A 57671-nucleotide genomic window follows, 5' to 3' on the forward strand; every position below is an offset into this window, starting at 1 on the left:
TACCACCTAAACTTTTATAAAATAATTATAAAACAAAAAGACAGAAGAAAGTTGTAATTTAAACATTCTTCTGCTTAATTAAGTACGAATTGTACATTCAATTTTCAGCTTTTGAATGGAGCAAATGGCGTAGACTCCAGCGGGGGAAGAAGCGACATTGTTGAGACCCCGCAACGAAGTGAGGAGGCTCAAGGTCGCCCCGCGGAAAGCGAAGCCATTTGCGGAAATCAAAAGCGGTGTCTTAAAAATATCTAAAATCAAAGACTTTTTCAGTGGCCTCGGCAAAGCCGAGGAGGCTCAAGCACCGTCCCGCGGAAAGCGAAGCCATTTGCGTAAAGGAACAGCGGGGGTTTACCAATACCTAAAGTCTTAATGTTTTCTTTCTTACTTTGTAAACTCTAAAAATAATTGATTCACTTTTTTAGCTGTCTCATGCCCGGTAATTTTTTGCAACTTCCTTCATCAATTGAATTCTCTCCGAAGTGTTGAATACATTCACTTTTTTTGACTGCAAAAGTGATGACACCTTCTTTGCCTGATCCGGTGTCAAGGAGATGTTATACTCCCCGCTATACTTCATCAATTCATCTGCCGTAATGTTATGAAGCTTCTTATTTACGATTTGTTGATATATGTTCATCATATTATCCCTCCCCATTTTAGCCTATGTTGGAAAAACAAAAAAGGCTACCTTTACGAAATAATATGACAACTGTTGGGAAATTATTGTATAATTAAAATATTCCATAAACAAAAGTTATTCAAAGGGTAACGAGGGGGAGTAACCTTGTCGTTTATTATAGATAAAAAAGATCAGGATATATTTCAGCAGCTAAGCTCAGACCTCAGACTAATCTTGAATGCGAATGGCTTTATCGAAGAGTGGAATGAGAGAGCCAGCACGTTTCTTTCCATATTGGAGGAGAACCGCTCTTTTTTTCTCAGTTTTCCATCGAGCTATCGCCAAGAGGTCTATACATACTTAAAGGATATTTCTGAATTGCCTGGGAAAGAGATAAAAAGGATTTTGTTTCATCGAATTAATGGCAGCTTCTATGAAGTCGTTTATACAGGCATCCTTTCTCAAGAGCGGATTTATTTATCAGGACACTTAATTGAAAATAAGGACAGTTCCGTCGTTCTTCCACTTCATTATGGCACGATTGAACAATCATTGAAGGTCAATGAATTTATGACTAACTCATTGGATATAGCTATATTGGTTCTCTCAAAGGGAGGGAAGATTGAATATATCAATAACCGGTGTTTAACATTATTAGAGCTCGATGTGGGTGAGGACTATATCAATATTGAATTCGATGATCTGTTAACTCCAGTCTTTCTGAAGGATAAGTTATATGAAATTTACGAAGAAGTTATCCTCAATAAGAAGTTCAAAGAGCGAATCTGCTATGACGATGAAGTATTATACCAGATTCAAGGAATTTTATTTGAAAGAACAGAGAAGGTATTCTTCATCATCCATGACCGCTCTTATCAACAGAAATTTGAAAACCTTCTTGTTTACAAACAACAGATGGAATCTGTCTCTCAAATCTCAGCAGGAATGGCACACGAGTTAAGGAATCCTTTATCTGTCATTAAGGGATTTATACAACTTTCCCAAATTACAAATAATTGGAGTAAATACTACGACACCATCATGGCTGAAATAAATCGAATGAATTCCATCATTGAGGACTTTTTATCTGTTTCCAGAAAAAAGGTGAAAAAACAGCTTATCGAGCCGCAATATATCTTTCAATCATTGGTGTATATTTTTCAATCAGAGTGCTTATTACATAATATAGATTTTGACTTTGAAATTGAAGAAGTGGATGAGCAGGTATTGGTCAATGAGGCCATGATTAAGCAAGTTATGCTGAATTTTTTAAGAAATGCCATTGAAGCTTTCTCACCGGAACAGAAAAACAAGCTGTTTCTATTGCGAGCTAAGAAGTCAGATACCTTCTATGAAATTACCGTCGTAGACAACGGGAAAGGGATGGCTGAAGATGTATTAGATCGCATTGGCAAACCGTTTTTCACAACAAAAGAAAAGGGAAATGGATTAGGCATTCCGCTATGTAAAAAGATAATAGAAGACCATGATGGGGAGTTATTCATCGACAGCAAATTAGGGGAAGGTTCCACCTTTTGCTACCGATTGCCACTCTTAAAGGAAAAGCCTGAATAGGGCTTTTTTTGTTGCGGCTAAGCCTCTTTATTTACTTTTACTCTCAGCTGTTGTATACTAACTTATTGTTATAAAATCGTAATGATTCTTATCTTTTAAGGTGTGATAATGTTGGAAAATGTACTCGAAATCAAGGAACTATCCTATAAATATGAAAAACAAAACGTCATTGAAAATATAAATTTAAGCATACCAAAAGGAGCTTTCCTTGGATTAGTTGGTCCGAATGGTTCTGGTAAATCAACACTTTTAAAGTGTATCCTTGGACTCTTGCGTCCTCAAAAGGGAACCATCGAATTGTTTGGAAAGGATATCCGCAAGTTTAAAGATTGGAGCAAAATCGGTTTTGTTTCCCAGAAGGCGAACAGTTTCAATTCCGGTTTTCCGGCAACCGTCTTTGAAGTAGTTTCAACAGGTCTGGTTTCAAAGGTTGGCTTATTGCGCTTCTTTAATAAACAACACAAAAAGCAAGTCTTAGAAGCTATAAGGGCAGTAGGGATGGAGGACTTTACAGATAGAAATATAGGTGACTTATCCGGAGGGCAGCAACAACGTGTCTTTATAGCAAGGGCACTGGTGAGTGAACCGGAGCTATTAATTTTGGATGAGCCTACAGTCGGAGTGGATATAAAGAATGTACAAAACTTCTACTCCATGCTTTCCCACTTGAACAAAAAACTAGGCATCACGCTGATCTTGGTCACACATGATGTAGGAACTATTACAGAAAAAGTGACACATGTGGCCTGCTTGAACAAAAATCTACATTTTCACGGTGTGACAGATGAATTTGAAAAGTTGCGCACTAAAGACCTTTCACAGTTTTACGGGCATGATGTACATGTTCTTAGTCATGATCACCATCACCACGATGGAGGGCATATGTAATGATATCAGCTTTTATGCAATTTGAATTTTTAAGAAATGCATTTTATACAGGAATCTTGATTGGCTTTTTGGCACCTCTATTAGGTGTTTTTGTCGTGGTAAGGAGACTTTCATTGATCGCGGACGCCTTAAGCCATGTAACCTTGGCTGGAATCGCAGCAAGCTTGCTGGTGGAAAAGCGTTTCGGGTTAATGGTCGGTGTGAGTCCTATTTATTTCGGGATGGCGTTTTCAGTAACAGGTGCATTGTTTATAGAAAAACTGCGTGGAGTATATAAACACTACCAAGAGCTAGCTATTCCGATCATTTTGTCTTCTGGGATTGGTCTTGGTGTAATCTTTATTTCGCTTGCGGATGGATTTAATACAGATCTTTTCAACTTTTTATTTGGGAGTGTAAGTGCTGTTACATCAACTGATTTTTGGACTGTTTTTATCGTAACTATAGGGGTACTCCTCACCATCATTTTATTTTACAAAGAATTTTTTATCCTTTCGTTTGATGAAGAACATGCCAAGGTGTCGGGTGTGAATGCACGAGTATTTCATCTAATATTCATCATTATGGTGGCACTTGTTATTGCAGCTTCTATGCGAATTGTCGGTATCCTTTTAGTTTCTTCCCTTATGACCTTACCTGTAGCTGCAAGCATGAGGTTAAGCAGAGGTTTCAAACAAACCATAGTGTTGGCTATAGTTTTTGGAGAAATTGCCGTAATTGGCGGTTTAATCTCATCTTTTTATTTTGATCTTGCTCCAGGAGGAACTATTGTAATCTTATCGGTTCTCATTTTGATTGTCACCATTCTCTGGAATAAAATAAGGGGTGTAAAATAATGAATGTAACACAGGCACTTACTCTTATGAAAGATAAAGGATATAAATATACAGGAAAAAGACAGGAAATGCTTGAATTGTTTGCAACAGAAGATAAGTATTTGACTGCAAAAGATGTTCTCGATTCCATGAAGGACAATTATCCTGGTTTAAGCTTTGACACCATCTATCGTAATCTTGGAGTATTTGTGGAGTTGGGGATATTAGAAAGCACAGAGCTTTCCGGTGAAAAACACTTCCGTTTTACATGCTCTACCAAACATCATCATCATCACTTCATCTGCATGTTGTGTGGTAAAACAAAGGAAATAGAAACCTGTCCGATGCAGGACCTTGAGGAGAACTTAAAAGGCTATGATATCACAGGTCATAAATTTGAGATCTATGGAAAGTGCCCGGAATGTGTCTAAAGTAACAAATTTGGGATTATCTCATATATAGTAATTACCACCCATTTTACATGTGTGCCCTCTGAAAATGGGCGGTTATACACGAAACATGTTTTAAAAGATGCATAAGGGTGTATGAGATGACAGCGAAGAATAGACAGCTTTCCTCTTTAAAAAGAGAGGATCTTGTTGACATTATGATTTTGATTCGAGAAATGGGATCAGAAAGAACAGATATTAGCACAGAAGACTTTGTGAAGGCGATTGAAAGCCAACTTCTGCTTGCGATGTCTCGATCTAAATAAAAAGGAGAGTGGGATATCCACTCTCCTTTATTATGATGTTTATCGGGAAACGCTGATTGTATGAAGCAATGATTGCACTTTTAGATCTGCTTCTTTCCAATTTGAAACTCTGTGAACAGTTGCAGGTACTGGTTCCCTATTGTATGGGGTATCAAATAAAATGACTGGTATGTTACATTCTTCGCTTATGTCACATGCGTTATCATGTTTATCTTCAAAAAATAGCTCTATCTTATGTTTTTTAACGGCAGCAATTTTATTGTGTGTACCGATTAATTCTAGGTGATCGTAGTCTATCTCCTGTTTGGAAAACCAGTTCTCTGTCACTTCAAAAAGGTGGTTTCTGCGGGCGCTGATAAAATAAAGATCAAAATCATTTTTCCACCGTTGCACAATAGACTTTGCTCCTGTAGCGAGAGGGGCATCTTTATAAATAATCGGCTCCATTTCGTCCATCCATTTCCAAAAGCCAGCTTCATCTAAGCCCATAAGAGGGGTCAAATCATATTGTTTCATATCTTCAAGGGTTATATTTTTTTTCAATGTTTTATTGATGAAGGGTACAAAAGTAGAAGGGCAAGTTAACGTCCCGTCAATATCAATTCCGAATCTTTTTCTCATAATTGCCTCCAGTCCTATTGCTACATTTATTTTATCATATTTTGTCCTTTTATCTGTTATTTTGTTGATTGATTTAAAAATGGAGAGATGACAAAACTTAACAAAGATTGACATCCATGATTTAGCCTTTTTTGCTCATACTAAATAATGCTCCTAACTTCTTAAGAAAGCGAGGGATACGAATGGCAAGTGAATTTGAGAAAAACGAAGAGAAACTTGACCGTTTTGATTCAGACTTGGCTTATGAAGAACCTCATGTTTCTAGAGCGAAGGGACATCGGGACTTTTTAGAAGAGCATGCAGCTGAGGTTGCAGTGCCTCCTGTTGTACAATCAGATAGAAGCAGGGAACGAGAAGCAATTTTTGAAGAAGAGCGCAGTGACGTAATGGGAATGAGTGGACGAGGACTTGGGATTCTAGGGTTAGCCTTATCTACCCTTTCGTTGTTCTTTCTGCCAATCATTATGGGAGCTGCCGGTATTATCGTCGGCTTTATTGCCCGCAAACGTGGGGCAACAGGGTTAGGAGCATGGGCAATCGGAATCGGTGTCGTTTCCATTGTTGTTGGGATTTTTGTATTACCATTGTTTTAACACCACCTAAATGGTTCATCCATTTAACGGCAGCAAAAAAGCTTGGCACCTATTGGTGTCAAGCTTTTGCCTTTTCTTCCTCTTGCTTTGCAAAATATTCTTCTGCAATTTTATCGATTTCTTTTTTCAGTTCTTCCACCATGGTAGCTTCAGGTACTTTACGGACAATTTCTCCTTTGCGGAAAAGTAACCCTTCGTTACGTGCACCTGCAATCCCGATATCTGCCTCACGTGCTTCACCAGGTCCGTTTACCGCACAACCGAGTACGGCTACTTTAATTGGCGCCTTTATGGTAGAAATGTATTCCTCTACTTCATTTGCGATACTAATCAGGTCAATTTCAATACGTCCACATGTAGGACATGAAATAAGTGTAGCTGCGTTAGAAGATAAGCCAAATGACTTCAATAATTCACGAGCAACCTTTACTTCCTCCACAGGATCTGCACTTAAGGAAATACGTAATGTGTTACCGATTCCCTTGCTTAAAATCGCTCCCAACCCGGCAGCACTTTTCACTGTTCCTGCAAAAAGTGTACCAGACTCTGTGATACCCAAATGAAGCGGGTAGTCAAAAGCTTTTGCTGCTTTTTCGTATGCTTCAATGGCAAGGTTCACATCTGAAGCCTTCATGGAAACAATGATATCGTGGAAATCAAGGTCTTCTAATATTTTGATGTGGTGAAGTGCACTTTCCACCATTCCGTCTGCTGTAGGGTAACCGTATTTTTCGATGATACGCTTTTCCAAGGAACCTGCATTAACACCGATACGAATGGGAATCCCTTTTTCTTTACATGCTTTTACAACCGCTTCCACCTTTTCTCGGCGACCAATGTTACCGGGGTTGATACGGATTTTGTCTGCTCCGCCTTCAATGGCTTTAAGTGCCAGTTTGTAATCAAAATGGATGTCCACAACTAGCGGAATGTTGATTTGTTTTTTTATGTCTGCGATGGCGTTTGCTGCACGCTCATCCGGGCATGCAACACGGACTACTTGACAGCCTGCTTCTTCCAATCGCTTTATTTCTGCAACCGTTGCCTCTACGTCATGAGTTTTGGTGGTTGTCATACTTTGGATAAATAGTTCGTTACTGCCGCCGATTGTTATGTCTCCGACTTTAACTGGGCGGGTTTTTGTACGATGTATTATTTCATTCACGAGTGAATCGCTCCTTTAGGAATGATCTACAGATCAAAACATCTTTCTTTCATAAGATTAGCTTGTAATGAGAGAAAAAGCTAGTATTATCCACTAACTCCCAACATATTTTAACAATCGCAACCACATCTGACAAGTGAAAAAGTTTCCTGACTCTCAGTAGAGTGGGACTAACTGTTGATTTCCGTTCCAGGCGCTTCGCTTTCCTAGGGGGCGGTGCTTGAGCCTTCTCGCATTCGCTGCGGGGTCTCAAGCTACCGCTATCTGCGCCTTTTGCTCCAATCAACAGCTAAAAATCATTAAGTACACGTGATTTCAGTTTTTCAGTGGCTTCTTTGATTCAGCGTCTCACTTGACCCTTCCTCCCGCGGGGGTCTGCGCGCCTTCCACTACAATCAACTGGGGTGTCTATTGCTCAATATATTTAAAGTAAAAGTTTCCTGGCTGCTAGTAGACAGGAAACTTGTAGGTTTTGCCGATTTGAATTTTTTCTGGGGTGATGCCTTCGTTTAGGTTTTGGAAGTCTTCTATAAGTTGTGTGATGGAAACTGGAATGGGTTTGTTTGCGATTTTCTCTGCGACGGTCAATACTGTATCGCCGGCCTTTATTTCTACTTCTATGTAAAGGTTGTTAGTAGGTGAGGACATGGCGGAACTTTCTGTTTCCGTATCAGGGTTTGTTGTTGAAACAGGTGCAATAACAGGAGTAGCGGGCTCAGGAATGGTACCGGATGATAAATCGTAGTAGATGCTGTATATGGTGACGAGAATGAGAGCTGCAATGAATAATCGGATCATTTTTATTTTCCTCCTCAGTCAAGCTTACTTAACTATATGCTTGTCCGCGAAAAAAATAACCAAAAAACACCGACAAATTATGTGCAATCTGTCGGTGCCATTTACTAATTAATTGGAGGAGTCGGTTTCTTAACTTTAACTTCTTTAATAATGAGATATAGAACAAAAAGAGACACTGCAAAGCTTATTAATGATGAAAAAGGAAGAACCAAACCACTTGCCTGCATGAGGGTGAAAATAAACGTTGGAAGCGTGACTGCATAAGCAGCCAAAACCCATGTATGGCGATAGTGCAATTTATTTCTATTCAACACATTTTTAAGGAGTAATCCAAACAAACCTAAAATAGAGATCTGAACGAATTTAGTAGCAGCAAAAAACAGATAACCTACTAACAATAAAACAGTAATGATAATAGGGAATGCACTTCCTACAGAATCCATGAACTGAAGCAAGTTTTCTTTAGTTACTTCTGTTCCTTGGAAATCACTCAGAGGGACAAAGTCTGTCTGTCCAGCCCCTTTAAAAATAATCTCCTTAGATTGGATGGCGACAACTTCACCGTAGGAGCTTATCTCATCTATGGATAATTCACTTTCAGGATCCAATATAATGGTAAAGCCTTGTTCGTCAGCTATAAATGGTTCCTCTACATCAGCAATAAATTCTCCGTCCTGTATATAAAAGTCTGGTGTTTCGTTTTGCAAAAATTCTTCTGTACTATTTACTAATTTCACTGCACTAGTTCCAAAAGTGATAAACATGGGAATAGAAGTGATAAGGACGAGAAAAAATACGTACAGGATGGTTTTGCCTATTCCTTGAAAGCGAAAGGAGGCCATTGCTTTCGGGGAATACAAGCTCTTTACAAATTGAGAGAAGATATTCAATTCCTATCAGTCCTTTTTAATGTAATATGCCAATTTTATGTTACCTTAAATTGGGTATGTGAACAATAATTAATTCCTTAACAATTACTAATGTAAATTTCAAGTTACGGTTTGTAAAGATAATGTAAATTTATCATAAATTCTATTTACATTAGAATCATATTAGGTTAATAATTGTATTTGGTTTTGTAGATTTTTGTCGATATTAAATTGTTTTTGATTAAGGGGTTGAATGTATTGGACTTGGATGTTCAGAGGTTAATATTTGAATTTGTTGGTGGTCTGGGTATTTTCCTTTTCGGAATTAAATACATGGGTGACGGACTGCAAAAATCAGCTGGCGATAAGCTGAGAGATATCTTGGATCGTTTTACAACCAATCCGTTTATGGGTGTATTGGCGGGTATTCTTGTAACGATCTTACTTCAAACGAGTTCAGGAACCACTGCCCTAACGGTAGGTCTTGTTAGTGCTGGTTTCATGACGTTGCGCCAAGCGATTGGTGTAATTATGGGTGCAAACATTGGTACAACAGTAACAGCGTTTATTATCGGTATTAAGATAGACGAGTATGCATTACCTATTATTGCTGCTGGTGCTGTATTGCTTTTCTTCTTCAAAAAACAAAAAATTCAATACTTTGGTCAAATTGTATTCGGATTCGGAGCTTTGTTCTACGGACTTAAAACGATGGGTGATGGGTTAAAACCATTACGTGAACTTCAAACATTTACTGATTTAACTGTAACTATGAGTGATAATCCAATTCTTGGTGTTGTTGTTGGTACAGTGTTCACAGTAATTGTACAAAGTTCCAGCGCAACTATTGGAATACTACAGGAATTATATGGTCAAGGAGCAATAAGCTTAGATGCTGCCTTGCCGGTTCTTTTCGGGGACAATATCGGAACAACTATCACAGCTGTATTGGCTGCAATTGGGGCATCTGTTGCCGCAAGACGTGCTGCATTATCCCATGTGGTATTTAACCTACTAGGAACAGCGATTGTTATACTGTTGTTAATACCTTTTGAGAAATTCATTTTGTTCTTACAAAGTACGTTAGATTTAAATCCTGAAATGACAATTGCATTCGCGCATGGTTCCTTTAACATAGCCAATGTAATCATTCAATTTCCGTTTATCGGCTTACTTGCATTAATCGTTACAAAAATAATTCCTGGCGATGATGCGATTGTCGAATATAAAGCGAAGCACCTGGATCCTATTTTCATTGAACAATCCCCATCACTTGCTTTAGGTCAAGCTAAAGAAGAAGTGTTAAGAATGGGTGAGTTTTCTATAGTGGGTCTAGACTCTACACACAATTATTTAAAAACGGGTACATCTAAATATTCAGAACAAGCGTACTCCATCGAGGATGCGATCAATAACCTTGATAGAAAAATCACTGATTACCTTGTTAAACTTTCTTCTGCTTCACTATCTGATAATGAGTCAGAAGAACATTCTGTTCTTATGGATACAGTCCGTGATATTGAGAGAATCGGTGACCACTTCGAAAACATTGTGGAATTAGTGGATTATCAAATCGCCAATAAAGTGGAGTTAACTGAGGCAGCTGATAAAGACCTTGAAGAAATGTTCACGCTGACTCAATCAACTGTCAAAGAAGCTATTGAAGCTTTAAGAACGAATAATAAAGATTTAGCGAATGAAGTAAGATTAAAAGAAGACAAAATCGATAAAATGGAACGTTCTCTTCGTAAGAAACATATCTTGCGTATGAATGAGGGATTATGTTCCGGTCAAGCTGGAATTGTGTTTGTTGATATTATCAGTAACCTAGAGCGTATCGGGGACCATGCTGTAAATATTGCGGAAGCAGTTCTAGGAGAAGATCACGAAACTTTATAATAGGTTATAACGTATAATTAAAACCAGACTCTTACGGGTCTGGTTTTTTTAAAATGTTTGAAGGAGGTTTAAGGATGGAAATCCTGTATTGGACTATAATCATTGCATTATTTGTCATTGCTTTTGTTGGGCTGGTCTATCCAATCATTCCAAGTGTACTCTTTTTAGTTGGAGGTTTTCTCCTTTATGGAGTATTTTTCTCTTTTGAAGAGTTGACTTTTCTATTCTGGACCATCACTGTTTTATTTGTCATTTTACTATTTGTCGCGGACTACTTTGCGAACCTGTTAGGTGTGAAAAAGTTTGGAGGAAGTAACGCATCTATTTGGGGGAGTACGATCGGATTATTGATTGGTCCGTTTGTTATACCAGTAGCAGGTATTATTTTAGGGCCATTCTTGGGAGCGGTTATCGGGGAACTTTTATTTAATAGAAATGGGTTAAAAGCTTCCATGAAAGCAGGGTTTGGATCTGTGGTCGGCCTATTCAGCAGTGCATTGGTTAAAGGAATTATCCAGGGGATTATGATTATTGTATTCTTTATTTTCATCTAAACAAGGTTATACTAGAAGTGTTTAAAAGAAGTACATTTGTGTTATAGCAATTATATGTGCGAAGAAGGAGTGGGTGATTTGAAAACGATTGGAGTCTTAACAAGTGGCGGTGACTCGCCTGGAATGAATGCGGCTGTCAGGGCTGTAGTAAGAAAAGCGATTTACCACAACTTAAATGTATATGGCATCTATCAGGGGTATGCAGGACTTATGGCGGGAAATATTAAAAAGTTAGAGCTTGGATCTGTAGGTGATATCATCCACCGAGGTGGAACTGTTTTATATACGGCTAGAAGTGAAGAGTTCAAAACACTAGAAGGCCAGCAAAAAGGAATTGAGCAGTTGAAGAAACATGGAATAGAAGGGCTTGTAGTTATTGGGGGAGATGGTTCATACCGTGGAGCTCAAAAGCTTACAGAACATGGCTTTCCATGTATCGGCTTGCCAGGAACCATTGACAACGATATTGCGGGGACAGATTATACCATCGGTTTTAATACGGCCCTTCACACTGTCATTGATGCAATAGATAAAATTAGAGATACCGCCACCTCCCACGAACGTACTTTCATTATTGAAGTTATGGGTCGCCATGCAGGAGACATCGCATTATGGGCAGGTCTTGCAGGTGGAGCAGAAACTATTATCATTCCAGAGATAGGGTTTAAGCTAGAGGACGTAGTAGGTCGAATTAAGAGCGGGCAAAAACGAGGGAAAAAGCATACCATCATTGTCCTTGCAGAAGGCGTGAGCAGTGGAGTGGATTTTGCTAAACTGATTGAAAGAGAAACACAATTAGAAACTCGTGTTTCTGTTCTTGGTCATATCCAAAGAGGCGGAACACCAACTGCATTTGACCGAGTTCTTTCAAGTCGTCTTGGCGGACGTGCTGTTGAACTATTGATGGATGGAAAAGCAGGCAGGGCAGTGGGAATGGAAAAAAATCAGATTGTTGATTATTCTTTTGATGAAGTATTCTCCATGCCGCACAAGATTGATGAAAGTATGTATCGCTTGTCGCAAGAGTTATCTATCTAGTCCAAAATAAATAATTTAATGTAGGCGAGCAGATTAATTGAAAGATTGTGCAAGTTTTGGTAATCTGAAACTAACGGATCAAAAGGGTCATGCTTTTTTGATTCAATAATATTCATACATAACAATTAGGAGGAGATAATTATGGCATACGAACTACCACAATTACCTTATGCATACGACGCATTGGAGCCTCACATCGACAAAGAAACAATGAACATTCACCACACGAAGCATCACAATACTTACGTAACAGGTATTAACGCTGCACTTGAAGGACAAGCAGAACTTCAAGGTAAAAGTGTAGAGGAGTTAATCTCCAACATGGACGCAGTTCCTGAAAACATTAAAACAGCTGTACGCAACCACGGTGGTGGACACGCGAACCACAGCCTTTTCTGGAACATCTTGACTCCAGGTGGCGCTACGTCTCCAAACGGAGAATTGGCAGACGCTTTAACTAGCAAATTCGGTAGCTTTGAAAACTTCAAAGACGAATTCGCTAAAGCTGCAGCTACTCGTTTCGGATCTGGTTGGGCATGGTTAGTAGTAAACAACGGTGAACTTGAAATCACAAGCACACCAAACCAAGACTCTCCATTAATGGAAGGCAAGACTCCAGTTCTAGGACTTGACGTTTGGGAGCACGCTTACTACCTAAACTACCAAAACCGCCGTCCTGACTACATCAACGCATTCTTCAACGTAATCAACTGGGATGTAGTAGGAAAACTTTACAACGAAGCAAAATAATTACCAAACCAAAAACTCTCATCCCTAAGTGGATGGGGGTTTTTATTTTTTATTTGTTCTATAGCTGTTGATTGGAGCAAAAGGCGAAGACTCCTGAGGGAGATAGCGCTAGGTGGAGACCCCACAGGCGTAGCCGAGGAGGCTCCAGCAGCGCCCCTAGGAAAGCGAAGCCATTTGCGGAAATCAACAGCGGCGTATACCAGAACCTACTCAGATGTCCAAAAAAATCAAAGTACATAACTCCCACTCCTTTAAGCCACAATAAACGTAGATAAAGGAGCGGGGTAATAATGGCAGCAACTAAAAAAACTAATCGGCGATGTCGAAATAAACAAAGACCTGATGCTACTCTTAATCATCGGTGGACTTTACTCTCTCAGTATCGCCCTATCCAATACATTCGTAAATGTATACCTATGGAAGCAATCAGGAGAATTCAGCGACCTCGGCTTCTACAATTTAGCAATAGTCGTCTTTCAGCCACTAACATTCATACTGGCAGGAAGATGGGCAAAAAAAATTGACAGAGTCATTGTGCTACGTTTAGGAGTCGTATTCTTAGCACTTTTTTATTTGTTTGTTTTGTTTATTGGTGATAAGGCTTCTACCTACTTATTGCTACTTGGAGCGCTACTTGGAATTGGTTATGGCTTTTACTGGCTTGCTTTCAATGTATTGACCTTTGAAATTACAGAGCCGGAAACGAGAGACTTCTTCAACGGATTTTTAGGGATTTTGACTTCAGTAGGTGGGATGATAGGACCAATAGCCGCAGGATACATTATTTCTACATTAGAAAAGTTCACAGGATATACCGTAATTTTCACTATTTCCCTAATTTTGTTTTTTGCTGCGGTGATTTTAAGTTTATTTTTACAAAGGCGAGGGGCGGAAGGTAACTTTGAGCTCCGACGCATTTTGCAGGAACGAAAAAACAATGCAAACTGGGGATACATAACGAATGCACACTTCTTCCAAGGGTTACGTGAAGGTACGTTCCTTTTTGCCATTTCCGTATTGGTATTTATCACAACCAACAGTGAATTGGCCCTTGGAACATTTGGCTTGCTAAATTCAGCAGTGGCATTTGTTTGTTACTATCTAGCGACAAGGCTTATAAAAAAAGAGTTCAGGAAGAAAGCGATCCTACTTGGAGGACTTATATTGTATGGGGCGATATTCTTTCTCATCTTTGAACTCACTTATGTGAAGCTGCTTATGTATGCAGTCACCATTGCAATCGCCTATCCATTGTTACTTGTTCCGTATGTATCTTTAACATATGATGTAATCGGAAGAGGCTGGAAAGCAGCAGAAATGCGTATCGAATATATCGTTGTAAGGGAAATATTCTTGAATTTAGGTCGTATCTCTTCTATTATCCTGTTTCTGATTGCCGTTATCTTTTTTGATACGCAAAAGAGCATCCCGATTCTTATGTGCGTAATTGGTGCAGGACACGCCTTGATTTATCCATTCGTCAGAAAGGTAGAATTGGAAGCCGTACCTACTCCAAAGGAAGAACCGCATCCAATTGTGACAACTTTACGAGATGGCGAAGGAGAATCAACTCCTTAAAAGGGATTTAATAATAGAAATTTATTGAGTTTTCCTATACAATAGATAAAGACACAGACACCTATACAGACTAACGTAGGTGTCTCTTACTTTTTATAAAACATGTTGCTTATATGAGCCTCTCGAAATAATTAATGAAAAGGTGTAAAGTATGACCAATCAAAAGCAAAAAAAGAAAAAGAAGAATTATGTCCCCTCGCGCTTAAACCTTTTATTTTTTGCGGTTTTTTTACTGTTCTCAGCTCTTATTTTAAGACTAGGATTTGTCCAAATCGTGTTTGGGGAAGATTTCCGCAAAGAGGTAGATCGAACGGAAAATGTAACGGTGAATACTTTAGTCCCAAGAGGGAAGATTTATGATCGCAATCAAAAAGTGGTGGTTGACAACACTCCTTTAAACGCGATTACATATACGCGTATGCAATCCACTACTCCGAAAGAGCAGTTAGAGGTTGCAAAAAAACTAGCCGAAATTATTACGATGGATACCAATAAAATTCAGGAGCGTGATGAGAAAGACTATTGGATTTTGACTCGTCCTGAAGAAGCTGCCGAATTGATTACAGATAAAGATCGTAAAAAGGTAGCTGATGGTGAAATAGAAGAAAGTGAATTGTACGATTTGCAGTTGAAGAGAATTACGAAAGAACAATTAGCGGAAATCACTGAAGAGGAAAAAGAAGTATTGGCTATCTTTCGTGAGTTTAACAAAGGCTATGCTCTTACTCCTCAGATTGTAAAGAATCAAGATGTAACTGCTAAGGAATTTGCAATGGTTAGTGAAATGCTTGCAGATTTGCCAGGTGTTGATATTACAACAGATTTTATCCGATCTTATGCGTATGGATCTACCCTTGATTCTGTTTTTGGAAAAGTTTCAACCTCAGAGTCTGGTATACCGAGTGAGAAAGTAGATGAATTTCTAGCGCGTGGTTATAGTCGAAATGATCGAATTGGGACGTCGCAACTTGAATCACAATATGAAAATGTTTTGCAAGGACAAAAAGCAAGAGTTCGTAATGTCACGGACACTGGTGGTAACTTGCTGCATCAGGAAAAAGTTTATGACGGGCAACGTGGAAAGGATTTAATCTTGTCGATTGATATGGAATTTCAGCAAAAAGTGGAAGAAGTATTAATTGAAGAAATGCTTCAAACAAGAGCGACTCCAAGTGCTAAGGCAAGATTTCTAGACAGAGCTTTTGTGGTTGTTATGAACCCAAAAACAGGAGAAGTCCTGTCGCTTGCTGGAAAACAATTAATTCGTGATGAAGAAGATGGTCAATTGAAGGTTTACGATAATGCGTTAGGTGCCATCCAAGAAGCATATGAGCCGGGTTCAACTGTGAAAGGAGCCTCGGTGCTTGCTGGTTTCCAGCATGGCGTTATCCAACCAGGTTCTTATCTATATGACGCGCCAGTATATATCGGGCGTGGAAATGAAGCACTTAAAAAAGCTTCATACACAAATATGGGGAGCATTAATGATTTAACAGCTCTTGAAAGGTCCTCTAACGTGTATATGTTTAGGATTGCAATGGCTATTGCTGGTGCTAATTACCAGCCAAGGCAGCCATTATTTATCCCTCCAGCAGCCTATGATACATTCAGATCATATTTAGCCCAATTTGGATTAGGGGTGGAAACTGGCATAGACCTTCCTAGGGAATCTTCAGGAGTTGAAGGCACAGATACCAGTATCCCAGGTTTACTTCTGGATTTATCAATTGGACAGTATGATACTTATACTACTTTGCAATTGGCCCAATATGTTTCTACTATTGCCAACGGTGGCTATAGAATGAAGCCACAATTGGTCAGAGAAATAAGAGAACCTAATAATGATGGAGAAGGTTTGGGACGATTAGTGGAGCCCTTCCAACCCCAAGTGTTGAACAGAGTAGATATGTCAGATAATCATATTAAACGAGTTCAAGACGGCTTTATTAGGGTTTATCATGGAGCAAGAGGAACTGCGAGTAGTTCAAAAATGAAGCAATATAAACCTGCAGGAAAATCAGGGACAGCAGAGTCAAGGTATATTGAGTACCTTCCTAATGGAGAAAGGCGCTCCTATGAAACGCTTAACTTTAATTTAGTAGGTTATGCTCCTTATGATGATCCAGAAATTGCATTTGCTATCATGGTGCCTTATGCATCTACAGACTTTAATGTAACGGGAGGAATAAGCACCCGTATTGGAGATGCGGTTATGGATGCTTACTTCACCTTAAAGAAAGAACGAGCTAAAGAAAAACCAGAAGAAGAACAAACAGATGAAGCTGAAGAAGAGAGTAACAACGAAGATACAGAACAATAGTAGAAAAGCACTCCAATGCGGAGTGCTTTTTTGTGTCTTTATGCCACTTTTTATATTTTGCAATAGCAATCTTATACTAAATTCCCCCATTATTCCCGATAAAACTACAGAAAAAACGACATTTACAAAACCTTTACACTTGATTCATACCCAGTTAACACACAAGTTATATTCTATTACTCGTAGGGCAAGATAAACAGAAACATCAACAAAACAAAAACCTTAGGGGGAATTAAGAAATGAAAAGCTTCAAACGTTTTTTATTACTAGCTATCGTTGCATCACTTGCAGTATTCGCTGCAGCATGTGGGAATGCAAACAACAACGGTGGTAACGAAGGAACTTCAGAAGGAGCATCTGCTGAAGGCGGAGAAGAACTTGAAGGTAGCGTAGTAATTGATGGATCTGGTACAGTATTTCCTTTCATGTCTGTAATGGCTGAAAAATACATGACAGAAGCTCAAGAGGGTGTATCTGTTGAAGTGAGTCGTGCTGGTACATCTGCAGGATTTAAGAAATTCCTAGTAGAAGATGGAACGGATTTCAACGACGCTTCTCGCGCTATCAAAGATGAAGAAAAAGCACAAGCTGAAGAGCTTGGAATTGATGTAAAAGAACTTAAAGTAGCACTTGACGGATTAACAATCGTAATTAATAAAGAAAATGACTGGGCTACAGAACTTACAGAACAAGAAATCATTGACATCTTCTTAGCAGAAGGCGGAAAGAAAAACTGGTCTGATGTACGTCCTGAATTCCCGGATGAGCCAATTAAAACTTACGGCCCTAACGAAAACCACGGAACATATGAATTCTTCTGGGAAGTTATCCTTGAAGAAAAAGATTTAGCTGAAGGTACTAACTTACAACAAGAATACTCTACTCTTGTAGATCTTGTTTCTAAAGATAAAAACGCAATCGGATTCTTCGGTTATGGTTACTATGAAAGCAACCAAGATAAATTAACAGCTGTAAATGTTGACTTTGGTAATGGACCAGTTGCACCATCCCTTGACACTATTGCTGAAGACGGAGATTATGCAGGCTTTACACGTCCAGTATTCACTTACCTGAATACAAATATGGCTAAAGAAAAACCTCAAGTATTGGATTACGCAATTTACACAATGAAAAATGCACAAGCTGTTGCAGCGGATACTGGATTTGCTCCGCTAACTGATGAACAAATCAACACTTATGTGGAAGAACTTGAAGGTTTAAAGTAAGTTTCCAGGGAGATGGGGAGCTATAGAGGCTGCTCATCTTCCTCTATGTTTTTTAAAACAAGCTTTGGATGAACCTTGTTTTAAGATGAAAGGGGTATTTCAAATTGGCTAAGCATAAAGACGGTGTCAATGTAAGAGAGTTAATCAATGAGAAAAAGACAACTCTAAATACTAACCGGTTAATAGAAGCATTTATACCAAAGTTTTTAATGGTTATTGCTACGATTTCTATTTTTACAACATTAGGTATTATTCTTACATTACTTTTTGAAACAGTTGAATTTTTTAAAGCAGTTCCATTTCTTGATTTCTTTACAGGGACTAAACTTAAGCCTTTGGGAGAAAATGCTCAATTTGGTGTTCTCCCGCTATTGACAGGTACAATTATTTCTTCTGTCATTGCCATGGCTGTAGCTATCCCTATTGGTTTAATGAGTGCAGTCTACCTAAGCGAATATGCCTCTGATAGAGTAAGAAGAATCTTAAAACCTATTCTTGAGGTGCTAGCAGGTATTCCAACAATCGTTTACGGTTTCTTTGCATTCACATTTGTAACCCCTATTTTACGAGCAATCATTCCTGGTTTAGAACCAACTAATATCCTCAGTCCAGGAATAGTAATGGGAATTATGATCATTCCGATGGTTGCCTCCTTATCAGAAGATGCAATGAGCTCTGTTCCTAATGCAATGAGAGAGGGAGCGTTAGCACTTGGATCAACGAAACTTGAGGTAGCTTGGAAAGTGGTGGTTCCTGCTGCTATGTCTGGAATTGTCGCATCATTTGTTCTGGCTATTTCCCGTGCAATCGGTGAAACGATGATTGTAACGATTGCGAGCGGAAGTACCAAGAATTTTACGTTTGACATTACACAATCTATGCAAACGATGACTGCATACATTGTGGAAGTAACCGGTGGAGATGCACCAGCTGGTTCAACTTTATATTATAGCTTGTATGCTGTTGCGATGACCTTGTTCGTGTTTACACTAATAATGAACTTAATCGCCCAGTATATCTCTCGCAAGTATAGGGAGGAATATTAAGATGAAGTATGTTGATGCAGCACAAGTACAAAAGAAGATGAATTCAAGATTAACGGTGAACAATATTGCTAAATCTTTATTTTTAGCGGCAACACTGATTGGTCTTGTTGTACTCGTAATTTTGTTTTACCGTGTTATTTCACAAAGTATGGGTTGGATTGATCTTCAATTTATAACGAATAAACTGTCTACTATGGCAGATCGAGCTGGAATCATGGGTGCCATCATGGGTACTTTATGGCTGATGCTAGTTGTTGCACCAATTACTTTGTTTCTTGGTGTTGGTACAGCTATTTATTTAGAAGAGTATGCAAAAAAAGGACGCCTACAACGCTTTTTACAGACAAATATATCAAACTTAGCAGGTGTACCTTCGATTGTATTTGGTATCTTGGGATTAACTATCTTTGTAAGAGCGGCAGGACTTGGGAACATCGTACTAGCCGGTGGTCTTACAATGGCACTTTTAGTTCTTCCTATCGTTGTAGTGGCAAGTCAAGAAGCGATTCGTTCTGTTCCTGGTTATTTAAGAGAAGCATCCTATGGAATGGGTGCAACAAAATGGCAAACAATCAAGAATATCGTTTTGCCGGCTTCATTACCGGGTATTTTAACAGGAGTTATTCTAGCGTTGTCCCGTGCAATCGGGGAAACTGCTCCACTAGTCGTATTGGGTATTCCTGCACTATTGATTCCGCTACCAGAAGGGATTTTTGATAAGTTCACGGTGCTTCCAATGCAAATTTACTATTGGACAATTGACGCGGCTCTTGTAGCAGAATATGCGAACCTTGCAGCAGCTACTATCGTGGTATTACTTTTCATTTTATTAGTCATGAATTCCATTGCGGTCATTATTCGAAATAAGTTTCAGAGAAGATTTTAATCCTAGGAGGAATCATCTATGCAAATTGCAGTGCCTGAACGTGAAACGAAGAACAATACTTCTTTTACAACCAACACTCCAAAAGACAAAAAAGTTGTCTATGATACAAAAGATTTAAACCTTTGGTACGGTGAAAACTTGGCATTGAAGAACATTAACTTGCCGATTTACGAAAATGAAGTGACAGCAATCATCGGACCATCCGGTTGCGGTAAATCCACTTATATTAAAACATTAAATCGTATGGTGGAATTAGTACCAAGCGTGAAAGTTTCTGGTGATATCCTATATCGTGAAAAAAATATTTTAGGGAAATCGTATAAAGTAGAAGAACTAAGAACCAATGTAGGTATGGTTTTTCAAAAACCTAATCCATTCCCTAAATCTATTTATGACAATATTGCATATGGACCAAGAATTCATGGAATACGAAACAAAAAAATACTTGATGAAATCGTTGAAAAGAGTTTACGAGGAGCGGCTATTTGGGATGAAGTAAAAGACCGTTTGAAAGAAAATGCCTATGGTCTTTCTGGTGGACAACAACAGCGTTTATGTATTGCGCGTTGCTTGGCTATCGAGCCGGACGTTATTCTAATGGATGAACCTACATCTGCTCTTGATCCTATCTCTACACTTAAAGTGGAAGAACTCGTTCAAGAATTAAAGAAAGACTACAGTATCGTCATTGTTACGCACAACATGCAACAGGCTGCACGTATATCCGACAGAACAGCTTTCTTCTTAAATGGGGAAGTGGTAGAATATTCTGAAACAGATAAATTATTCTCCAATCCGTCAGATAAGCGTACAGAAGACTATATTACAGGTCGTTTCGGATAATAAAGGTAGAGAGGAAGAGTCAGGTGGTAATACGTCAATTTCATGTGGATTTAGAAACGTTAAGAGACAAATTATTGGAACTCGGAAGTTTAGCTGAAATCGCAATGGGAAAATCCATTGACGCCTTAACAAATCAAAATGTAGATTTAGCCCTTCAGATTATTGAAGAGGACAACAAGGCAGACCGTTTGGATGAAGAAATTAATGACTTTGCCATTCTGCTAATTGCCAAGCAGCAACCGGTGGCGATTGATTTACGGAGAATATTTGTAGCAATCAAAATTTCCACTGATGTTGAACGTATCGCAGACTTTGCTGTGAATATTGCAAAGTCGACGATAAGAATCGGAAAAAATTCTCAACCATTAATTCAGATTGAAAAGATAGAAAAAATGCATAGCATCGCAACAGAAATGCTATCTCTTGCTTTAAAGGCCTACTATGATGAAGATGTAGTCCTTGCCAAAAAAGTAGCTGACATGGATGATCAAGTGGACGAGCTATATGGTCAAAACATCCGTGAGTTATTACAATTGACAAAAGACCATCCGGATATGATCCCTGAAATTACTCAATTAAGTTTTATCTGCCGTTATATTGAGCGTATGGCAGATCACACAACTAACATTTCCGAAAATATCTTCTATCTTGTAAAAGGTAGTCACTACGAATTGAATGACTAAAGAAACGAGCTTTGTTCTTAATGAACAGAGCTTTCTTTATTGTCTAATTGTCTATTTTTTTACAGGCATACAAAAACAAGAGCTATATAAAGAAAAATCGAGAACGTAAGAGGTAAACTCTTATGTTCCCGTTTTCATCGAGATTTTCAACTTAGAAAATATATGGTATGATTCTTTCTGTTGCAAACGGACCCGACTTTCTTGAGAGTAGAGAGTCACAAAACTAAATAACAAAGAAAGAGGTGTGCTATGAACGTAGCAAACTTAAAACAAGAATGGTTTGGTAACGTGCGTGGTGACGTACTTGCCGGTATGACCGTAGCATTAGCCCTCATTCCAGAAGCTATCGCATTCTCTATCATTGCGGGTGTAGACCCGATGGTAGGATTATATGCGTCCTTCTGTATTGCCGTGGTTATCGCCTTCACAGGTGGACGACCAGGGATGATTTCTGCTGCAACTGGAGCGATGGCTTTACTGATGATTACATTGGTTGCAGATCACGGATTGCAGTATCTATTCGCTGCCACCATCCTTACCGGAATCATTCAAATATTAATGGGTGTCTTTAAGTTGGGCAAATATATTTCCTTTTTACCTCAAGCGGTAATTATCGGATTTGTTAATGCTTTAGCGATTTTGATCTTTATGGCTCAGTTAGAGCAATTTGTAGGAGTAACTTGGGTAATGTATGCATTTGTAGCAGCAACACTAGCTATCATTTATATTTTACCTCGTTTTACAAAGGCAATTCCATCCGCATTATTTGCAATTGTCGTGATTACAGCAGTTGTTGTATTTGGTGGAGGATTCGGTCTTGCAACAGTTGGTGATCAGGGCGAGATAACAAGAGCATTACCGATCTTCAGCATCCCTATAGTGGAATTTTCTTGGGAAACATTCATGATCATCTTGCCTTATGCATTTACATTGGCAATCGTAGGTAACCTAGAGTCCCTACTGACAGCAACAATTGTTGATGAAATGACAGATACAAAGAGTAACAAGAACCGTGAAATGAAGGGTCAAGGTATTGCAAACGTCATAACTGGCTTCTTCGGTGGTATGGCTGGGTGTGCGATGATTGGACAATCAGTTATTAACGTTAAATCAGGTGGACGGGGAAGGCTTTCAGCACTAGTAGCAGGGACATTCCTTTTATTCCTGATCATGGTACTTGGAGATGTTGTTGTTCAAATCCCAATGGCTGCTCTTGTTGGGGTAATGATCATGGTTTCCATAGGTACATTTGATTGGCAGTCCATCCGGGAACTTCATAAAATACCTCGAGCTGATGCAGTAGTTATGGTTGTAACGGTTGCGATTGTTGTCTACACACATGACCTTGCAAAAGGTGTAGCAGCTGGGGTTGTGCTTAGCGCACTAATCTTCGGTTGGAAGATGGCTAAGATCAAAGCAACAATGACCTTAAAAGAAGACGTTATGCATTATCAAATTACTGGACAAATGTTCTTTGGGACGATGAGTCACTTTGTCGATTTATTCGATTACAACAATGATCCAAAAGAAATTGTCATTGATTTTAGTAACACTCATATTTGGGATCAATCTGCGGTTACTGCAATCTCTAAAACCGTAATGAAATACCAAAGACTCGGTAAGAACGTAAAAATTATAGGCCTTAATGATGAGAGTAAAACACTAATAGACCGGGTAGGTTTATCTGCTACTTCAGGTCATTAATAAATATTTTACTAACGGGACATTTCATTTTGTCCCGTTTTTTTTGCGTAAAAAAGCCATATTAAAAAGGAGCATAATAGCTCCTTAAGAAGTGTGGTGAAAAAAAGAAAAAAACGCGGCTATCGAGGCCACCATCGATTTGGATTTCTTAACTTTTTGTTTTAGGTCAATTTTTGCTTCTTCTTGTTCCACATGTAGGTTCTGAAAAGCTCGTCGTCTGTACTGATAGTCCATCATAACACAGCATCACCTTTCCCACTCATATGTTATTGGAAGCGCTTTCTTAATTTAATTATATCAATTAACAGATAATTCTGCAATTAATCTTTACGGTTTCTTTACAAAAGAAAGGTTGAAACAAACATATAAGTGTTTTATTATATAAGCATATTGTTATATAAGTGTTTGATTATATTACTTATCTTTTCCAAAGGCAGGTGTAGCTATGCAACAGGTATTGAAAATGGAGGAAGCGGCAGCCACGTTGAAAATTTTAAGCGATAAAACGAGGCTTTCCATGCTGGCTCTTCTACAAGATCACGATTGCTGTGTGTGTGAGTTTGTTGAGATATTCCAGATGAGCCAGCCTTCTATCAGTCAGCATGTAAAGAAGTTAAAAGAAGTTGGTCTAGTGAAAGAATCTAGAAAAGGTCAATGGATCATGTATTCCATCAATACAGAACATCCACACTACCAATTAATCACATCGATTCTTGTGCATGTTCCTTCACTAGAAGAAAAGATGAAAGAGTTAGAGCAAAAAGGACTTAGAATTACTTGTTGTTAAGGGGGGATTTTGTTGCTGGATATTATTTTGGCATCTGTGATTTTTTTACTAACATTAATATTTGTTATCTGGCAGCCTAAAGGACTGTCCATTGGTTGGTCAGCTTGTGGGGGAGCTCTACTGGCATTACTCTTTGGAGTTGTTACCTTTACAGACGTAATAGATGTAACAGGCATCGTTTTGGAATGCGACGTTAACGTTTGTGGCCCTCATCATCATTTCCCTCATACTAGATGAAGTAGGCTTCTTTGAATGGTCGGCCTTGCACATGGCCCGATTTGCTAAAGGAAGCGGTGTGAGGATGTTCATCTATATCACCTTGCTAGGAGCGGTGGTAGCTGCATTCTTTGCTAATGACGGAGCGGCACTTATTTTAACACCGATTGTTCTGGCAATGGTGAGAAATTTACAGTTTAAAGAAAAAATGATATTGCCGTTTATTATGGCAAGTGGATTTATTGCAGATACTACCTCACTACCATTAGTGGTAAGTAACTTGGTAAATATCGTATCAGCTGATTTCTTTGAAATAGGATTTGTGGAATATGCATCTAGAATGATTGTTCCAAATTTCTTTGCACTTGGTGCTAGTATTGTTGTACTTTACTTATTCTTTAGAAAGAGCATTCCAGAAAATTATGATATGTCCGTATTGAAGGCACCTAGAGAAGCGATTAAAGATGTGAAACTTTTCAACTTATCATGGATTGTACTTGCGGCCCTTCTAATAGGATACTTCGCAAGTGAATTTGCCGGTATTCCTGTTTCGTTCATTGCAGCCACTGTTGCTATCATCTTTCTATTAATAAGCAGAAACAGCCCGGTCATTCATACGAAACAGATATTAAAAGGCGCTCCTTGGGCCATCGTATTCTTCTCAATTGGAATGTATGTAGTCGTATATGGACTAAGAAATGTAGGATTAACAAACCTGCTTACAGATGTCATCCAAATGGCAGCTGATGAAGGACTTTTCGTTGCAACGATGTCTATGGGATTCATTGCAGCCATCCTTTCATCTTTTATGAATAACATGCCGACTGTCATGATTGATGCACTTGCAATCAAAGACACAGCTACCACCGGAACTATCCGAGAAGCGTTAATCTATGCCAATGTTATCGGATCTGACCTTGGTCCAAAAATCACACCAATCGGTTCCTTGGCAACATTACTATGGCTACACGTTTTAAGCCTTAAAGGAGTAAAGATAAGTTGGGGATACTACTTCAAAGTAGGTATCATCCTAACTATCCCAACTCTATTCATCACGCTATTAGGCCTCTATTTCTGGCTTTTAATAATTGGTTAAAATACAATATAAAAGGAGTTTTTCATCATGACTAAAAAAACAATCTACTTCCTATGCACAGGTAACTCTTGCCGCAGCCAAATGGCAGAAGGCTGGGGGAAAAAATATTTAAGTGACGAGTGGGACGTATACTCAGCAGGTATTGAAGCACACGGCGTAAATCCAAACGCAGTAAAAGCTATGAACGAAGTGGACGTGGATATCACCAACCAAACTTCTGACATGATTGATCCTGAAATCTTGAAAAAAGCAGACCTAGTCGTAACACTTTGCGGTCATGCAGCAGATGTGTGCCCAGCAACACCCCCAAACAAAGAGAGAGTACACTGGGGCTTTGATGATCCTGCCAAAGCGGAAGGAACAGAAGAAGAGAAGTGGAAGTTCTTCCAACGAGTACGCGACGAAATCGGCGACCGCATCAAAACATTTGCTGAAACTGGAAAATAATAAAAATGGCCGAGTGAAATCTCGGCTATTTTTTCTATATCAGGAAGGGGAAATAAGAAATGGCTAAAATTGAAATTTTTGACCCGGCAATGTGCTGTACAACTGGCGTATGTGGGCCAAGTGTGGATCCGGAACTAACAAGAGTGGCAAGTGCTATATTTTCTTTGCAACAAAAAGGAATGGACATTTCCCGCTACAATTTAGGCTCAGAGCCAGAACCGTTTGTAACGAATCAAAAGGTGAATGAATTGCTAATGGAAAAAGGACCGGAATGTCTTCCAGTTATTCTAGTAGATGGCGAAGTAGCAAAAATGGCAGATTACCCTACAAATGAGGAATTTGCTGAATGGACCGGTGTAAAAGTAGAGGAACTGGTTCATGAAAAGCCAAAAAAGAAACTCAACATTACACTAAACTCAATCAACTAGGAGGGTGGCTTTATGCTCCCAACATTCCAACCGACAACAAATATACAAACACCATATCTATTTTTTACAGGTAAAGGTGGGGTTGGTAAAACTTCCACAGCATGTGCCACTTCCATTGCTCTTGCCGAAGAAGGCAAGAAGGTATTAATAGTCAGCACAGATCCAGCCTCCAATCTACAAGATGTGTTTGAAACAGAATTGACAAACGATATTTCAGAAGTACCAGGTGTAAAAGGACTTTTCGCCTGTAATCTTGATCCAGAGGAAGCGGCGAGAGATTATAGAGAAAGTGTGATTGGTCCTTATAAAGGAAAACTTCCTGATGCGGTTTTGGCTACCATGGAAGAACAATTATCAGGAGCATGTACGGTTGAGATTGCAGCCTTTGACCAATTCTCCACTTTACTAACACAAAAAGAGATCACTGGGCAATATGATGTGATTGTGTTTGATACAGCTCCAACCGGGCATACATTAAGGCTGCTATCCTTGCCATCAGCTTGGAACAATTTCCTGGAGGAGAGCACACATGGAGCATCCTGTTTAGGACCTCTTTCAGGACTAGGGGCAAAAAAGGAATTGTATGAACAGACAGTGAATGCATTGTCTGATCCTTCCCAAACTCAGTTACTTTTGGTAACACGTCCAGATGAATCGCCAATCATGGAAGCTGCGCGTGCCTCTAAGGAGTTGCGTGAAATTGGCCTTCATAATCAGCAACTTATTGTCAATGGGCTAATGGAGAAGCCGATCATTAACGACGAGGTATCCAGGGCTTTTTACGATAAGCAACAGAAAGCAATGGAAGTTGCCGTTAGAACATTTAACGATATTCCCATGACGTATCTTCCTTATATTTCGTATTCCTTAACGGGTATCAGCCCGTTAAAGGCTTGGTTTAACGGAGAAAGGTTACAAGTTGAGCAAACGAATCATGTAAACCCTGACATAATTACGGAACTTGCTGATTTTAATCAAGTGGTAAGTGATGTTATAAACCATAATCTTCGTGTAATTTTTACAATGGGGAAGGGTGGCGTTGGTAAAACAACACTAGCAGCCAAACTGGCAATGAAGCTGGCAGAAAAAGATGTGAAAGTCCATCTCACGACAACGGATCCTGCTGCGCATTTGGAGTATGCTTTAAAAGATAAAACAAGAAGAGACCATTTAATAATCAGTAAGGTGGACCCTAAGGCGGAAGTAGAATCATATAAAAAGCATGTTTTGGAACAATCGGGAGAGGGGCTGAGCGAGGAGCAGCTTGCATACCTTGAGGAAGATCTAAACTCACCTTGTACCGAAGAGATAGCAGTATTCCAGAAGTTTGCCAAGATAGTTGGTCAGGCCGATGAGGAAGTGGTCATCATCGATACTGCGCCTACAGGCCATACTCTGCTATTGCTTGACGCAGCCCAGTCCTATCAAAAGGAATTATTGCGTTCAACGGGTGAGGTGTCAAAAGAAGTACAAAATCTGCTTCCACGTCTTCGTAATGCCGATGAAACAGCAGTACTTATCGTTACCTTGCCGGAAGCAACCCCTGTACTGGAGGCGGAAAGATTACATGCTGACCTTGAGCGTGCTTCCATAACTCCGCGTTGGTGGATCATCAACCAAAGCTTTGCTAATACAGAAACAACAGACCGAGTTTTATCAGGCAGAGGGAAACATGAACTACCGTGGATACAAAGAGTAAAGTCCACGAAAGAAAAATGCGCCATTCTGCCATGGGAAAAAGAGAATCTGTTGTAAGGAGTGAATGAAAATGACTAACGAAAAAAAATATCAATCACTAATGGAAAATGTCTTTATTGGCGGTGCCGATCAAGTAAAAGATGCACATACAAATGAAGGCTTGGATGTTATTATAGACTTGCGGGCTGAAACGGATAACGTGGAAGACAACCTTCCTAGAATTCATATGCCAATCGTGGATGATGCAGCCAAACAGGATGAATCGGTGAAAGCAGCTATTGAATACGTAGTACAAGCTCAACAAGAAGGAAAGAAAGTGTATTTCCATTGCTCTGGAGGGCGTAACAGAACCGGAACGGTTGCCATGGGTACCCTTCTTCACTTGGGGAAAGCTAGTACGGTGGAAGAAGCAGAAAGACTAGCAACTTCCATCCGTCCTGCAATTAATGTGAAGCCCGAATTAAAAGAAGTGCTGCAAAACATGTACGAAAAAAACTAAGAATGAAACGAGCATTTAAGAAAAACTAATAAGAAGGCAGGTGACTGGCCGTGAAGGTTTCAAATGAAGCAAGAGACGTATTGAGTGATATCCTGCGCGAAAACGGGGCAAGCAACATTCGTGTCTACTTTGCAGGCTGGGGCTGAGGAAGCCCACAATTAGGATTGTCTCTGGATGAGGCAAAAGCAGATGATAAAGTGGAAACATTAAATACTATAAAGGTAGCAATCGATCCGAAAATCGAAAGCATGACAACCGATCTAGTCCTGGATGTTCAAGAAACTCCGCAAGGAAAAGGGCTTGTACTGTTAGGGTTGAAGGACAGCGATTGTTGTTAAACTTAGGAGAAGAGTAAGCGTGAAGACGCTTGCTCTTTTGTACTTTTAAAAGGTTTTAATCTTTTTCAGCATGGGTTTACGCACATTAGATACCAAAAAAGAACTGAATTTAATACAAAAGAAAGTATCCTCCTTTTGAGAATGGAGGATACTTTCTTTTATCTTTTTGACACGTCCATTAAAATTGGAAGAATCATTGGACGGCGCTTTGTTATCTTATAGATATAAGGTTCCACCTGATCAAGAATATCGGACCTGACGTCGCTCCATCTTCTATTACCAGATTCAAGTGATTGTGTCGTTGCTGTATGGGCAATATCTCGTAATTTACCCATTAACTGTTCGGATTCCCTTATAAAAACAAAGCCTCTCGAAATGACTTGAGGACCAGATATGATTTTCTTCTCCCGGAAATCAATTGCCACTACTACCAGTAAAATACCTGATTCAGAAAATATTTTTCTATCCCTTAAAACAATGGTCCCGATGTCTCCAATACCGTCTCCGTCCACATAAATAGCATTAGCGGGAACAGTACCTGTAATACTCGCTTCATTCTCATTTAGTTCTAAGATTGTACCGTTATCCATGATGAAGGATTTCTCAAGCGGTACGCCGCATTCCTCTGCCAAGCTCACATGCTTTTTCAGCATTTTATATTCTCCGTGAATCGGTACAAAGAAGTTAGGTTTCAATAAACTGATCATCAGCTTTAATTCTTCTTGTGCACCGTGACCGGATGTGTGAATCTTTTTTAGTTTGTGATGCAGCACACTTGCCCCAGCCCTACTAAGCTGATCAATGATTCGATTGATACTCAGTGTATTTCCTGGAATAGGCGAAGATGAAAAGATAACGGTATCCTTTTTCCGGACAGATAGTTGTGGGTGTTTATTGTAAGCAATTCTGGAAAGTGCGGCAAAGGGCTCGCCTTGACTTCCAGTACATATTACAAGTATCTGATCATCTGGATAATCGTTAACAGCGGAAGCCTCTATGAGTGACTCCTTTGGAATCTTTAAATAGCCAAGCTCCGTACCAATCCTTACTGCCCTCAGTAGACTTCTTCCAAGAACAACAATTTTTCTGTTATGTAATACAGCCGCTTCAATGGCTTGTTTAAAGCGATACATATTTGATGCAAATGTTGCAAAAATAATTCTTCCGTCAATTTGACTGAATAACTCGTGAATCGTCCTGCTTATCTCTTTTTCTGATAAAGAAAAGCCTGGTATTTCACTGTTCGTACTATCTGATAGAAGGCATAGGACGCCCTCTTTTCCTATATCTGCTATCTTTGACATGTTCGTTAAAGGACCAATAGGAGTCAAGTCGAATTTGAAATCCCCAGTATGAACAATATTGCCGTAAGGTGTTCTTACACAAATCCCATATGAATCTGGAATGCTGTGAGTGGTTCTGAAAAAGTCTACCGCTAAATATTCAAAGGAAACAAGTTTGTCCTCCTCAATTTCAACTAACCTAGCTTTTTTTAACAGTCCATGTTCTTTTAATCGTTCTTTGATGAGTTCTAGAGCAAGTCTTCCTGCATAGATAGGGGCATCTATTTCTTTCAGTAAGTAGGGGATGCCTCCAATATGGTCTTCATGACCGTGGGTAATGAATATTCCTTTAATTTTTTCTTTGTTTTGGATAAGATAGGAGTAATCCGGTATTACATAATCAATTCCAAAAAGTTCATCTGTGGGGAATTTAATACCAGCATCTACAATAATTATTTCATCCTGATATTTAATGACATACGTATTTTTGCCTATTTCCCCTAATCCGCCGAGAGCAAAAATAGAAATGTTGGTTTCATTAATTTTAATCATAATTAATTCTCTCCGTTCCGTGATATAAAATTAGTTTAACATAGGTGTAACAAAAATGATTAGTAAGCTATTCACACTTAACTAAAAATAGCTAACTAAATTTGAGTTTAAAGGTGAAAACTAACAACATACAAAATGAAATTAGGTGATTCTTTTATGAAAGCAGTACAAGTAACAGGATATGGGGATGTTGAAATGTTGGAAACAGTAGACATATCAATACCTGATCCAAAAGAAAATGAAGTACTAGTAAAGGTGAAAGCCTGTGCGATTAATAATACAGAAATCTGGATGAGAGAAGGGGCTTACGGCAAAGATTCTAAGTCCGGCTGGAGACCAGAAGGAGTACAATTTCCACGTATACCTGGTTCTGACATAACAGGAACCATAGTAAAAGTCGGAAATCAGGTCGAAGAATCTATGATGGGAAAAGATGTTGTTTTATTTCCCTTTACGTCCAGTGGAGAAGAAGGTACAGAACATATTTCAGCAGACATGTCCTTTATCGGTTCGGAATACGATGGTGGTTATGCGGAATATGTGGTATGGCCTGCTGACCTTTGTTATGACATGCCGCTTCCGAGTTATTCAGAAAGTGCGGTTTTTTCAGTAAGTGGATTAACTGCATGGCATATGGTAAATCAGATTCAAATTCAGCCTGGCGAAACGGTGATGGTAACAGGAGCTAATGGTGGAGTTGGGTCCTTAAATGTACAAATTGCCTCAAAAGTTTTCGGTGCAAAGGTCATTGCCATCGTAGGGGACCTAAATGGCGAGGAAAGAATAAAGGAATTAGGGGCAACTCATGTTTTATCCTACAAATCCGATAATCTTTCTGAAGAAATATTAAGAGTAAATCAAGGGCCGATAGATTCTGTATTAGATGTAGTAGGAGATGCTTTATTTTCTACATCCCTTCATGTGCTTAAAAACGGAGGGAAGTTCTGTATATCAGGCTCTGCTGGTGGGCAGAAGACAAACCTAGATTTTAGAACATTGTATCTTAAGCATATCACCATGTATGGGTCGGTCTTGGGGACGAGAGAAGAATTTAAAGATATGCTTCAGGCAATAGCGGAAGGCAAAATAAAGCCTGTCATAGATAAAACATTTCCGTTAGACAAAGCGAGAGAAGCCCAGACTTACTTTAAGGAGAAAGGTAAGTTAGGGAAAATACTTTTGTTGCCGGAAGAACAATAAATCCTTATATCAGCGCTAACTCCAGTGATTAGCGCTGATATAAGAAATATTTTTTATGAATAAATAGTTGCAAATTGCAAATAATTGATTATAATAAAGTAAGAGGTGAAAATAATGGAAGATGTTAGGACGATTCTCCAGGTTACGATGCGACGGTTCGGGATGTTGAATAAAAACTGCTGCTCGGTAAAAGATCATGATATTTCTCTGGTGCAAAGTCACATTCTTTACGAACTGGCGAGAACAGAAGGACCATCCATGCAGCAAGTAGCAGAGACAATCGGTATGGATATTACGACTTTCAGCAGGCAGATTCAAACATTGGTGAAAATGGAACTGGTGGAAAAAACGCAATCGACTGAAGACAAAAGAGTTTATCACTTATACCTCACTGCAAACGGAATAAAAGTAGAACAAGAAATCAACCAACAGATGCTTCATTACTTAACTAACGTTTTTTCTAATATAAGTGAAAAAGAAGGAGAAGAGCTTGTAAAGTCCTTAAAGGTATTGAATGCAGCGATGAGTAAAAGTGATATGTGCTGTAAACCGTTATATTGAGCAAGTTTCTATGCTTGCTTTTTTATAGAATAAATAGTTGCAAAATGCAAATAAAAAATAGGAGTGGTCTTTATGTGGAGAGAAATAATTTCAAGCTTTTTGTACATTGCTATCGAGTTAACCGTCTTGTTCGTTCTTATTACCTTTCTGGTTTCTATCATTCAGTCTGTTGTTCCGTTTCATAAAATGGAGAAGTGGCTGAACAAGGGAAATACGCTTCTAAGTGCGTTGTTCGCAGTATTATTCGCTTTTATAACCCCATTCTGTTCTTGCTCGACCATCCCCATGGTAGTCACTTTACTGAGAAAGAAGGTGCCATTTGGGATTGTGATGGTATTCCTTTTTGCATCACCTGTATTGGATCCGACCATCCTAACTATTATGACAGCTATGCTTGGCTGGAAGGTAGCTTTAATATACACCCTAACCACAACAGTTCTTTCTATTTTAATAGGCCTGTCTTTGGAAAAACTGGGGTTTGAAAAGCAATTAAAGAATGTCTTGTTGAAGAACTATCAACCTGAGAATAAAGGACTTAATCTTAAACAATCTGTGGCAGAAACACTGACGTTAATAAAGACTGTTTATCCATTCTTGTTAATCGGTGCAGCCATTGGGGCTATTATACATGGCGCAGTACCAACATCTTTCATTACACAATATTTAGGAGGAGACAACTGGTGGCTCGTACCGGTCGCTGCAATTATTGGGATTCCTTTGTACATCAGACTTTCTACCATGATTCCCATATCTCAAATGATGATTGCTAAAGGAATGGCTTTGGGGCCTGTAATGGCATTGCTCATTAGTTCAGCAGGAGCGAGTCTGCCTGAAGTCGCATTATTAAATAGCATTTTTAAGAAAAAACTTGTGGCGGCGTTTGTCATTTCTGTCATAAGTATGTCAACCATTTCAGGATTTTTGTTTTATCTTATTTAAACTGTGTTGAATGTATTGACTATTTTAGCTAGGGTGGCATATACTAATATTCAAATGAATGTTTGAATATAAAGGGGAGTCTATTATGTCCACCAAATCTAGTTCAGAGGTTTTGACCGAACAACAGTGTCAGGAAGAATGTGCAAATGAAACAAAAGTGAAAAACGTGAAGAAACAAATAGATGAAACGATGACAAATGATGTGGCAAAGATTTACCGAGCGTTGTCTGATCCCACGAGGTTGAAAATAGCCCAGGCGTTAAATTTAGCCAAGGAGCTCTGCGTGCATGACGTTGCAACAATTACTGATTCCACTGTCGCAACGGCTTCTCATCACCTTAGATTGTTAAGGGATCTCGGGTTGGCAAAGTTCAGAAAGGAAGGAAAGCTTGTTTATTACTCATTAGATGATGATCATGTCAGACAATTGATCGATATCGCCTTTACCCATCAAAAAGAGGTGAAGACACGTGAAAAATAAAGAGGAACAAACTTACCGTATCCAAGGATTAACTTGTGCAAACTGCGCACAAAAATTTGAGAATAATGTAAAAAAGATAGAGGGCGTAACGGATGCACGAGTTAACTTTGGTGCATCTAAGATTTCAGTAAGTGGAGCTGTAAGCGTAGGTGATATTGAAAAGGCAGGGGCATTTGACAAATTAAAGGTCTCTTCCGAACAAGAGGAACTACCGGAAGAGCCGTCGATTCCTTTTTACAAAAAACATGCAACCGTACTTCTCTCGTTCGTTTTTCTCGTTGCAGGCTGGATTGCTTTCTTTCAGCAAGGTGAAGAGCATATATCTACTATTATTCTTTTCGCTGCTTCCATTGTAATAGGCGGGTATAGACTGTTCTTCACTGGAATCAATAATCTAATTAGGCTTCAATTTGATATGAAGACCCTCATGACAATTGCCATCATCGGTGCTGCGATTATCGGTGAGTGGGGCGAGGGTGCCACTGTCGTCATTCTTTTTGCAATCAGCGAAGCTCTGGAATCTTATTCGATGGAAAAGGCCCGAGCTTCAATTAGGTCGCTAATGAATGTTTCTCCAAAACAGGCGACTATTTTAATAGAAGGAACTGAAAAACTGATATCTGTCAAAGATGTTAAAATCGGCGACCGGATGCTCGTAAAGCCTGGACAAAAAATTGCAATGGATGGCAACATTGTGAAAGGTGGAGCATCCATCAGTGAAGCTGCGATTACAGGGGAGAGTATTCCTGTATCCAAATGCGTGAATGATGAGGTTTTTGCAGGGACCTTTAATGAAGATGGACTGTTGGAAGTGGAAGTCACCAAACGGGTAGAGGATACAACCATTTCCAAAATCATTCATCTAGTTGAAGAGGCTCAAGCGGAAAGGGCACCTTCCCAAGCGTTTGTGGATAAGTTCGCAAAATATTATACTCCGCTAATTATTATAATAGCTTTTCTAGTAGCCACAGTCCCTCCATTATTTATGGGATTGGACTGGAACACTTGGATCTATCAAGGCCTAGCGGTTCTCGTGGTAGGGTGCCCATGTGCACTTGTTATTTCCACTCCGATAGCCATTGTAACAGCAATAGGAAATGCTGCTCGAAATGGAGTTCTGATCAAGGGTGGGGTTTTCCTTGAGGAGGTGGGTCGAATCAAAGCGATAGCCTTTGATAAGACTGGGACCTTAACTCGAGGAGCGCCAGAAGTAACAGATGTTCATGCCTTTTACTTAACAGAAGAAGAGCTGCTAAAAATCATTGCGACACTTGAAGGTGGTTCCACTCATCCGTTAGCTTCAGCCATTCTTCAGAAAGCGGAAGAGGTTGGGGTAGCTGATACGGGTTATACCATGGAGCATTTTGAATCTATTGCGGGTAAAGGGATAAAGGGGTCCATTAATGGTATTCTTTATCAAGCAGGAAGTCCGAATTGGTTCTTGGGTCAAAAGCATCCGGAAATAGAGGGGCTGGCCGAAAGCATCCATCAATTACAGAATGCAGGAAAAACAGTAATTGTAGTCGGGACTTCTGAAAAGATTTTTGGTGTCCTTGGAATCCGTGATGAGATAAGAGATTCTAGTGCTTCCAGTGTGAAGAATTTGAGGGAGATAGGCATTTCTAACTTATATATGCTGACAGGAGATAACGATAGAACAGCAGAAGCAATTGGACACGAAGTAGAGATAGACCATGTTAAATCCAGTCTGCTGCCGGAAGATAAGCTTCGTTATATTAAAGAACTACGTGAAAAACACGGTAGCATGATGATGGTGGGGGACGGTATTAATGATGCACCTGCCCTTGCAGCTTCCTCGGTAGGAGTTGCGATGGGAGGAGCGGGAACAGATACCGCACTTGAAACAGCTGATGTAGCATTGATGGGAGATGACTTGCGAAAGCTTCCATTCACCATCAGACTGAGCCGAAAAGCACTAACTATCATTAAGCAGAATATTGGATTCTCATTGGGGCTGAAAGTTTTGGCGCTATTGCTCGTGATTCCGGGCTGGCTCACCTTATGGATTGCGATCTTCGCTGATATGGGGGCAACACTGCTTGTGACGTTAAATAGTTTGAGGCTTTTGAAGGTGAAAGACGAGATGAAGAAATAGTAAATAGCAGCAGCTTTCCCCTCCGACTTCGAAACGTCTGGCGGGGAGGGCTGCTGCTTTTTTCTAGAAGAATTTTGCTATTTTAGTTTACATTTAGTGGGAATCGCCCGTTTTTTTAAATTATCGCCCGAAAAGGTTCAGTTTTCGCCCGTATTTTTGTAAAATCGCCCGTATAATTTTATTTTCGCCCGTAAATCTCAAAAATCGCCCGTAAACTCAGATTATCGCCCGATTTGATTTTAGGCGCTATTCCAGGGAGTAGTTTGCTCGGTTCATGAGGCGCTCCTCTAGCTGTTGAAAGCAACACAAAAAGCACCGTCCAAAGTGGACCGGTGCTTTTACAACAAAATTTATTTTATCAATACGTCTGCTGCTTCTTCATAACTCATGCCTTTTTTCATGGTGAACGTTCCAGAACGCACCTTGGTTGCAATGTTTTTGTCTTCTAGGTATGCGTCAAACTTCTTGTCATCCTCGATGATACCTTCGCGTGCTAATAACGCGGTGATCTCGTAGGTTGCCATTCCATCTGGTATTACGATTTCAAAAGGTTCATTCGTTTCTTCTTGTTCTTCTGCAACTTCCGTGTCTTCTTTTGCCTCTTCTTCGTTGTTCTTACTCTCTTCTTTCACTTCTTCTTCTTCTTTTTGTTCTGTTTTCTTTTCTTCTACCGGTTCTACGTCAGGCAATAACTCGTCATACTCTTCCTTTGATAACAGATGAAGGTCATTTTCTGATGCATATGCCTGAACACTTTCTTCATTTAATGAAGTTGCTCCGGCGCTTACAACAGAATAGGCAACTCCCATTACTCCTGTAGCGAAAAGGATGCCAATTGCGAATGCTCTCAGATTAGTTCTCATTGGCTACATTCCCTTTTAGGTTGGCAGATTGAAGGATCTGTTCCACTTTGTCCATAGAAGTGGAAGTGAATTGAGAGATTTGAGAAGGTGTGTATCCTTTTTGATAAAGAGAAATAGCGACATCTTCTTCACTTACATTTTGGTGGCTTGCTTGTTTTTTCAACTTAACCTTATGTATAGGAGTAGTTCCACCCAATAGTTCTTCTTCTAATACTTTCATTTTTCTTTCCAACTTATATTTGTCCTGAACAACATCAAAGGATAATTGTTCCATTTCCTTTTCTAAGTCAGCAAACTTGTCATCCACAAAGAAGGAAACTACAATCACTGCGACTGCAATAATGATCAAACTTATACTTGCGATTAACATTTTTTCACCTCGATAAAAGTTTCTCTCTTTTTTATATCATAGGAGTAGAGATGGAAAAATAGTCTTTCGACAAATTCCTCAGAAACATATGACGGTTTTGTGAACGTTTTTTGTCAACGGACATAAAAATTTACGCTTTATCACAAAAGACGACAAAAACCGGCTGTTGTGGAAAAGAAAATTCACATGATAAGATGAAAGAAAAGATAGATTCGTGGGGGAAGAGGTTTGACCATGAGCATCATAGAGCCAGAAAAGGAATTTATTAGGTTGATGGTTTGCGAAGACGGAAACATGAAAGCGGAATGGTTCGTACATCAATGGAGGAAAGATTTCGTTAAGGTCTATCAGTCAATAGGAGAGGATGGGCTGAACATCAGACTGATAGGATGGAAAGGAACCTCACAGGTCAGTAGAAATGACGCCTTCTTTTTGGATATAATAACAGAAATATATCGTGGCAGCATATCACTTCCAGAAATCAGCCAATACAATTTCATTCAAGCGGAGATTGGTGTAGGGAATGCAGACAGATTTTTCCCTTTTTTTTCAAGCAACACGCTGAAAGTAGAGGGTAGGATAATTGCACCTGCTGAAACGGCATACCAGATATGGACACCCATAAACATGATTGCCAAAGGGAAATGGCAACAGTTGGCTGCAGGCTATACTTTTTATGAAAAACCCTCTTCTGCACTCCAAAATACACGTCAGTTTAGATCTGGAACATTTCAGGAAACTGTTACTTCTGATGTATTCTATTCTGTTGATTCATCACATAATCTTTTGTTACATGAAGAAATAAAAAATAACTATCATATTATCATGTTGTCTTGGGAGTGCCCTCCTGCTGTTTTAGGAGGGCTCGGACAACACGTTTGGCAACTTTCTAAACAATTGGCACAAGCAGGGCATCTCGTGTCGCTTGTGACTCCTCATTGCCTTGGAGCACCTGAAACTGAAACGGTGGAAGGGATAACCATCTACAGGGCAAAAGAAGTGGAATGCACATATGATGACTTTCACCTTTTTGTCGCCCAAACGAATATGAACTTGGTAGATCAAGTGAGGAATCTTAAAAGTGACAAGATGTTTACCACCATCCACGCCCATGATTGGCTTGTTGGGTTTGCCGCAAGGGCGTTGAAAGGGTTTATGACACTTCCATTAGTATCAACCATTCATGCGCTTGAACAGGGCAGGAGCAATCTGGAATACCCTATTCAGCTTCAAACTGCTAGATGGGAAGAATCCTTGATTCATAATTCTGATGCGTTGATAGTTTGTAGCACTTTTATGAAAAAAGAAGTGGAAAGGAAGATTCACGGTAAAAAAGAAGTTCGTGTCATCCCAAATGGGGTTCAGCTTTCAAATGAGGAAAGTGAAAGCGTATCGGACTTTTTGAATCGGAAATCATACACCAATCTTGCATTATTTTTAGGTAGAATGGTACCTGAGAAAGGGATCACCACTTTAATAGAAGCTGCAAAGAAAATACATGAAAACCATCCGGAATGTCTGTTTATCCTAGCTGGTAAAGGCCCTTATTTGTCTGACTATCAAGCATTAGTCAGTCAGGCAGGGCTGGAGAAAACTATATTATTTGTCGGATATTTAAATGAACGTGAAAAAGCAACGTTATTAAAACGATGCGACATGCTTCTTGTTCCAAGTATTTATGAACCGTTCGGAATAGTCGCCATTGAAGGTATGGCAGCTGGTAAACCAGTATTAGCGGCCAGAACTGGAGGACTTTCTTCTATTATTAGAGACGGAGAATCCGGGCTGTTGTTTGAGCCAGGGAATGCCGTTGATCTAAGTGAAAAGGTATCAGCTATAATAGAGAACCCATCCTTATCTGCTAGCCTAGGTGAAAAGGCGTTAAATGAAGTGAAGCAAAAATATAACTGGGAAGATGTAAGAGAGCAGACAGAGGCGGTTTATGAGACAACAGTTACTACTTCTTCCGTCCAGTAGGAGGGATAAAGCTTATGAAAGCAGTCATATTGGCTGGGGGGAAAGGTACCCGGCTGTTGCCATTAACAAAAAAACTCCCAAAACCATTAGTGCCACTGCTAAATAAACCTGTTATGGAATACAGTATTGAACTTTTGAAAGAACATGGAATTACAGAAATCATCATCACCCTTCAATATTTAAGCGATAAAATTAGAAGCTATTTTGGAGATGGTTCCCAATGGGGCGTGCAAATAACTTATTTGCAGGAATCACTTCCGCTTGGGACTGCCGGAAGCGTAAAAAATGCGGAACACCTGCTTGATGAACCGTTTCTCGTTATAAGCGGGGATGCATTGACTGACTTCGATTTGATGGCGGGTGTGCGCTATCATATGCAAAAGCACTCCTTGTTCACTATTTTTACAAAGGAAGTCAAAAAGCCGAATAAGTTCGGAATTGTAGAAACGGATGAACAGGGCCATATCAGGAGATTCGTGGAAAAACCACAGAAAGAAGAGGAATTCAGTAAGGTTGTAAACACTGGAATTTATGTGGTAGATCCGTTTGTATTATGTATGATGGAAAAAGGAAAAGCGTATGATTTTAGCAAGGACATTTTTCCAAGGCTAATCAAAAACGGCATGAGCCTATTTGGCTACCACGCAAATGGATATTGGAAAGATATTGGCAGCCATGAAGATTACCGGCAGGCCCAATACGACATGCTGGATAAAAAAGTACGTGTCCATATAGCTGCTGAAGAGGTATTGCCTAATTTATGGGTTGGCTCTAATGTTAAAATGGAAGACAATGTGACCATCAACCGGCCGGCATATATCGGTAATGATTCTTATTTGGGAGATCATGTGGTTATTGGCAAGTACACCATCATCGGCAAGAGTTCCAAAATAACAAAAGACTGTGAGTTAAGCAGGAGCATTGTCTGGGATGATGTCACCATTGAGCACACCACTCCGTCATCTATAAGAAATGTAACCATTGCACCAAGGTATCAAATTAGCGAGGGATATAAAGCAGGTACATCTGTGAAGGTCAAAAATAAAAAGAATATTAGCCCTGTGGAAGCTGGATAATGGGCAAAAAAAAATAAGCAGACAGGAAAATCCTGCTGCTTATTTCGTTTCACGGTGTACAGTTACTTTTTTCAATCTTGGGCTGTATTTTTTAAGCTCAAGACGATCTGGGTTGTTACGTTTATTTTTAGTAGTGATATAGTTACGATCACCAGTTTCAGTACAAGCTAAAGTTACGTTTACGCGCATCGTTATCCCTCCAAACATATAGTGCATTCAATTCAGACCTTACTATAATATCATTATTTTTTTTATAATGCCAGTTTTTTTTCGTGATGGGAAAAATAAAGTTCAAAGGGGTATTTATGGCTCCTTGCTTCCTTTCGTTTTGGGGGTTTGCTTACCGCGGGGCGTGTGCTTGAGCCTGTTGGGTGTATTTTGGTATGGTAGTAGTAAGCGTGTTTTAGGAGGCAAGATAATGAAAGAGAAAAGTGTGTTAAGGGATGAGATGAAAAAAAAACTTAGGGGGCATGGACCGTTCAAGCCATGCTGCAAAAAGCAAAGACATTCACGATAAGCTATTTGCTTCAAAAGAATGGCAACATGCACAAGCGATTGGTGTGACGATTTCTCGTTTTCCAGAAGTGGATACAGAAGCCATCATCATGCGCGCATGGGAAGAAGAGAAGAGAGTGGCGGTGCCGAAATGTTATCCAAGCACGAAAAGCATGGAGTTTTATTTCCTAGAAAACCTCAACCAGCTAGAGTCCGTCTACTTCGGTTTAAAAGAACCTATCGTCAAAGAAGTGGAATTATGCCCCAAAGCCAAGCTGGAACTAGTGCTGGTTCCTGGTCTTATTTTTGATGAGAAAGGATATAGAATCGGCTTCGGCGGTGGTTATTATGATCGTTTCTTGGTGGGTTACACGGGCTCCAAAATATCATTGGCATTTTCACAACAGTTCGTTAAATATGTCCCGACCGATCATTATGATATCCCAGTACATAAAATTGTGACAAATGAGGTCGTGTATGACTGCACTATTAGAAAATGAGATTCTATTATTAATCGGGATTATTGTGTTGGCTTTGGGAGGATATAAATTAAAGGCCTTGGCTGCTTCTGGAGCCATTGGCACCTTCCTTGTTGGAATTTTTATTGCTTTAGGTTTTAAAGGGTATGGTCTCTTGTTGATTGGACTGTTCTTTGTAACATCTAGTTTATGGAGTAAATACAACCGTAAGCATAAAGAAAACATGACAGATATGCATGAAAAAGGCTCGCAACGGGATATCGTGCAAGTCTTTGCTAATGGTGGTGTGCCTGCACTAGTGGGAATTTTGGCGTACATATTTCCTGCTGACTATTGGATATACGGCTTTGTCGTTGCCATTGCTGTCGCGAACTCCGATACTTGGGCATCGGAAATAGGGTCACTAAGTAAGAAACGACCGTTCTCCATCATAAAGATGGAAACAGTGGAAGCAGGGACTTCCGGGGCAATTTCTGTATTAGGAACCCTAGCAGCATTAGCTGGCGCTGCGTTAATTAGTGTTGCTTCCTTCTTTTTATGGAGTGAAATCCATTTCACACATGCCCTTTTCCTTGCAGCAATGGGAGTGGTTGGTTGCTTTATCGATACGTTTCTTGGGGCAACGGTTCAGTCTGCTTACCGTTGTAAAGTATGCGGAAAACACATTGAAAAGAAAGAACACTGTCAAGTACCCACACAATTAGTTAAAGGGAATGCGTGGGTGAACAATGATGTGGTCAACATCGCATCTATATTCATCGCAAGTGTCATCACAATCTTGTTTCTAATGTAACAAAATAGTTATATTTTGCTCAGTGTTTCACAATCTTTTTTGGTATAATGAAGTTGTAACGGAACCTAGGTGAAAAGAGGAGATACCATGAGAAACGGAATTAGTCGTGTTGCTTTAATAGGAACAGGGTTTGTCGGGTCTAGTTATGCATTTGCCTTATTGAATCAAGGTGTGACAGAAGAACTTGTATTGATCGATCTGAACAAGGAAAAATCAGAGGGCGATGCAATGGACTTAAATCATGGAATAGCATTTGCGCCAACACCAACAAAGATCTGGTATGGTGATTACAAAGATTGCCAGGATGCAGATATTGTGGTGATTTGTGCAGGTGCCAATCAAAAACCAGGAGAAACTAGATTAGATCTTGTTGAAAAGAATACAAAAATATTTAAGAGCATAGTAGATGAAGTAATGGGGAATGGATTTGACGGTATTTTTCTTGTCGCAACAAACCCGGTGGATATCTTAACTTACGCCACTTGGAAATTCTCAGGGCTGCCTAAAGAGAGGGTAATCGGATCTGGAACCATTCTTGATACGGCTAGATTTCGCTATGTACTCGGAGATTATTTTCAAGTGGATGCACGGAATGTGCATGCGTATATCATTGGGGAACACGGAGATACGGAACTGCCTGTTTGGAGTAAAGCCGATATTGGCGGAAAACCAATCTTAGAGCTGATGGCAAAACAGGAAAAGTACAGAGAGGAAGATCTAAACGATCTTTTCGTCAGTGTAAGAGATGCAGCCTACCAAATTATTGAAAGAAAAGGTGCAACCTATTATGGAATTGCCATGGGGCTTGTCAGGCTGACCAAAGCAATCCTTCAGAATGAAAATTCCATTTTGACCGTTTCTGCCTATTTGGATGGAGAGTATGATAGTAAGGATATTTACATTGGAGTTCCGGCTATCGTCAACCGACACGGAATTAGAGACATACTTGAACTTGATTTAAGTGAAAAAGAGACAGAGCAGTTTCAACACTCTGTTAAAGTATTATCAGAGATTAAAGAAAAAGTATTCTAAAACATGCCTTTTTGTGGGCATGTTTTTTTTATTTTTAAGCAAGATATAGATAGGAGGGATGATGATGGGATTCTTACTTAGAATTTTTCTGATTGGCGTCGGTACATATGCCATTTATCAAAGTCGTTATAAAATCCTAAATTACATTTTGGGAATCGCTAGCATTCGGAGATTTGTTGTAGCGTTTGGAATGGATATTCCTTTTGTACGCGACCGTTTTTTACAAACTGTATTTCGTGGATAAACTGCCAGTGGATGCTGGCGGTTTTTCTTTTGGTGATAAAATTACATAAAATTAACATTAGATTAATATTTTTCCTCTATAATTCATTCTGTTAGACGAATAGGAGTTACAGGGGGATCAGCTGGATGAAACAACTAGTAATTGATAAAAACAGAATCAAGGTGCAAGTACAACATTACTTAGGAAAAATAAATCTAGGTACTAGACTATTTATTCTTTTTATAACATTGATGTTAACGTCCATCACAGCAGTGGGAATCGTTTCCTATACTAAATCTAAAGAAATGACCATTGAAAGTATGGAAAATCGTCTTGTTAGAGAAGTAGAGCTTATGGGATATATTGCGGAGCCTTTAAAGTTTACATACATAAGTGATGACGCATATTTTATGCAACAGTTAGAGGTGAATATTCGCTCACAAAGGGATACATTGAAAGAGGATGGCATCTCTCCGGAGTTCTTTTACATAACGAATAACGAAATTCAGCCATTCAAGGTAAGTGAAGATAATCTTCCGTCAATGACTGATAACATGGTGGAATGGATGGTCAACAGCAAAGAAGGGATTTTAAAAGAACGTATTGACGGGGTGGAATATACAATCACCTACCAAGAAATGAAAGAGCTGGATGGAATATATGCTTTAATTCTTCCGACTAAATCTTATTTAAGTCCTGTTCATGAAATGGGTATCTTCACACTAATGGTAATCTCAGTTAGTATTATTCTTTTCACCTGCATCACCATTCTTTTCGTTCGCACCTTAACAAAGCCTTTATCTGTCCTTAGAGAAGCGATGAGAGAAGGAAGAGAAGGAAATCTTCTGCCTACAAAGAATATGAAAACATCCATTCCTGAACTTGTGTCTTTAAACAAAAGCTACAATTCAATGATTCACAACATGACTCAAGTAGTAAAAGAGATAAAGCAAACAACAAAAGAATTAGAAGAGACAGGTACCCAACTAGGACTTTCAGCAGAAGATTCCTTGGTTTCCACTCATCAATTAATAAGTTCTATTCATATGGTAAAAGAAGGGGCTATGCAAACTGCTTCTAGTTCTGAGACCAGTGTTCAAAGTATCAAAGAAATGAAAGACATTATTGGAGAAATGCAAAACAATATGTCTCGGGTATTTTCTAGTTCCAACAGAATGGATGACTCTGCGGAGATAGGAAAAGCACACATGAATACGCTTATAACAACTATTATTAAATTCGAAAACGATTTTGAAGAGCTTTCCAATACAGTGAAAAATGTGAAAGATTATTCCGTTTCGATTACAGGGTTAGTAGTGCTAATAAAAGGAATTGCCGAACAAACAAAGCTATTGGCACTAAATGCAACTATTGAAGCTGCTCGGGCAGGTGATGCTGGAAAAGGATTTGCTGTTGTAGCTAACGAAGTAAGGAATCTTGCCGAACAATCAACTTCTGCCGCAGAGGAGATTACAAGTTCCATCGGGCGTATGGAAGACGTCACTACAAATGCTGTAAATGAATTTGAAAACATGCATGAAAAGATTAAAGATAACTTGCACACTGCAAACCTATCTAAAGTGACTTTTGATGAGTTGATGGCAGAAATGGAAGAAGTGAGCGAGAACCTTAATGTCATTAATGGAGATCTAAAAGGATGGCAAGAGTTTTTACCTAATTTGGAATCTGCTACTGACAGTTTGCTCTCAGTCTCCCAAGAAACTTCCGCAAGTTCAGAAGAAATGCTATCAGCCAGTGAAAATCAAGTAGGACAGATGGAATATACGAACGAAATAGGAAAGAAACTAAATGCCCTATCCAAATCCCTTTCCATCATCACGGCGAGATTTCAGTTTGACAAAGAATCAATATAGTTATTTTTTTACTTTTCTCCTTGGACCATATAAAATATAGGAACGAGGAGGTGGGCGTTTGAAGCAAGATCGCTTATTTTGGCAACTTATTCAGCATTTCGTTGTAAGTAAAGAATATCGGATTTTACATATCTCTCCAGACCAAAACGAACTCTGGTTAGAAAACCTTACCCATAAAAAAGCACCAATTATCAGAATCTATCGACATGATCTGGATTGGAGCACATGGCTTCAGCGTGATATTGAAAATGCATCCAGTCACGTCGTTAATTTCAAGCAACAGTTGAGAAAACGTCGTTTACATGCATACAATATTTATGTTTCATCATACCCACCTGTGGATGACTGGGAATTCAGGGTGGAAGAACCTTTTGAAAATGAAAAAACAGAGCTTCATTCTATCGTGTTGCATGAAGGAAATACACAACATACATTAAACAAGATTGCACAAGCAACTGGGGATGAGGTCTCCATAAAAGAAGAGAATGAACTGGACGATCTAGGTCTATACCAACTCAAACAGAGCGTCCTAAATGCTTCTTCCCAAAGAGATAAAAAGGAAAGGTCCTTATTTCAACATGGAAAACCCCTTTTCACCTACTTTTTTATCTTTTTACATTTAGTGATGTTTTATTTGCTGGAGACAAATGGAGGAAGCCAGAATTCTGAGACATTAGTAAAGTACGGCGCGAAATATAACCCAGCCATCCTGGAAGGGGAGTGGTGGCGTTTCTTTACACCTATTGTCCTCCATATAGGATTTCTTCATTTATTGCTCAACACAATGGCCATATTTTATTTAGGCTCTGCTGTAGAGAGAATTTATGGTAACATCCGTTTTCTAGCTATTTATTTGTTTGCAGGATTTACTGGGTCATTAGCTAGCTTCGTATTTACATCATCGTTATCTGCTGGTGCATCTGGGGCGATATTCGGTTGCTTTGGGGCGCTCCTGTTTGTTGGAATCATTCATCCGAAAATGTTTTTCCGGACAATGGGTGCGAATATTTTAGTATTAATAGGAATAAATTTAGCTATCGGATTCACTATTCCAGGTATTGATAATGCTGGTCATATTGGTGGGTTGATTGGTGGCTTCTTGGCATCAGCCGTTGTGCATCTACCGAGGCATAAAAAATTTATCCATCGAATCCTTGGGTTTGGGGTAGCGGCTGTTTTAACATTCTTCCTGCTTCAAGAAGGCTATAATGCAGAGAATCCAACTGCCCAAATAAAACAAGCTGAAACGTTAGTTCAACAGGAACAATATGAAGAAGCATATAATCTCTTGATTGATTTCGAAGACAGGGAAGAAGAATTTCCAGAGGTACTTTTCTATCTTTCCTATATTGATATCCAAGAAGGCAACATAGAGGATGCGAAAAATAGGTTAGAAAGACTTACTACTCTGCAACCAAGTTTCCATGAAGCACACTATAACTTAGCACTAGTCTATCTAGAGTTAAATGAAATTGAAAAGGCATCAAGTTCTATAGACAGAGCCATTGAACTTGATTCTTCCGTAGAAGCCTATAATAACTTACGCACTGAAATCGATGGGTTAGAATGAACTTTCTTAAAAACAGCAAGGATTACCATTCCTAGGGGATGGCAATTCCTGCTTGTTTTTTTTGTGCGTTCTTGTATTTTTTTGCTAATTATAGCAGAAAATGAAAAGATGATAAATATTTCATACCTAATACATCAAGAATTAGGAGGAACTCATTTTGACTTGGCATAAACCAACGAGAAAAATGTCGGGAAACTTCGATGAGGATGTTGGATATTTAAAAGAAAGAATGGCAGTGGATAAAAGTTTTGATTTAATCTTTCTGGATCTCCATTATGCAGGTAGAAAAATAGGGATGTTCCTGGTGGATGGTTTCGGTAAAGATGATATCATGCTATTTTTAATGAAATTTTTGTCCGACCTTTTGCCGGAAGATTTAGATGAAAAACCTCTGGATAAACTTTTAAAGACGTACATACCATACGTAGAAATTGATAAAACAGATGATTTGGAAACCGTTGTAGATCAGGTCCTTGCAGGTCCAACTGTTATGATTGTAGAAGGACTTGAGGAAGCGATTATTATTGACTCAAGAACCTATCCTGTCAGAGGCCCCGAAGAGCCTGACATGGAAAGAGTAGTTCGCGGTTCGAGAGATGGATTCGTAGAGACATTGATTTTCAACTGTGCTTTAATCCGCAGAAGAGTAAGAGACAGTTCACTCAGAATGGAATATTTGCAGGTTGGAAGAAGATCAAAGACAGATATAAGTCTTTGTTACTTGGACGAACTTGCAGATCCTGATCTGGTGGAGGAAATTAAAGAATCATTACAAAATATTGATACAGATGGCCTGCCAATGGCAGAAAAAACACTGGAGGAATTTGTTGGAGGACGTCACTGGAATCCCTATCCTACAGTCAGGTACACAGAAAGGCCAGATACAGCTGCAGCTCATTTATATGAAGGACATGTACTTGTCATAGTGGATGGTTCCCCAAGTGTCATTATAACTCCCGCTACATTTTGGCATCATCTGCAACATGCTGAGGAGTACAGAAACAAACCGGTGGTTGGAGCCTACTTAAGGCTTGTCCGATTTATGGCAGTGTGGGCGTCCATATTTATTTTGCCACTATGGTTTCTGCTGGCAACGAATACACAGTTACTTCCAGAACAGTTAGCTTATATCGGTCCAACCGAAACAGGAGAAGTTCCATTGATTGCCCAGATCCTCATCATTGAAATAGGAATGGATATGCTCCGAATGGCAGCCATTCATACGCCAACCTCTTTAGGAACCGCCCTTGGACTTGTGGCGGCCATACTCATAGGGGATGTGGCGGTAAAAGTAGGGCTTTTTGTACCCGAAATAATTCTTTACCTTGCTATTGCCGCAATTGGGACATTCTCCACACCAAGTTATGAACTTAGTTTAGCAAACAGGTTATTTAGGATTGCACTGCTCCTGTTGACGTACATGTTTGGAGTCATTGGATTTATGGCGGGGCTCGTGATTCTCGTTCTGTTTCTGATGATGATGAAGTCCTACAATGTTCCGTACTTGTGGCCGTTTATCCCATTCAATTACAGAGGATTCCGAGATGTGTTGATACGATCTCCAATTCCTTTGAAAAATAGAAGACCGACAATCCTGCACCCGGAAGACCCAGATAGATAAATACTTCAAAAACGGATGGTCATCACTCCATCCGTTTTTTTTTTGAAGAATAAGAATGCATACAATCTATAATCCGGTTGATTTCCGTTCCAGGCGCTTCGCTTGCCTGCGGGCGGTCTGTGAGCCTCCTCGGCTGCGCCTGCGGGGGCTCACCTGTCCCTTCCTCCCGCGGGCGTCTGCGCGCCTTCCACTACAATCAACTAGGTGACTTCTTTCAACATAGGTTTTGAAAATCGAGTTATCTGAAAAAAGCACTAATATATTTTTACGTAATTTCTAGCTGTGCATTGGAGTAAATGGTGGAGACTCCAGCGGGGGAGTAACGGTAGGTGGAGACCCCTGAAGCGTTGTGAGGAGGCTCAAGCACCGTCCCGCGGAAAGCGAAGCCATTTGCGGAAAGGAACAGCGGTGGTTAACAATCCAAGTAAAGTTTTCTCTGAAATAAAGGACCGGGAGCGTAATCCCAGTTTTTCTTATGTTTTCTTGCTTGACGTCGGAAGTGAATCCTTTATACTAAAAATGGAGCGTAAACCCTTTCAACTAGTAAAGAAGAAAAGGTGAAGTCATGAAAACAATGTTTGACATAAGACAACTTTTAAAAAGCTATGGTGCCTTTATCTACACAGGCGACAAATTAGCAGACCTAGAGTTAATGGAAGATGAAATAAGAGAACTCTATCGGTCAGGGGTGCTGGATGCAAACGTTTTCCAGTCCGCAATGATTTTACTGCGACATGAAATATCTAAATTAAGATAAAGAAAAGGTGAAACAAATGGAAAACAAATGGTTGGTTGGTGTCGACCTTGGAGGCACAACAATAAAAATGGCGTTCATTACACAATACGGTGAAATTGCTCACAAGTGGGAAATCGTCACAAATATAAGTGAAAAAGGGAAATATATCACAACTGATATTGCAAAAGCTATAGACAGCAAACTAGAAGAACTAGGCGAATCAAAGTCTAAACTTAAAGCACTTGGAATGGGAGCACCGGGTCCGGTCAATATGGCTACAGGTTTAATATATGAAGCAGTTAACTTGGGATGGGAGAATTACCCTCTAAAAGATCTGCTGGAAGTAGAAACAGGATTGCCTGTAGTAGTCGACAATGATGCGAATCTTGCTGCAATCGGGGAAATGTGGAAAGGTGCCGGCGAAGGATCTAAAGATCTTATCTGTGTTACCCTCGGAACAGGTGTAGGAGGAGGCATCATCACCAATGGAGAAATTGTCCATGGTATAAACGGAGCTGGTGGAGAAATAGGCCACATCACCGTAATTCCAGAAGGTGGAGCACCATGCAACTGTGGAAAAACAGGCTGTCTGGAAACGATTGCATCTGCTACGGGAATCGTTCGTCTGGCTAAAGAAGCAATGGAAGAAAATCCGGGCAGCAAGTTAGAAGAGTTAACAAAACAAGAAGGGTTGACTGCAAAATTAATTTTTGAACAAGCTGAGGCGCAAGAAGAAATTTCCCAATATGTAGTTAATAAAGTCTCATTTTATTTAGGACTAGCTCTTGCAAACCTGGCAAATGCCATGAACCCTGAGAAAATCGTCATTGGTGGAGGAGTCTCAAAAGCAGGTGACAAATTATTAAATCCAGTTCGTCATCATTTTGTAAAATACTTGTTCCCAAGAACGAAAGTCGGTGTCAAAATAGCTGAGGCAACGTTAGGAAATGATGCAGGGGTAATCGGGGCTGCGTATTTGGCAAAAACAAAATTGTAAAAAAGTGTATAGTTTATTCTCTCTTTCTCTTGGGTAAAAAGATAGAAAGAAGCAAGAATAGCGCGTAACGGAGGCTTCTTAGCAGAAGTCTCCTTTTTGTTTGACTATTTTGAATAAATAAACATCTATATTTATTGAAACTTTTTGGCTTGTACTGCGTCTATTATATATAACGGCAAACAACGCCAAGACTATTATTCTAGCTCTTTAATATAAATACAGTATTAATTATCCATTGATTTTTTGTAAAAAAAGTTTTAAGATATGTCGTAGCCAAATTTTTAGAGTAATGAAAAGTTGGTCATGGATACATCTAAAAAATTTTTTTAACAATACTAAAATAAAGAGCTTCCCTGTCTTTGCTATAAGGAGGTAAAAAAAGATGAAGCAAGCCTTTAAATCAAAAGTGCCTTTTATCCTGATTGCAGTCGTTCTGCTCTGGGTAAAAACCTATATCGTATACAAAACGAGTTTTAACATTACAATTGAATCCCTTAAACAAGAATTTATTCTATTTATTAATCCGTTAAGCTTTATATTGCTTATTGCCGGTTTTGCCCTCTTCTTTAAAGAGAAGGGAATGAAACGATACCTGATTATTACAAGTTTTATCGTATCGTTTGTCCTTTATGCAAATGCCGTCTACTACCGTTTTTTCAATGATTTCATCACCATCCCGTTACTTTTTCAATCGGGGAATATGAGTGATCTAGGTGGTAGTATTACGGAACTGATGACACCAGTCGACTTATTAATGTTCACTGATGTAGTCATTCTTATTGCACTTGCAAAATGGACGCCATCATTTGTAAGCATGAGCACATGGAGACCAAAAGTTCGCAAAATGTACTTCTTGTCCATTGTGGGTATTTTTCTTTTCAACTTAGGTTTGGCAGAAACAGAAAGACCTCAATTATTGACTCGTACATTTGACCGTGAAATCCTAGTGAAAAACTTAGGAACATACAACTACCATGTTTATGATGCAGTAATCCAATCCAAAACACGTGCTCAACGTGCAATGGCTGACGGTAGTGAACTTGCAGAGATTCAGAACTACATCAATGCTAGCTATAAAGCACCTAATGACGATTTATATGGTGCTGCAAAAGGTAAGAACGTCATTGTAGTAAAATTAGAATCCATGCAGAGCTTTGTTATCGATAAAGAAATTAACGGTGAACCGATTACTCCGTTCTTAAATGAATTAAAAGATCAAAGTTATTACTTTAATAACTTTTATCACCAAACAGGTCAAGGGAAAACATCAGACTCTGAGTTCTTATTAGATAATTCCTTGTATCCTGTAGGACGCGGTGCCGTGTTCTTTACTCATGGAACAAATGATTTCCATACAGCTACACCTAATGCAGTAAAAGAAGAAGGTTATACTCCTGTAACATTCCACGCAAACAACAAAAGTTTCTGGAACCGCGATGTGATGTATAAGTCACTTGGATATGACCAATTCTTTGATATTGAAAGTTATGATGTCAACGAAGAAAATTCTGTAGGTTGGGGCTTAAAGGATATTGAGTTTTTCCAACAATCCATTCCTTATATGCAGGATTTAGAACAACCTTTCTATGCTAAATTTATTACGTTAACAAATCACTTCCCATTCGTATTGGATGAAGAAGACAGATTTGTTGATGAATTTGATTCAAACAGTCGTACGCTGAACCGTTATTTTCCTACGGTTAGATATAGTGATGAGTCAATTAAGGTCTTGTTTGATGAGTTAAAGAAATCAGGGCTTTATGAAGATTCCATCATCATCCTTTATGGAGATCACTACGGTATCTCCGAAAATCATAACGAAGCGATGAGCCAATATTTAGGCAAAGAGATTACGCCTTTTGAAAATGCTCAATTGCAACGTGTCCCAATGTTTGTTCACATCCCAGGTGTGACGGATAAAAACCCGAAAGAATTTGATACAGTTGGTGGACAGATTGACCTTAAGCCTACTATCAAGCACTTACTCGGAATGGAAACGAAAAATGATATCCAATTCGGAGCAGACCTTTTCTCCGAAGACAGAAATGATTTTGTTGTATTCCGTGACGGAAGCTTCGTTACTGACAAAGTAGTTTATACGAAAAATGCATGCTACGATAAGGAAACAGAACAAGTGACAGACCAATCAGCTTGTGAGCCTTATATGGAAAAAGCGAAAAAAGAACTTCAATACTCTGATCAGATTGTGTATGGAGATCTGCTTCGTTTCTATGATGGGACCTCCATTCAAGTTGATGAAAGCAAAATAGAAGAATAAATACAAAACACCGAAGGCAGGTTAGCTGCTTTCGGTGTTTTTTTCATTTTGAGCCAACGTTCTAAATTCACCCTCTTCACCATATGGTTAGTATAAATGCTTATGGTGGGCGGTGATTTAGAATGAAGGTCTATGCAAGAAGGGGAGATTCCTTATGGTACTATAGTCAGTTATTTGGGCTGCCATTGAACTTAATATGTGATTCCAACCCTGAGGTGACCTCGGGATCAGATCTCCTCAAAGCGGGCGAAGAAATAGCTCTACCGGGCTTTACACATAGAGATTATGAAGTTCAAGCATTGGAGACCATTTTTACAATCGCTCAGAAGATAAATATCTCTGCTGATTGTATGATGCTATTGAACCAAGAAAAAGGCCTTGGCCAAATAAAAACAGGCGACGTCCTAAAAGTTCCACTAAGGATCACGCAAAACATAGTTAATCCCAAAAAGCCTTACGATTACCAAACATTAAATAAGGACATAGAGAGACTAAAGGAAGTTTACCCGTTCATTCAATGCACTTCAATAGGACAATCTGTGATGGGAAAGCCACTTCACCACATTCGTTTAGGTAAAGGAAAGAAGAAAATTCATTGGAATGGCAGCTTTCATGCAAATGAGTGGATCACAAGCGCGGTTATTATGAACCTAATCAACGACTACCTTAGATGTTTAACGAACTATACACCATTAAGAGGGATTCCATGTATACCTTTGTATGAACAAGCAGAGCTGTCTATTGTTCCAATGGTGAACCCTGATGGAGTGGATCTTGTCCTGCATGGCCCCCCATCTGAAAGTCCTTTTAAGGAACTGGTGGAAAACATCAATCAAGATCGCCTTGATTATATAGGGTGGAAAGCAAACATTAGAGGAATCGATTTAAATAAGCATTTTCCTGCTAATTGGGAAGTGGAAAAGATAAGAAAAGAAGAGAAAGTTCCTTCACCTCGAGATTATCCTGGCGATTTGCCCTTGACGGAGCCTGAGGCATTGGCAATGGCTAGCCTTGCCGATAAAGAAAATTTTAATAAAGTGATTGCGGTCCATACCCAAGGGGAAGAGTTCTACTGGGGGTATGAAGGATTGGAACCTAAGGAGAGCGAAACAATCGCAGAGGAATTTGAAAAGGTCAGTACCTATAAAAGCGTTCGTTATGTTGACAGTCACGCCGGATTCAAAGATTGGTTCATTCAGGAATATAAAAAGCCAGGATTCACGCTGGAACTTGGCAGGGGAATTAACCCGCTTCCCTTATCCCAATACGACACGATTTACCAAAAAACCCTAGGTATTTTTCTTGCTTCCCTATACATTTAACGGCAAAGCTCCCTCCTTGCCGTTTTTTTTATTGGTGTAAATTATTCCTGTAAGAATATAATATTTTTTAGCTTGTATTGAAACCTTTCCTGCCTCATAATCGTTATTAAGATAGGAAAAAAGGAGGGGTGCAATGAAAAAGATTTTTTGGGTAGTCTGTATCATTATATGTTTTATGATAGGATGTCAATCTCCTGCTCACCCCAAGGAAGTTAGTAACGCGCCTGCGCTCTCAAATCAGGATAAACAAAAACCTTTCAATCCATCAAACTTTCATAATGAACCACTTAAAAAGCTCTCATTACCATTTGATCAATTCAGTGCTGTTTCAGAATGGTTTAATGATGAAACCATTTTATATATAACTAATGAAGGAAGCGGCTCTGTCGTCCATTCCTTTCATCTGATATCAGGTGAAACAGAAGTGTTTTATAAATCTGAAGAATTGATCATGTCAGTCGAAGCTAATAAGACGTATGACATGTTTCTTGTTCGCTCTGCAGTCTCTTCAACTGAAGGGATACTAAGAGTTCTATCTGACAAAGGAGAAGAACTTGCCGAATGGAAATTTGATAACTCTATAGATCTTGTCTATTCTTGGAATCCTTTTTCCGCACAACAGCTGGTTGTGTCATCTTTTAAAGAGGACTGGTCTTATGAAACTTTTTTGCTTGATGTCCATCATAAAAGTATGATAAAAAAAGATGTAGCAGATCCGTTTGTGCAATGGCTGCCAAATGAAGAGATAGGTTATATTGATTGGAATCATGAGATGCCTGCATTGGAAGCTCCGTTATATGCTGAGGATCTAGGAACGGAAGACATGCGGGAGCTTAAGGAAAGCGTCGTGATGTTCCATACCTACGATAACCATCTTATCACCGCCGGGTCTGTGGATGATGTCGGGACAGCTTCCTATTCATTTTATAGCTTTCCGGAATTGGAAGTAATGCATTCCTATGAAGCGCCATTACTTACGTTATATTCGAATTACTTTATTCCATATTATGATTTTGAAGAGAACACAAAGATCTTCTACACATTTGAGTCAACCCGTGCTGGAAGTGCAGATGGGTATTCAGATGGCTTTCAGTTAATATCATTTGACAGCAAAAGCGGGGAAAAGAAGGTGCTGGCAAAAGATTTAGAGAACGCGCCATTGAAATGCTCTCCAAATGGGGTATATTGTTTGTATGGATACCAGTTAGAGCAAATAATAATTCCTTCAACTAAGGAGATAGTAAATTTAGTAGAATTATCCTAAAAAAGGAGGCAAAAAAGAATGGCAATCGTCGATGTTACCGTTATTCCAATTGGAACGAATGGGCCTAGTGTAAGTGACTATGTCGCGGATATACAAGATATCTTGGAGGGGTTTAAAAAAGAAGGAAAAATCGACTATAAATTGACTCCCATGAGTACTATTATCGAGGGAGAACTCCCAACGTTAATGCACGTAGTGCAGGTTATCCATGAGGCTCCGTTTCAAAAAGGCCTTCATCGAGTAGCAACCAATATAAGAATAGATGACCGCAGAGACAAAAGCGTACAAATGGATGATAAACTGCGCGCAGTGGAATCTAAACGCTTCATATAAAAAATGAAATGCCAGACACCTCGTTAACGGAGTGCCTGGCATTTCTTAAATTCATTTTACTAAATATAGAAACTCTTTGTTAAGCGGCCGTGCCCTTTACACTTCGTACATTTCTTATAGAGGGGCAGCATGAAAATTTTTCTCCTCCCTGTCCCACTGCAACTTCCGCACAATGTCCTCAATGCCAACCATATCACCCTCCTACACTTCATTCATATATATAGTATTTCCTATAACAACCCAATATATAGCCGTAAAAATCAACAGCGGTGGTTAATAGAATATCTAACTTTGCTATCAGTATATTCAAAAGATCAATATTTGCTTGAAGTATTTAAAACAACAAAAAAGAGTACCCCTCCCAATTAGGGAAGAATACTCTTTTGCATACCTGCACTATCAACTTAGTGTGCTACCGGATAACCGTGTTCAATAACAGTCATTACTGTAAACCAACCAAACACTGCAACAGTTCCGAATGCGAAAAGAACTCCTAGGAAGTTTTTTTCTTTAAGGGAACGGACAAGAGCAAATACGCATAAAAGTGTTACAAGTCCAAAAATAATAACTAATGGCAAGGTTAACGCCCCTTTCAGAGATCATTTCCATTTCTATTTAAAAGAAATTCCATAAAATAAGTATGTAATGGAACATTACACTACACTCCATTTACATTTTAAATGTTTTCTCACTATTTGTCGAGGTCAAAAATTGACACTTCTATGTCATAAGTTCGAGCTACTTTCATCATAAATTCTTTATTTTCTTTATCAATAATATAGGATTTTTTATATTGTTCCTCAATAGCAATTATTGATTCCTCCATTTGGATAAGAAACATATCAATATCAACTTGTTTACCGCTTTCAATTCGAAAAATGGATATCATGTCTTGATACAAGTAATGATTATTTTTTTCTGAAATAAACCCATAATCCGTGAAGAGTCTGGTGGCAACCGGGTTTTCAATTAAGGAAAGGGTATATGTTTCTTCTAAGATACATCGGTCCATCAACATATTTTTTACAACCTTGGCCTCCATGGCGGAATCGGTAATAAGCAAACTGTCATCTGAATCAAATATACTGGCTATTTGTTTAAGCTGTAAGAGAAGGTTCTGGAAGTATTGCGGTTTATCATCTGCACATTGTATTTCCAAACCGAACATCGACTTCATAGGCAATTTCCTTTCGTTTCTCAAGTTCTACTTCTTAGTGTAAAATAGATGGATAGATACTTCAAGGAAAGGTGTGGAAAGATATGAAATGGAAACAGCTACCACTTGGTCCGTTGCAAACAAATGCGTACCTCCTCATAAATGAAAGAAAAGAATGCCTCATTTTCGATCCGGGAAGTGAAGGGGAAGCATTCAATTCCTACTTGGAAGAAAATGCGCTTAAGCCATTGGCTATCTTGTTGACACATGCACATTTTGATCACATTGGAGCGGTAGATGCCGTTCGTAAACATTGGGATGTTCCAGTTTATGTACATAAAAAAGAAAAGAGTTGGCTTGGGGATCCAAGTCTAAACGGCTCGCAGTTCTTCCAGCTTGGGCCAATAACGGCTAATCCTGCAGATCATCTAATCATATCAGAAGAAAAATTAGTCATTTCCAATTTTGAACTAGAAATATTATTTACTCCAGGCCATTCACCAGGCAGTGTGAGCTTTTATCATGAACCAAGCAAAGTGGTATTTGCAGGTGATGCACTTTTTGCTGGTAGCATCGGAAGGACGGATCTTCCAGGAGGCAACCATGAACAGCTTATACAAAGCATACACAACAAGCTGTTGATTTTGCCGGAAGAAACAACCGTTTTATCTGGCCATGGAATGACCACTACTATAGAGAGGGAAATGGATAGTAACCCTTTCCTTAATGGATTTTAACCCTATGATACCAGCATTTTTGCAAGAAAAGATAGAGAAAGCTCCTGATAGGAAATTGAATTTTGCGGAATACATGATGACTGTACTCTATCATCCTTCTGAAGGTTACTATATGAAGCCAAAGAATAAGGTAGGAACAAAAGGGGATTTTATCACAAGCAGTAATGTCCATACTGTCTATGGAAAGCTTTTTGCTAAACTGTTGGTCAAGTACTTTAATGAAACAGATATTCCACCTGTGATTATTGAGATAGGCGGAGGGAATGGAAGGTTTGCTAAGCATCTATTGGAGGAATTTAAACTCCTTGATCCACTGCTCTATAGGCGCTTAAGCTATGTTATGGTGGAGACAAGCTCTTATCACATTCATTTACAGAAAACGACGATTCCTGACTCTGTACCTGTTAACTACTTTATTTCCTTAGAGGATGTCCCTGACAGATTTAGAAAGGGTGTTCTGTTTTCGAATGAGCTATTCGATGCCTTGCCTGTCCATGTTATTGAATACACAAATGGAACTTTGAAAGAAGTATTCGTAACAATAGGTGAAGATAGAAACTTGTCTGAAAGAAGTCTACCTCTTGATAATGAAGAAATCCAGGCTTATATTTCTAAAAATAAACTGATCTTTTCGGAAGGCCAACGA

At 39.2% G+C, this 57671-nt stretch carries 57 protein-coding genes and 1 pseudogene (1 of these 58 running past the window's edge); 47 read left to right on the forward strand and 11 right to left on the reverse strand.

What is annotated here, in order from left to right:
- Positions 1-430: 430 nt before the first annotated feature.
- The gene (locus tag M313_RS23195; RefSeq protein WP_157182450.1) at positions 431-643 is read right to left on the reverse strand and encodes a DUF2624 family protein; all 213 of its coding nucleotides are present in this window, start codon (positions 641-643) and stop codon (positions 431-433) included.
- Positions 644-787: 144 nt separating this feature from the next.
- Here M313_RS23195 and M313_RS24570 point away from each other — a divergent pair, with 144 nt between their 5' ends.
- The 5 genes from M313_RS24570 to M313_RS25815 all read left to right on the forward strand — a co-directional run bounded on the left by M313_RS24570 (position 788) and on the right by M313_RS25815 (position 4615).
- The gene (locus M313_RS24570) at positions 788-2197 is read left to right on the forward strand and encodes an ATP-binding protein (RefSeq protein ID WP_010194514.1); all 1410 of its coding nucleotides are present in this window, start codon (positions 788-790) and stop codon (positions 2195-2197) included.
- A gap of 108 nt (positions 2198-2305) precedes the next feature.
- Entirely contained in the window at positions 2306-3085 is a 780-nt protein-coding gene (locus M313_RS0109245; protein ID WP_029326415.1) for a metal ABC transporter ATP-binding protein, read from the forward strand.
- Entirely contained in the window at positions 3085-3921 is an 837-nt protein-coding gene (locus M313_RS0109250; RefSeq protein ID WP_010194523.1) for a metal ABC transporter permease, read from the forward strand. Before M313_RS0109245 ends, M313_RS0109250 begins: the two co-directional genes overlap by 1 nt.
- A complete protein-coding gene (locus tag M313_RS0109255) occupies positions 3921-4331 on the forward strand; it encodes a Fur family transcriptional regulator (RefSeq protein ID WP_010194526.1) in 411 nt (136 codons plus the stop codon). The genes M313_RS0109250 and M313_RS0109255 overlap by 1 nt, the downstream gene beginning before the upstream one ends.
- A gap of 119 nt (positions 4332-4450) precedes the next feature.
- Positions 4451-4615, forward strand: a complete 165-nt coding sequence (locus M313_RS25815; protein WP_010194528.1) for a hypothetical protein — start codon at positions 4451-4453, stop codon at positions 4613-4615.
- Between the two features lie 39 nt (positions 4616-4654).
- On the opposite strand, the gene M313_RS0109265 is transcribed toward M313_RS25815, so the two are convergent.
- Positions 4655-5236 carry a hypothetical protein gene (locus M313_RS0109265; RefSeq protein WP_010194530.1) on the reverse strand — a complete coding sequence of 194 codons (582 nt, stop codon included), beginning with the start codon at positions 5234-5236 and terminating at the stop codon, positions 4655-4657.
- A gap of 182 nt (positions 5237-5418) precedes the next feature.
- Here M313_RS0109265 and M313_RS0109270 point away from each other — a divergent pair, with 182 nt between their 5' ends.
- Positions 5419-5829, forward strand: coding sequence for a DUF4190 domain-containing protein (locus M313_RS0109270; protein WP_010194533.1), 411 nt, complete (start codon positions 5419-5421; stop codon positions 5827-5829).
- Between the two features lie 58 nt (positions 5830-5887).
- Here the strand turns inward: M313_RS0109270 and ispG are convergent, their stop codons facing one another.
- The 3 genes from ispG to M313_RS0109285 all read right to left on the reverse strand — a co-directional run bounded on the left by ispG (position 5888) and on the right by M313_RS0109285 (position 8682).
- Positions 5888-6994, reverse strand: a complete 1107-nt coding sequence (ispG, locus tag M313_RS0109275) for a flavodoxin-dependent (E)-4-hydroxy-3-methylbut-2-enyl-diphosphate synthase (protein WP_010194535.1) — start codon at positions 6992-6994, stop codon at positions 5888-5890.
- 447 nt (positions 6995-7441) lie between these two features.
- Positions 7442-7792, reverse strand: a complete 351-nt coding sequence (gene yqfZ, locus M313_RS0109280) for a protein YqfZ (protein ID WP_010194536.1) — start codon at positions 7790-7792, stop codon at positions 7442-7444.
- A 104-nt stretch (positions 7793-7896) separates the two neighbouring features.
- Positions 7897-8682: a DUF1189 domain-containing protein gene (locus M313_RS0109285; protein ID WP_010194539.1), complete on the reverse strand. Its 786-nt coding sequence runs from the start codon at positions 8680-8682 to the stop codon at positions 7897-7899.
- Positions 8683-8919: 237 nt separating this feature from the next.
- On the opposite strand from M313_RS0109285, the gene M313_RS0109290 reads away from it, so the two are divergent.
- The 19 genes and pseudogenes from M313_RS0109290 (at position 8920) to M313_RS25820 (ending at position 28697) form a co-directional block, all read left to right on the forward strand.
- On the forward strand, positions 8920-10560 hold the full coding sequence (locus tag M313_RS0109290) for a Na/Pi cotransporter family protein (protein ID WP_010194542.1): 1641 nt from the start codon (positions 8920-8922) through the stop codon (positions 10558-10560).
- A gap of 74 nt (positions 10561-10634) precedes the next feature.
- The gene (locus tag M313_RS0109295) at positions 10635-11114 is read left to right on the forward strand and encodes a DUF456 domain-containing protein (protein ID WP_010194543.1); all 480 of its coding nucleotides are present in this window, start codon (positions 10635-10637) and stop codon (positions 11112-11114) included.
- Positions 11115-11192: 78 nt separating this feature from the next.
- Positions 11193-12152 (forward strand): 6-phosphofructokinase, encoded by a 960-nt coding sequence (pfkA, locus tag M313_RS0109300; RefSeq protein WP_010194544.1) that lies wholly within the window; start codon positions 11193-11195, stop codon positions 12150-12152.
- A 141-nt stretch (positions 12153-12293) separates the two neighbouring features.
- Entirely contained in the window at positions 12294-12902 is a 609-nt protein-coding gene (locus M313_RS0109305) for a superoxide dismutase (protein ID WP_010194545.1), read from the forward strand.
- A 342-nt stretch (positions 12903-13244) separates the two neighbouring features.
- On the forward strand, positions 13245-14480 hold the full coding sequence (locus M313_RS23205) for an MFS transporter (protein WP_010194546.1): 1236 nt from the start codon (positions 13245-13247) through the stop codon (positions 14478-14480).
- A 151-nt stretch (positions 14481-14631) separates the two neighbouring features.
- A complete protein-coding gene (locus M313_RS0109320; protein ID WP_010194547.1) occupies positions 14632-16800 on the forward strand; it encodes a peptidoglycan D,D-transpeptidase FtsI family protein in 2169 nt (722 codons plus the stop codon).
- Between the two features lie 239 nt (positions 16801-17039).
- Entirely contained in the window at positions 17040-18026 is a 987-nt protein-coding gene (locus tag M313_RS0109325) for a PstS family phosphate ABC transporter substrate-binding protein (protein ID WP_010194548.1), read from the forward strand.
- Positions 18027-18130: 104 nt separating this feature from the next.
- Positions 18131-19072, forward strand: a complete 942-nt coding sequence (pstC, locus tag M313_RS0109330; protein ID WP_010194549.1) for a phosphate ABC transporter permease subunit PstC — start codon at positions 18131-18133, stop codon at positions 19070-19072.
- Position 19073: 1 nt separating this feature from the next.
- A complete protein-coding gene (gene pstA, locus M313_RS0109335; RefSeq protein ID WP_010194551.1) occupies positions 19074-19958 on the forward strand; it encodes a phosphate ABC transporter permease PstA in 885 nt (294 codons plus the stop codon).
- Positions 19959-19976: 18 nt separating this feature from the next.
- Entirely contained in the window at positions 19977-20801 is an 825-nt protein-coding gene (pstB, locus tag M313_RS0109340) for a phosphate ABC transporter ATP-binding protein PstB (RefSeq protein ID WP_010194553.1), read from the forward strand.
- 23 nt (positions 20802-20824) lie between these two features.
- Positions 20825-21484 carry a phosphate signaling complex protein PhoU gene (gene phoU / locus M313_RS0109345; protein WP_010194555.1) on the forward strand — a complete coding sequence of 220 codons (660 nt, stop codon included), beginning with the start codon at positions 20825-20827 and terminating at the stop codon, positions 21482-21484.
- 249 nt (positions 21485-21733) lie between these two features.
- On the forward strand, positions 21734-23188 hold the full coding sequence (locus M313_RS0109350) for a SulP family inorganic anion transporter (RefSeq protein ID WP_010194557.1): 1455 nt from the start codon (positions 21734-21736) through the stop codon (positions 23186-23188).
- A 445-nt stretch (positions 23189-23633) separates the two neighbouring features.
- A complete protein-coding gene (locus M313_RS0109360) occupies positions 23634-23975 on the forward strand; it encodes an ArsR/SmtB family transcription factor (RefSeq protein WP_010194559.1) in 342 nt (113 codons plus the stop codon).
- 12 nt (positions 23976-23987) lie between these two features.
- Positions 23988-25287 (forward strand): annotated as a pseudogene (locus M313_RS23210) (arsenic transporter).
- Between the two features lie 27 nt (positions 25288-25314).
- On the forward strand, positions 25315-25734 hold the full coding sequence (gene arsC, locus M313_RS0109370) for an arsenate reductase (thioredoxin) (protein WP_010194562.1): 420 nt from the start codon (positions 25315-25317) through the stop codon (positions 25732-25734).
- Positions 25735-25793: 59 nt separating this feature from the next.
- Complete coding sequence (gene arsD / locus M313_RS0109375; protein ID WP_010194563.1) at positions 25794-26162, forward strand: arsenite efflux transporter metallochaperone ArsD; 369 nt, start codon at positions 25794-25796, stop codon at positions 26160-26162.
- A gap of 12 nt (positions 26163-26174) precedes the next feature.
- Positions 26175-27917 carry an arsenical pump-driving ATPase gene (arsA, locus tag M313_RS0109380; protein ID WP_010194564.1) on the forward strand — a complete coding sequence of 581 codons (1743 nt, stop codon included), beginning with the start codon at positions 26175-26177 and terminating at the stop codon, positions 27915-27917.
- Between the two features lie 13 nt (positions 27918-27930).
- Positions 27931-28359, forward strand: coding sequence for a protein-tyrosine phosphatase family protein (locus tag M313_RS0109385; RefSeq protein ID WP_010194567.1), 429 nt, complete (start codon positions 27931-27933; stop codon positions 28357-28359).
- Between the two features lie 164 nt (positions 28360-28523).
- Positions 28524-28697, forward strand: a complete 174-nt coding sequence (locus tag M313_RS25820; protein ID WP_010194577.1) for a hypothetical protein — start codon at positions 28524-28526, stop codon at positions 28695-28697.
- 158 nt (positions 28698-28855) lie between these two features.
- Here the strand turns inward: M313_RS25820 and rnjA are convergent, their stop codons facing one another.
- On the reverse strand, positions 28856-30532 hold the full coding sequence (gene rnjA, locus M313_RS0109400) for a ribonuclease J1 (RefSeq protein WP_010194579.1): 1677 nt from the start codon (positions 30530-30532) through the stop codon (positions 28856-28858).
- A gap of 156 nt (positions 30533-30688) precedes the next feature.
- Between rnjA and M313_RS0109405 the strand changes: the two genes are divergently transcribed.
- The 5 genes from M313_RS0109405 (at position 30689) to M313_RS0109425 (ending at position 35829) form a co-directional block, all read left to right on the forward strand.
- Entirely contained in the window at positions 30689-31732 is a 1044-nt protein-coding gene (locus tag M313_RS0109405; RefSeq protein WP_010194581.1) for a zinc-binding dehydrogenase, read from the forward strand.
- A 114-nt stretch (positions 31733-31846) separates the two neighbouring features.
- A complete protein-coding gene (locus M313_RS0109410; protein WP_010194582.1) occupies positions 31847-32293 on the forward strand; it encodes a MarR family winged helix-turn-helix transcriptional regulator in 447 nt (148 codons plus the stop codon).
- 72 nt (positions 32294-32365) lie between these two features.
- Complete coding sequence (locus M313_RS0109415; protein WP_010194583.1) at positions 32366-33232, forward strand: permease; 867 nt, start codon at positions 32366-32368, stop codon at positions 33230-33232.
- 85 nt (positions 33233-33317) lie between these two features.
- A complete protein-coding gene (locus M313_RS0109420; RefSeq protein WP_010194584.1) occupies positions 33318-33713 on the forward strand; it encodes an ArsR/SmtB family transcription factor in 396 nt (131 codons plus the stop codon).
- Entirely contained in the window at positions 33703-35829 is a 2127-nt protein-coding gene (locus tag M313_RS0109425; protein ID WP_010194585.1) for a heavy metal translocating P-type ATPase, read from the forward strand. The genes M313_RS0109420 and M313_RS0109425 overlap by 11 nt, the downstream gene beginning before the upstream one ends.
- A 350-nt stretch (positions 35830-36179) precedes the next feature.
- Here M313_RS0109425 and M313_RS0109430 read toward each other — a convergent pair whose 3' ends face one another.
- Both M313_RS0109430 and M313_RS25585 read right to left on the reverse strand, forming a co-directional pair.
- Positions 36180-36692: an MltG/YceG/YrrL family protein gene (locus M313_RS0109430; protein ID WP_010194586.1), complete on the reverse strand. Its 513-nt coding sequence runs from the start codon at positions 36690-36692 to the stop codon at positions 36180-36182.
- The gene (locus M313_RS25585; protein ID WP_010194587.1) at positions 36682-37062 is read right to left on the reverse strand and encodes a hypothetical protein; all 381 of its coding nucleotides are present in this window, start codon (positions 37060-37062) and stop codon (positions 36682-36684) included. Before M313_RS25585 ends, M313_RS0109430 begins: the two co-directional genes overlap by 11 nt.
- Positions 37063-37296: 234 nt before the next feature.
- Here M313_RS25585 and M313_RS0109440 point away from each other — a divergent pair, with 234 nt between their 5' ends.
- Positions 37297-39039, forward strand: coding sequence for a glycosyltransferase family 4 protein (locus M313_RS0109440; RefSeq protein ID WP_010194588.1), 1743 nt, complete (start codon positions 37297-37299; stop codon positions 39037-39039).
- 14 nt (positions 39040-39053) lie between these two features.
- Complete coding sequence (locus tag M313_RS23220; RefSeq protein WP_010194589.1) at positions 39054-40115, forward strand: nucleotidyltransferase family protein; 1062 nt, start codon at positions 39054-39056, stop codon at positions 40113-40115.
- 39 nt (positions 40116-40154) lie between these two features.
- Here M313_RS23220 and rpmG read toward each other — a convergent pair whose 3' ends face one another.
- Positions 40155-40304 carry a 50S ribosomal protein L33 gene (gene rpmG, locus M313_RS0109450; protein ID WP_010194590.1) on the reverse strand — a complete coding sequence of 50 codons (150 nt, stop codon included), beginning with the start codon at positions 40302-40304 and terminating at the stop codon, positions 40155-40157.
- A gap of 281 nt (positions 40305-40585) precedes the next feature.
- On the opposite strand from rpmG, the gene M313_RS0109455 reads away from it, so the two are divergent.
- The 13 genes from M313_RS0109455 to M313_RS0109525 all read left to right on the forward strand — a co-directional run bounded on the left by M313_RS0109455 (position 40586) and on the right by M313_RS0109525 (position 55132).
- Entirely contained in the window at positions 40586-41110 is a 525-nt protein-coding gene (locus M313_RS0109455; RefSeq protein WP_010194591.1) for a 5-formyltetrahydrofolate cyclo-ligase, read from the forward strand.
- Entirely contained in the window at positions 41088-41882 is a 795-nt protein-coding gene (locus M313_RS0109460) for a DUF92 domain-containing protein (protein ID WP_010194592.1), read from the forward strand. Before M313_RS0109455 ends, M313_RS0109460 begins: the two co-directional genes overlap by 23 nt.
- A gap of 87 nt (positions 41883-41969) precedes the next feature.
- On the forward strand, positions 41970-42914 hold the full coding sequence (locus M313_RS0109465; RefSeq protein ID WP_010194594.1) for an L-lactate dehydrogenase: 945 nt from the start codon (positions 41970-41972) through the stop codon (positions 42912-42914).
- A gap of 64 nt (positions 42915-42978) precedes the next feature.
- On the forward strand, positions 42979-43158 hold the full coding sequence (gene yqgO / locus M313_RS0109470; RefSeq protein ID WP_010194595.1) for a protein YqgO: 180 nt from the start codon (positions 42979-42981) through the stop codon (positions 43156-43158).
- A 125-nt stretch (positions 43159-43283) separates the two neighbouring features.
- The gene (locus M313_RS0109475) at positions 43284-45011 is read left to right on the forward strand and encodes a methyl-accepting chemotaxis protein (RefSeq protein ID WP_010194596.1); all 1728 of its coding nucleotides are present in this window, start codon (positions 43284-43286) and stop codon (positions 45009-45011) included.
- Between the two features lie 58 nt (positions 45012-45069).
- Positions 45070-46581: a rhomboid family protein gene (locus M313_RS0109480; RefSeq protein WP_010194597.1), complete on the forward strand. Its 1512-nt coding sequence runs from the start codon at positions 45070-45072 to the stop codon at positions 46579-46581.
- A 184-nt stretch (positions 46582-46765) separates the two neighbouring features.
- On the forward strand, positions 46766-48202 hold the full coding sequence (locus M313_RS0109485; protein WP_029326422.1) for a spore germination protein: 1437 nt from the start codon (positions 46766-46768) through the stop codon (positions 48200-48202).
- 565 nt (positions 48203-48767) lie between these two features.
- Positions 48768-48959, forward strand: a complete 192-nt coding sequence (locus M313_RS0109495; protein WP_010194600.1) for a YqgQ family protein — start codon at positions 48768-48770, stop codon at positions 48957-48959.
- 16 nt (positions 48960-48975) lie between these two features.
- Complete coding sequence (locus M313_RS0109500; protein WP_010194601.1) at positions 48976-49935, forward strand: ROK family glucokinase; 960 nt, start codon at positions 48976-48978, stop codon at positions 49933-49935.
- A 382-nt stretch (positions 49936-50317) separates the two neighbouring features.
- Positions 50318-52213: an LTA synthase family protein gene (locus M313_RS0109505; RefSeq protein WP_010194602.1), complete on the forward strand. Its 1896-nt coding sequence runs from the start codon at positions 50318-50320 to the stop codon at positions 52211-52213.
- Positions 52214-52335: 122 nt separating this feature from the next.
- On the forward strand, positions 52336-53535 hold the full coding sequence (locus M313_RS0109510; protein WP_010194603.1) for a M14 family metallopeptidase: 1200 nt from the start codon (positions 52336-52338) through the stop codon (positions 53533-53535).
- A gap of 133 nt (positions 53536-53668) precedes the next feature.
- On the forward strand, positions 53669-54799 hold the full coding sequence (locus M313_RS0109520) for a YqgU-like beta propeller domain-containing protein (RefSeq protein ID WP_010194604.1): 1131 nt from the start codon (positions 53669-53671) through the stop codon (positions 54797-54799).
- A gap of 18 nt (positions 54800-54817) precedes the next feature.
- The gene (locus tag M313_RS0109525) at positions 54818-55132 is read left to right on the forward strand and encodes an MTH1187 family thiamine-binding protein (RefSeq protein WP_010194605.1); all 315 of its coding nucleotides are present in this window, start codon (positions 54818-54820) and stop codon (positions 55130-55132) included.
- A gap of 404 nt (positions 55133-55536) precedes the next feature.
- On the opposite strand, the gene M313_RS25180 is transcribed toward M313_RS0109525, so the two are convergent.
- Together M313_RS25180 and M313_RS0109535 are read right to left on the reverse strand one after the other, a co-directional pair.
- Complete coding sequence (locus M313_RS25180) at positions 55537-55710, reverse strand: DUF2759 domain-containing protein (RefSeq protein ID WP_010194607.1); 174 nt, start codon at positions 55708-55710, stop codon at positions 55537-55539.
- Positions 55711-55823: 113 nt separating this feature from the next.
- On the reverse strand, positions 55824-56309 hold the full coding sequence (locus tag M313_RS0109535) for a hypothetical protein (RefSeq protein ID WP_010194608.1): 486 nt from the start codon (positions 56307-56309) through the stop codon (positions 55824-55826).
- 83 nt (positions 56310-56392) lie between these two features.
- Here M313_RS0109535 and M313_RS0109540 point away from each other — a divergent pair, with 83 nt between their 5' ends.
- Positions 56393-57025, forward strand: a complete 633-nt coding sequence (locus M313_RS0109540; RefSeq protein ID WP_010194610.1) for an MBL fold metallo-hydrolase — start codon at positions 56393-56395, stop codon at positions 57023-57025.
- A 4-nt stretch (positions 57026-57029) separates the two neighbouring features.
- Positions 57030-57671, forward strand: the 5' portion of a protein-coding gene (locus M313_RS0109545) for a class I SAM-dependent methyltransferase (RefSeq protein WP_034774669.1). It continues 486 nt past the right edge of the window; the window shows 642 of its 1128 coding nt (coding positions 1-642); the start codon lies at positions 57030-57032; its stop codon lies off the right edge, out of view.

The organism is Bacillus sp. m3-13, from assembly GCF_000175075.1.
In the GTDB taxonomy this organism is placed as follows: Bacteria; Bacillota; Bacilli; order Bacillales; family Bacillaceae_I; genus Sutcliffiella_A; species Sutcliffiella_A horikoshii_C.

Bases quoted from the DNA above. Each gene is read 5' to 3' on its own strand.
- M313_RS23195 (WP_157182450.1), bottom strand. From the start codon at position 643: ATGATGAACATATATCAACAAATCGTAAATAAGAAGCTTCATAACATT.
- M313_RS0109245 (WP_029326415.1), top strand. From the start codon at position 2,306: ATGTTGGAAAATGTACTCGAAATCAAGGAACTATCCTATAAATATGAA.
- M313_RS0109250 (WP_010194523.1), top strand. From the start codon at position 3,085: ATGATATCAGCTTTTATGCAATTTGAATTTTTAAGAAATGCATTTTAT.
- M313_RS0109255 (WP_010194526.1), top strand. From the start codon at position 3,921: ATGAATGTAACACAGGCACTTACTCTTATGAAAGATAAAGGATATAAA.
- M313_RS25815 (WP_010194528.1), top strand. From the start codon at position 4,451: ATGACAGCGAAGAATAGACAGCTTTCCTCTTTAAAAAGAGAGGATCTT.
- M313_RS0109265 (WP_010194530.1), bottom strand. From the start codon at position 5,236: ATGAGAAAAAGATTCGGAATTGATATTGACGGGACGTTAACTTGCCCT.
- M313_RS0109270 (WP_010194533.1), top strand. From the start codon at position 5,419: ATGGCAAGTGAATTTGAGAAAAACGAAGAGAAACTTGACCGTTTTGAT.
- yqfZ (WP_010194536.1), bottom strand. From the start codon at position 7,792: ATGATCCGATTATTCATTGCAGCTCTCATTCTCGTCACCATATACAGC.
- M313_RS0109295 (WP_010194543.1), top strand. From the start codon at position 10,635: ATGGAAATCCTGTATTGGACTATAATCATTGCATTATTTGTCATTGCT.
- M313_RS0109305 (WP_010194545.1), top strand. From the start codon at position 12,294: ATGGCATACGAACTACCACAATTACCTTATGCATACGACGCATTGGAG.
- M313_RS23205 (WP_010194546.1), top strand. From the start codon at position 13,245: ATGCTACTCTTAATCATCGGTGGACTTTACTCTCTCAGTATCGCCCTA.
- M313_RS0109320 (WP_010194547.1), top strand. From the start codon at position 14,632: ATGACCAATCAAAAGCAAAAAAAGAAAAAGAAGAATTATGTCCCCTCG.
- M313_RS0109325 (WP_010194548.1), top strand. From the start codon at position 17,040: ATGAAAAGCTTCAAACGTTTTTTATTACTAGCTATCGTTGCATCACTT.
- pstA (WP_010194551.1), top strand. From the start codon at position 19,074: ATGAAGTATGTTGATGCAGCACAAGTACAAAAGAAGATGAATTCAAGA.
- pstB (WP_010194553.1), top strand. From the start codon at position 19,977: ATGCAAATTGCAGTGCCTGAACGTGAAACGAAGAACAATACTTCTTTT.
- M313_RS0109350 (WP_010194557.1), top strand. From the start codon at position 21,734: ATGAACGTAGCAAACTTAAAACAAGAATGGTTTGGTAACGTGCGTGGT.
- M313_RS0109360 (WP_010194559.1), top strand. From the start codon at position 23,634: ATGCAACAGGTATTGAAAATGGAGGAAGCGGCAGCCACGTTGAAAATT.
- arsC (WP_010194562.1), top strand. From the start codon at position 25,315: ATGACTAAAAAAACAATCTACTTCCTATGCACAGGTAACTCTTGCCGC.
- arsD (WP_010194563.1), top strand. From the start codon at position 25,794: ATGGCTAAAATTGAAATTTTTGACCCGGCAATGTGCTGTACAACTGGC.
- arsA (WP_010194564.1), top strand. From the start codon at position 26,175: ATGCTCCCAACATTCCAACCGACAACAAATATACAAACACCATATCTA.
- M313_RS0109385 (WP_010194567.1), top strand. From the start codon at position 27,931: ATGACTAACGAAAAAAAATATCAATCACTAATGGAAAATGTCTTTATT.
- rnjA (WP_010194579.1), bottom strand. From the start codon at position 30,532: ATGATTAAAATTAATGAAACCAACATTTCTATTTTTGCTCTCGGCGGA.
- M313_RS0109405 (WP_010194581.1), top strand. From the start codon at position 30,689: ATGAAAGCAGTACAAGTAACAGGATATGGGGATGTTGAAATGTTGGAA.
- M313_RS0109410 (WP_010194582.1), top strand. From the start codon at position 31,847: ATGGAAGATGTTAGGACGATTCTCCAGGTTACGATGCGACGGTTCGGG.
- M313_RS0109415 (WP_010194583.1), top strand. From the start codon at position 32,366: ATGTGGAGAGAAATAATTTCAAGCTTTTTGTACATTGCTATCGAGTTA.
- M313_RS0109420 (WP_010194584.1), top strand. From the start codon at position 33,318: ATGTCCACCAAATCTAGTTCAGAGGTTTTGACCGAACAACAGTGTCAG.
- M313_RS0109430 (WP_010194586.1), bottom strand. From the start codon at position 36,692: ATGAGAACTAATCTGAGAGCATTCGCAATTGGCATCCTTTTCGCTACA.
- M313_RS25585 (WP_010194587.1), bottom strand. From the start codon at position 37,062: ATGTTAATCGCAAGTATAAGTTTGATCATTATTGCAGTCGCAGTGATT.
- M313_RS0109440 (WP_010194588.1), top strand. From the start codon at position 37,297: ATGAGCATCATAGAGCCAGAAAAGGAATTTATTAGGTTGATGGTTTGC.
- M313_RS23220 (WP_010194589.1), top strand. From the start codon at position 39,054: ATGAAAGCAGTCATATTGGCTGGGGGGAAAGGTACCCGGCTGTTGCCA.
- rpmG (WP_010194590.1), bottom strand. From the start codon at position 40,304: ATGCGCGTAAACGTAACTTTAGCTTGTACTGAAACTGGTGATCGTAAC.
- M313_RS0109455 (WP_010194591.1), top strand. From the start codon at position 40,586: ATGGACCGTTCAAGCCATGCTGCAAAAAGCAAAGACATTCACGATAAG.
- M313_RS0109460 (WP_010194592.1), top strand. From the start codon at position 41,088: ATGACTGCACTATTAGAAAATGAGATTCTATTATTAATCGGGATTATT.
- M313_RS0109465 (WP_010194594.1), top strand. From the start codon at position 41,970: ATGAGAAACGGAATTAGTCGTGTTGCTTTAATAGGAACAGGGTTTGTC.
- yqgO (WP_010194595.1), top strand. From the start codon at position 42,979: ATGGGATTCTTACTTAGAATTTTTCTGATTGGCGTCGGTACATATGCC.
- M313_RS0109475 (WP_010194596.1), top strand. From the start codon at position 43,284: ATGAAACAACTAGTAATTGATAAAAACAGAATCAAGGTGCAAGTACAA.
- M313_RS0109485 (WP_029326422.1), top strand. From the start codon at position 46,766: ATGTCGGGAAACTTCGATGAGGATGTTGGATATTTAAAAGAAAGAATG.
- M313_RS0109495 (WP_010194600.1), top strand. From the start codon at position 48,768: ATGAAAACAATGTTTGACATAAGACAACTTTTAAAAAGCTATGGTGCC.
- M313_RS0109500 (WP_010194601.1), top strand. From the start codon at position 48,976: ATGGAAAACAAATGGTTGGTTGGTGTCGACCTTGGAGGCACAACAATA.
- M313_RS0109505 (WP_010194602.1), top strand. From the start codon at position 50,318: ATGAAGCAAGCCTTTAAATCAAAAGTGCCTTTTATCCTGATTGCAGTC.
- M313_RS0109510 (WP_010194603.1), top strand. From the start codon at position 52,336: ATGAAGGTCTATGCAAGAAGGGGAGATTCCTTATGGTACTATAGTCAG.
- M313_RS0109520 (WP_010194604.1), top strand. From the start codon at position 53,669: ATGAAAAAGATTTTTTGGGTAGTCTGTATCATTATATGTTTTATGATA.
- M313_RS0109525 (WP_010194605.1), top strand. From the start codon at position 54,818: ATGGCAATCGTCGATGTTACCGTTATTCCAATTGGAACGAATGGGCCT.
- M313_RS0109535 (WP_010194608.1), bottom strand. From the start codon at position 56,309: ATGAAGTCGATGTTCGGTTTGGAAATACAATGTGCAGATGATAAACCG.
- M313_RS0109540 (WP_010194610.1), top strand. From the start codon at position 56,393: ATGAAATGGAAACAGCTACCACTTGGTCCGTTGCAAACAAATGCGTAC.